The following is a 57,671-nucleotide window of genomic DNA, read 5'->3' on the forward strand; positions in this document are numbered from 1 at the left end:
GGAGCCGCTCATCCGGAAACTCCAAATCAAAGGCACCGACCTGCCCCTCGCCGACCACCAGCCGCCGCCGCGCGCCGACACCCCCACCATCTATGTAGATGCCGGCCTCGGCATGAGCCTGGGCAAGGCCGCCGCCCAAGTCGGCCACGGCTCCATGCTGTTGGCCGCCCACCAACCTTTCGATTGGGTGCAATCGTGGGCGCGCCGGGGATTCGAACTGTGTGTTGTCGAAACCGACCCCGATGTTTTCGCCCAGCTTGTTGACGCCCCCGGCGCCGTCACCATTCGGGATATCGGCTACACCGAGGTGGCGCCCAACACCGCGACCGTTGTTGCCAGCCCCCGCCCTTAGCTCACTAATCGTTTGAGCGCCCCCGTCACCACTTTGGGGTCGGTGGTGCGCCAAAACGGTGGCAGCGAATTCAGCAGAAACCCACCATAGCGTTTCTCAATGAGCCGCTTGTCCATGATTGCCACCACACCTCGGTCGGTGGTGTGCCGCAAGAGCCGGCCCGCGCCCTGCGCCATCAGTAGTGCCGCATGCGTGGCAGCCACCTCCATGAACCCGTTGCGGCCTGCCGCGTCCGCGGCCTCTTTCCGGGCCTGCAGCAGCGGGTCATCAGGGCGGGGAAACGGGATCTTATCCATAATCACGAGCGAACAGCTCTTTCCCGGTACATCCACCCCCTGCCACAGGGTTAATGTGCCGAACAGGCACGTGTTTTCCTGCTTGGCGAATCTATCCACCAGCGCCCCCATGCTGTCGTCGCCCTGGCACAGCACGTCGAACGGTAGGCGGCGCCGCAACGATTCGGTTGCCTGTTCCGCCGCCCGTCGTGACGAAAACAGCCCCAGGGTGCGGCCGCCAGCGGCCATGATGAGCTCATACATTTCCGACAGGGTTTTTTCGTGCAGCCCGTCCCGCCCCGGAAACGGCACATGGCGGGGAACATAGAGAATGCCCGACTTGGCCGGGTCGAAGGGGGTGCCGGCATCGAGGTGATCCCAACTGCCGGCCGGTAACCCCCAGCTGGCCGCCATGGCGTTGAAATTGCCGCCAATGGTGAGTGTTGCGCTGGTCAGCACCACCGTGTTGTGGTCGAACAGTCTGCTGCGCAATAAGTCCGACACCGACAGTGGCGCCACCTTGAGCATGGTGCCGCGCCGTTCGTCCACTACCGCCCACACCACATCCTCCGGCGCGTCAGCGCTCCCAGGAGGGGTGGCTGGTTCCGGCGAAGTGGCGTCGTCAGGCGACAGGGATGGGTGGGCGGGAAACGCCGACAAAATGCGTGCCACCGCATCATGCTGCTCCGTTAAATGGTTCGCCAAACTCAGCCGCTCCGCGTGCCGTTCGGGCTCATTAGCGGCCTCACCCTCGGGGGCCCGCCCAATGGTTTGCTGCAACTGCCACAAACCATCCTGCAACGCCACCAAGGTTGGGCGCAATACTTCCGGGAGGGTGGTGAGCCGGCCCGGATCAATGCTCATCATGACCTGCTCCCATTCGCGGGCCACATCAATGAGTTTTTCATCGCGGCCCTCCGCGCCCAGCTTGCCGGCGCGCCGGGCGGACATGTTGAGCGCGGTCACCCCGATTTCCGTGGTGGCCATTGAGGTAATGCGGTCATCCAATTCGTGGGCCTCGTCAATGATGACCACATCATGGTCGGGCAGCACATTGATGTCCAGCATGGCGTCGACCGCCAGCAGTGCGTGGTTGGTGACCACCACGTCCACGTCGCGGGCTTTGCGCCGCGCCAATTCCGCAAAGCAGGAATCCCCGAAGGGGCAGCGGTTGGCACCAATGCATTCCTTGGCTCCCACCGATACTTGCCGCCAGGCCAGGTCGGGCACCCCGGGTTCCAGGCTGTCCCGGTCACCGGTTTCGGTTTCGTTCGCCCATTCGTAGATGCGGGCCATGTGCCGGCCCAGCCAGCTGAGCTCCGATTCATCCACCAACGCGGTCTGCGCGCCGCCTGCGTTGCCGTCGGCATCACCACTGTTGGGATCGTCGGCCTCCAGCGCCGTGGCCTGCGCCACCTTATTCTGGCACAGGTAGTTTTGCCGGCCCTTCATAATGGCGAAGCTGGGTTTATGGTCCAACAACGGTTCCAGCGATTCGGCCAGGCGGGGCAGATCCCGATCCACCAGCTGTCGCTGCAACGCAATGGTGGCGGTGGAAACAATCACCGTGCTTTCGGTTTCCTGGGCGTGGGCGACGGCGGGCACCAGATAGGCCAGCGATTTACCGGTGCCCGTGCCGGCCTGCACGGCAAGATGCCGCTCGGACTCCAGCGCCGTGGCAACTGCCTCGGTCATGGCGACCTGACCAGGTCTAGTCGCGCCGCCCAGTGCCGTGACTGCGGCGGCGAGCAATTCGGTTGCGGTCATTCCTTTATGACAATCCTTGGGCGAATAATCTTACACAAAACCCACATAGCGGGTGCTAATGACCGGCTCGTCCTTGCTCAACGCCAGGCCCTCCCACGGCAGGGTGACAAGCTGGTGCGCAAGGTAAGCGCGGGATTCCTCCAGCGTGGGCTGCCCGGCAACGATTTCCCCATCCCGCATGAGCTCGGCGGTGAGCATGGTGGCCGTGAGATTACCGATCTCCGGCTGGGATGCGCGGAACGGGTAGATGATTTCCTCAACGGCCGTGCCCGTTGCCCGATGCGTGCGGATGGCGCGCTTACTGCCGCCCGCCGAGTTTTTGTTGAGCGATCGCTTTGCGACGGGGTACCCATCCACCTCCACAAGCTTGTACACCATGGAAGCTGTTGGTGCGCCCGAACCGGTCACCACGGAGGTGCCCACACCAAACCCGTCCACCGGATCGCCCCGCAGCCCGGCTATGGCGTATTCGTCCAGGTCGGAGGACACAATGATTTGGGTGTTATAGGCCCCCAATTCGTCCAATTGTTGGCGAACTTTCCGGGTCATGACCCCAAGGTCGCCGGAGTCGATACGCACCGCACCCAGTTCCGTGCCCGCCACCTCAATGGCGGTTTTCACCCCCTGGGTGATGTCATACGTGTCCACCAGCAGCGTGGTGTCGGTGCCGTGGGTTTCCACCTGGGAGCGGAATGCCGCCTCCTCGTTGGGGGTGCCGTCATCATTGATGTGCAGCAGGGTCCAGGCGTGGGCGGCGGTGCCGGTGCCGGGAATCCCATACCGGTGGACCGCTTCCAGGTTCGAAGTCGCGGTGAACCCGGCCAGGTAGGCGGCCCGGGCGGCGGTGACCGCGGCCAATTCATTGGTGCGCCGGGAACCCATTTCGATGATGGGGCGGCCGTCAGCGGCGGTAATCATGCGGGCGGCAGCCGATGCTACCGCGGAATCCGCGTTGAGGATGGACAAGATCAGGGTCTCTAACACAACGCATTCGGCGAAGGTGCCGCGAACCAGCATGATGGGGGAGTAGGGGAAATATAACTCCCCCTCCCGATACCCATCAATCTGCCCAGTAAACCGATAATTACGCAGGTAATCCAGGGTTTCTTGGTTGAGGAAGTCCAGCGACTCCAATTGTTTTTCCGTGAACCGGAAATTCGTCACGGCCTCCAAGACGCGGGCGGTGCCAGCCACCACCCCATAGCGGCGCTCGTTTGGCAGTCGCCGGGAGAACACTTCGAATGCGCACATGCGGTGCGCCGTGCCGTCGGCAAGTGCCGACTGCAGCATGGTCAACTCGTACATATCGGTCAGCAGCGCGGTGGAAAGTGAATCGTACATAAACGCTAAGTTTAGCCCAAATGCTGACCTGTATTAAGCTAGCTCAGCTGCACCACAGCGTATGTGCGGCCTTGGGAGCTGGCCACACCCACCCCAACCTTTGTGAGTTTTTTATCCGCCAAGGCTGCCTGGCTAGCCTGGTCTTTGAACCAGGTGTCGAGGAATTTCGAGGCCTTCGCTTCCTGATAACCCAATGCTGCCTGCACCATGACCACGTTTGCTGGGGTGGGTTTGAAACTATTTGTGGTAGCGTTGCGCTCCGCCCATTTTTGCGCCCGTGATCCCAGGTCGAAATCCGGGTTAAGCGGTTCCCGGCCCGAATCGGTGCGTGACTGGTTGAGAATCTGCACAATATCGTTGCGGATGAGGGAATCATCCCAGATACGGGCAGTGTCGATCGGTTGCACGAGATCTCGTAATGTGGGCTTTTCCGCATCGTTCACGGTTGCCTGCTGTGATGAATTTTGCGGAGTCGAATCAAACGTGTGAAAAAATGCCCCAATCAGGGTGATGGCGGCCAACATGTAGGACAGGATGCGTTGCGCCTCGGTGATACGATCACCGCTGGGGGCGGTTGCCCGAAAGTTCTTGAGAGCGTCGAAGAACTGCTGCATGGCCGGTTTCCTCCACCAATGACGGGTAATAAATGTGATTTCTCGTTAAATTTTAGCACTGAATTATCAACAAACCGACATTATATTTATATAGACAAAATAATATGTGCAGGCGGTGGGGCGTTCTAGGTGGTGTTTGCTCAGTACCGTTACTATCCTTGTGAGACATGAAGACTTTGCGGAAAACCACCACACTACCTCAGCGCGGTGATGGCGACCCCAGGGCCCGCATCAACTCCGAATTCGACCCGCCACCTACTGCCATTACCCTATCATCGCCCATGGCAACTCCCGGCGTAGAACAAGAACTCGAAGTCGACATGGCAACCAGTGAAAATCTTCCCTGGGTGTGCATTGTGTGGGATGATCCCGTCAATCTCATGAGCTATGTGACCTACGTGTTTCAAACCGTTCTCGGCTACGACAAAAAACGCGCCATGGAACTCATGATGCAGGTTCATACCGAAGGCAAAGCCGCGGTTTCCTCCGGGGAAAAAGACAAGGTAGAGGCCGACGTGAAAAAGCTCCACACCCATGGGTTGTGGGCAACTATGCAACAGGCTGGCTGAGTATGCAAGCATGGAAACGAAAAAAGAGCCTCTTCGGCCCGGCCAAATACCAGTGCGTCTTCGAACCCATTGAACGGGAAATCCTCGGTAACCTTGCGGCCACTGTCGCCAACGCGCTCATGGAACGCGCCCAATCCGCCCCCCGCGACGAACTCGCCGAACTCACTGGCATGCCCTCCGGGCACAAAGACGCCCCCGACGACCCCTCTCTGGCCCGCCTGCTGCCCGATTTCGAACGTGAGGGCGATGAGGAATACGAGGGGGACAACTCCCTGCTGCGATCCCTGCACGAATCCGACATCACCAAAGGCAAGCTCATCAACCTCGCCATCATCGGCCAAGCTCTGGGCCCCGACGGTTCCGTAAACGTCACCATTACCGAAGACGAAGCCGACGCCTGGCTGAGCGGCATTAACGACCTGCGACTTTACCTCTCCGCCATAGACGCAGACGACCCGGTCCGGCGCGAAGAACGTGACAATCTGGTGGACTGGCTCGCCTATAACCAAGGCACACTCCTAGACGCAATGGGGCATGACATTGACATGCAATAACAAGCTTATCGACGTCCCCGGCATCGCGGTGGGCCACAAATCCCTGGGGGATACTGGCTGCACCGTGATCGTGGCCCCCGACTCCGCAATCGCCGCTGTCGACGTTCGGGGCGGCGGGCCCGGCACCCGGGAAACCGACCTGTTGGCACCCCACAATACGGTGCAACGTGTCCACGCCATCACCCTCACCGGCGGATCCGCCTACGGGCTGGCCGCCGCCGATGGGGTCATGACCCGACTCGAAGAAGATCGAATAGGATTTCGAGTCCTCGACACGGATGAGAGCCCCATCGTGCCCATCGTGCCGGCCGCCGTCATCTTTGATCTCCTCGTCGGCGACCCCACCCACCGGCCCACCCGGGACGACGGCTACGCCGCCGCCCACGCCGCACTCACCGGGGAACCCGACACCCGATCCGGCAACGTCGGCGCCGGGTGCGGCGCCACCGCCGGCCGGCTCCGCGGCGGATTTGGCCAAGCATCCATGCAGGTAGGGGAGTGGATCATGGCCGCAGGCATTGTCGCCAACCCCATGGGGGACGTCATGAACCCCGACACCGGTGAATTCTGGGCGGATCCCCGCCGAAAGGTAGCCGTCGACAAGCTACCTGCGGCAACCCCCAAACTCAACACCACCATCGGCGTGATCGCCACCAACGCCCCCATCACCAAAGCCCAGGCCAAACGCCTCGCAATGGTTGCGCACGATGGGATTGCTCGGGCCATTCACCCCGCGCACTCGCCGCTCGACGGCGACACGCTCTTCTGCCTTTCGACCGGCGACGGCACCGGCGTCGACCTCCAAACCATGCTAAGCCTATCTACCCACGCGGCCGAGATTACCGCCGCTGCCATTGTCGATGCTGTTGTCGCCGCCGAACCCGGATTTGGTCTGAACACTTATTTCGAACTAACCCGCTAGAATATTGGTCATTATGGCCTTCTCGAAAAAAACTCACCACCAGGACCCCTACCAGGGGGCCTACCCACCCACGGCGGGGGTGCCCGCTGCGCGACCGCAACAACAAGTAGCCCTCGCCAAACGACGACAACAACTCAAAGCCGGAATCAGCCACGCCGTCGGATTCGTGGTCGTCATTTGGGCCATCTTCATTATTAACGCCTTCGTGTTTGCCAACAACCTCAACTATTTTGGCATCCACCCGTGGGACACCTCCACCCTTTGGCACATCATCACCGCGCCCCTCCTCCACGGTAGTTGGGAACACCTTATCGGCAACACCAGCATCGGCGTGGTCTGTGCCTTCCTCATCGGCTGGTCCGGCAAACGCGTGTTCTGGGAAGTCACCATCATTAGTACCATCGTTGCCGGTGCCTTCCAATGGCTCTTCGGCGGCATCGGCAGCACCCACATTGGCGCCTCCGGCGTTATCTTTGGCTGGCTCACCTACCTGGTCATTCGCGGCATCTTCAACCGCAGCCTCTCCCAAATCCTCGTCGGCCTCGCACTTGTGTTCTACTACGGTGGGGTGTTCTACGGGGTGTTGCCCAGCGAACCCGGCATTAGTTGGCAAGGCCACCTCGGCGGCGCCATCGGCGGATTCATCGCCGGTGCCTGCATCACCTCCGACGATCCACCCGAGCTGAAACTCCGCCGCGCCCAGAGAAAACAGCAACAGCTGCGGCGATAGGGAGACTGCCGCGCCGGGCATCATCGAACAAAAATAACGCGAGATTCCACCTCATTGGGGAACCTCGCGTTATCGCATTTCTGTGCTATTCGACGGTCACAGACTTGGCCAGGTTACGGGGCTGATCCACATCGTAACCCTTGGACTCGGCGACGGTGGCCGCAAACAGCTGCAACGGCACGGTGGCCAAGAGCGGCTGCATCAAGCTGGGGGATTCGGGGATGCGAATAACATGGTTGGCGAACTGCTCAACCGCCTTATCGCCCTCCTCGGCGATCACAATCGTGATAGCACCCCGGGCCCGCACCTCCTGAATGTTCGAAACGACCTTCGAATGCAGGGATTCACGGCCGCCCGGGGACGGCACAATGATAAACACCGGCTGGCCCTCCTCTACCAGGGCGATCGGGCCGTGCTTCAGCTCGCCAGCGGCAAACCCCTCGGCGTGCAGGTATGCGATCTCCTTCAGCTTCAGAGCACCCTCCAGGGCGACCGGGAACCCGACGTGGCGGCCCAAGAACAGCACGGACGTGGCGTCCTTCATGCTGCGGCCCAGCTCCTTGACCTGGTCCTCATTGTCGATGACCTTCTGGATTTTCTCGGGAATCTCCCGCAGCTCGTCGAGGATCTTGTGCACTTCGTCGGCAAACATATTGCCGCGCAGCTCCGCCAGGTACAGGCCCAAAAGATACACGGCCGCAATCTGGGCGAGGAATGCCTTCGTGGAGGCCACGGCGATTTCCGGGCCGGCATGCGTGTACAGGCAGGCGTCGGACTCCCGCGGAATGGACGAACCGTTAGTGTTGCAGATCGCAATCACCTTTGCGCCCTGCTCCCGGGCGTGGCGGACCGCCATGAGCGTGTCCATGGTTTCACCCGACTGGGACAGGGCCACCACCAGGGTTTTCTCGTTCACAATGGGATCCCGGTACCGGAACTCGTGGGCCAACTCCACTTCGGTGGGGATACGGCACCAGTGTTCGATCGCATACCGGGCCACCATGCCGGCATAGGCGGCCGTGCCGCAGGCGATGACAATGATCTTGTCGATGCTGCGCAGCACGGTCTCGTCAATGTGCAGCTCATCCAACGTGAGCTTGCCGTTCTCGTCGAACCGGCCCATCAGGGTGTCGCGGACGGCGGTCGGCTGATCATGGATTTCCTTCTCCATGAACGAGCTGAACCCGCCCTTTTCGGCGGCGGCAGCATCCCACTCCACCTTGAATGGCTTGCCCTGGGCCTTATTGCCGGCGAAATCAATGATGTCGTAGCTGGTGGCGGTGATGGTGACGATCTGATCGTTCGCCATTTCCACCGCATTCTTGGTGTAGTCAATGAACCCGGACACGTCGGAGCCGAGGAAGTTTTCACCCTCGCCCAGGCCAATGACCAGCGGGGAATTCCGGCGGGCGGCAACAATCCGATCCGGGAAATCCGTGTGCAGCGCCAACAGCGTGAACGCACCCTCCAGCCGGTTGCAGGTCAGCCGCATGGATTCGGTGAGGTCGCCCTCGCCGGCGCCGTGCATAAAGTCGGACAGCAGGGTGGCGGCCACCTCGGTGTCGGTTTCGGACTTAAAGGTGTAGCCCTTTTCTGCCAGCTCGGTTTTCAGTTCCGCAAAGTTCTCAATGATGCCATTGTGCACAACAGCAAGTTTGCCGCCATCCACCACGTGCGGGTGAGCGTTGGCATCGGTTGGCCCACCATGGGTGGCCCACCGGGTGTGCCCAATGCCCACCACCGCTTGGGGCAGCGGGTCGGCGGCGATCACTTCGTCGAGGGCAGCGACCTTCCCGGCCTTTTTCCGGAAGCTTATTTTTCCCTCGTCGAGCACGGCAATACCGGCCGAGTCGTAGCCGCGATATTCCAAGCGTCGTAAGCCTTCCAATACCACGTCGAGGGCAAAATGTGCCCTACCAGGGATGTTTTTAGTCCCTACGTATCCAACAATTCCACACATAAAACTCGACTCTACCTTGATTTGTTAGTGATTTAAATAGACTGACATGTGAGAGCCGTAACGCACACTATGAGTGGTACGTTACGGCTGGTGGCCAAGACGAAAACGCCTCAACTACTGATGCAAACAGCGGATGCCCCGGCGCTATTCCCTCACGGACGTCGAAAAGCAAAAAAAGCGAGGCCGCAACCTCGCTTATCGACGCCTAAAGTATGACTACAGGTGCTTGGCCAAAATCTCGGCCACCCCATCATTACCCTTATGCGTCAAATGGGTCGTGATGTTATACGGGTCGGAAGAATTATCAATAATGCCCGCAATCCACCGCTGATCCTTCGCTGCACACATGTCGTGGCCTGCGGTATCCTTCTCCAAATCAATCCAGCCCGTGCCCGTGGCCGCAGCCGACTGACGCTGCCAATCATGGGCCGCATTCAGGGAATTCCGCACCGAAATCGTAGAAATCGGCGGGGCAGGCATATTATTTAGTTGCACCGGGCAGGCCGTGTTATTGGCACCCAAAATCGACGGGTAACCCACAAACGCAATCTTCGCATTCGGGGCAGCAGCCTTAATCCGGCCCACCTGCGTCTTCATCTCATTGACGAAATTCTCCGTCTGCACCGAATAAATACCCGGGGCCTTCCACGAATCATTCATGCCAATCTGCAGGAACACATTCGTCGTCCCGGCATTTAGCTGCTTGCCCGCCAGCGCCAAATCTACCTCTTTGCTCAACCGCTTATTCGGCTCAATCGGGGCGTAAGCAACCGCGCCCGTGCAGGCGAAATCCTCCACCTTAGCGCCAGAAATCCGGGCCAATGATGCTCCCACTCGACTCTGCCCCTGCGGGCACCTGCCTGCCGGCGTCGGGGCGTTCTTCGTAGCCTTACCTGGACCCTGCATTAGATCCGCAATAACATACGTGGGGTTGGCCATGATCGAATCACCAAACAACACCACATTCCGTTCCTGGGCAGACGCAGCCGGGGTAGCGACCAATCCCCCAATAAGGGCGGTCACAGCCGCGGTAGCAGCAACCGCGAAACGACGAGTTTTAAACATTTAGGCATCCTCTCATTGGGGAACATTCAGTAATCTTTGTGGAAGCATGAAGCATCATCAAAGCATTGATTATATATTTCTTGCACTTAAAGAAGTTACAGCTACACCATAATGGGTAATACTATTGGGGAAACCCGCAACCAAAAACTTACCCAAAACACAGGTGACACCATGAAAATAACCAATAATTCCCCAATAGGAATCTTCGACTCCGGCGTGGGTGGACTCACCGTCGCCCGCACCATCATGGAGCAACTCCCCGGCGAATCCATCACCTACATTGGAGACACCGCCCACAGCCCCTACGGGCCCCTTCCCATCGCCGAGGTCCGCAAACATGCCCTCCGGATCGCTGACGAACTCGTGGAACGCGGCAGCAAAATGCTCGTCATCGCCTGCAACACGGCATCCGCCGCCTGCCTCCGGGACGCGCGCGAACGCTACGACGTGCCCGTCATCGAAGTCATCCACCCGGCCGTTCGCCGCGCCGTCGCCACCACCCGCAACGGCCGCATTGGAGTCATTGGGACTAGCGGCACCATCAACTCCGGTGCCTACCAAGACTTGTTCTCCGTCAACCCCAATGTGGAAATAACCGCCCAAGCCTGCCCCCGCTTCGTTGACTTCGTGGAACGCGGCATCACCTCCGGGCGACAAATCCTCGGGGTCGCCCAAGCCTACATCGAACCCCTCCAAACCGCCGGCGTAGACACCCTAGTATTGGGATGCACACACTACCCCCTGCTTTCCGGCGTCATCCAACTCGCCATTGGAGACAACGTGACCCTCGTGTCCTCGGCAGAAGAAACCGCCAAAGACGTACTCAAGCAGCTTTCTACCACCGACATGCTTGCCGACGAATCCACCACCCCAACCCACCACTTCGAATCCACCGGTGACCCAGAACTCTTTTCACAGTTGGCTAAACGATTCTTAGGGCCACATGTGACGCACGTCGAAAAGCTAGAACCGATGTAATCCGCGACCGGAAACCCCATAATCTTTTCCCTATTGGAGAAAAACATGGGAAAGTAGCAACATGAAGGTTATCGTTCTAGGAAGCTCAGGCAGCGTTGGCGCCCCAGGAAACCCTGCCTCCGGATACCTCATCCAACCTTCCAATGGGCAAAGCCTCCTCATGGACATTGGGCCTGGTGTTCTCGCTAAAATGCAAGAATACCAAAACCCTAATGACGCGCATATGCTTTTCAGCCACCTTCACCCCGACCACTGCCTCGACTTTCCCTCACTCCTGGTCTGGCGCCGGTACCACCCCACTGCCCCGGCGCAACACCGCAATATTTGCATGGGGCCACACCACACCCCAATACACCTAGGGCGACTCAGCGCCGACATTCCCGACGAGGTCGACGACATGTCCGACACCTTCGACTTCCACCCTTGGCGCATCCGCCACCCTCACCCTATTGGAGACTTTACTGTCACTGCCTATCCCACAATCCACCCCATCGAATCCTATGCCATGCGGGTAACCGCCCCCAATGGCAGAATCATCGCCTACTCCGGCGACAGTGCCTACAGCACCGAACTCATCGACTGCGCCCGCAACGCCGACATCTTCCTCTGCGAAGCCAATTGGGGAAAATCCTGCGACAACAAAGCCCCCAATATGCACATGTGTGGCCAAGACGCCGGAATCATCGCCACCAAAGCCAACGCCAAACACCTCATCCTCGTCCACATCCCACCCTGGGGCGACCCTATTGGGGCAATGGAAGGCGCACGCCAACACTACGACGGCCCCATCTCCCTTAGCTATTCGGGAATGGAAATCCCACTCTAAACACGAAGCAACCACAAACCCTAGTGTCCCCAATGTAGGCTCAACCCCATGACTTCATTCACTCGCGCCGACGGCCGCGCCCCAGACCAACTCCGACCCATCCGCATCACCCGCGGATTCACCACCAACCCCGCAGGATCCGTACTCATCGAATACGGCAATACCCGAGTCATGTGCACCGCCAGCGCCGAGCAAGGCGTCCCCCGCTTCAAAAAAGACTCCGGTGAAGGCTGGCTCACCGCCGAATACGCCATGCTGCCGGCAGCCACCCATGAACGCATGCCCCGCGAATCCATGCGCGGCAAAGTCAAAGGCCGCACCCACGAGATCTCCCGCCTCGTTGGGCGATCCCTCCGCGCTGCCATTGACCTAACCTTATTGGGGGAAAATACGATCAACATTGACTGTGATGTGCTGCAAGCCGACGGCGGCACCCGCACCGCCAGCATCACCGGCGCCTATATCGCACTTGCCGACGCCATTGCCTACCTCACAGCCCAAGGCGTCGTCCCCGGAAACCCGCTCCTTCCCCCAATAGCGGCGGTATCTGTTGGCATCATCGATGGCCATGTGTGCCTCGACCTCCCCTATGAAGAAGACTCCCGCGCCGACGTTGACCTCAATGTCATCATGACCCAGGAAGGAAAATTCGTCGAAATCCAAGGCACAGCCGAACACAACACCTTCAGCCGGGATGAATTGAACGCAATGCTTGACTATGCGGAAAAAGGCTGTAAAGAACTCATCGAAGCCCAACTCGCCTCATTGGGGAAATAGGCATAATGAAAATTCTCCTCGCCTCCAATAACCCCAAAAAAGCCCACGAATTGCGCACCATACTTGCCAATAGCGGCATAGAAATCCTCACGCTTGCCGACGTCCCCCACTACGCCGAACCCATTGAGGACGGCCGCACCTTCGCCGATAACGCCCTCATCAAGGCTCGCGCCGGGGCACAACACACCGGATTGGTGACCATTGCCGACGACTCTGGTTTCACGGTGGAAGAACTCAATGGTTGCCCGGGTGTGCTCTCGGCGCGTTGGTCTGGGCAGCACGGCGACGACCAGGCCAATAATCTTCTCCTATTGAAACAGATGGCGCACGTGCCGGAGGAACGTCGACAAGCGGCATTCGTGAGCGTGTGCGCACTCGTAGTCCCCAATGGGGAGGAGCATGTGGTGACCGGACAATGGGATGGGTGGATGCTTACCGAACCCCGAGGTGACAACGGTTTTGGCTACGATCCGCTCTTTTTACCCAATGAAGAATTCCCCAATGGGCGGAGCAGCGCGCAGCTGAGCCCCGCGGAGAAGAATGCGCTCAGCCACCGCGGTAAAGCATTGGCACAACTCGTGCCTATTGTTACTCAACTGTCGCAATTGTCGGAGGCGAATTCGGACTAGCCACCCCCGAATATTCATCCACCCGGTCGAAAAATGCCCGCGATTGTTCAAACGCCCCATACCGGGTCGGCGGCGCTTTGGTAAACCGCAATGGCTCATCCGGCCACCGTCGCCTTCCAATACGGCTCGTCACCGGATCCTTCTCAATCCGACCATTGCATGGCTTGGTTGGGTCGTCATCATTCTCCTTGTTATGCCGCATACACAACGGCACCATATTGGGGATTTCCGTCGGCCCACCCGCCGCAAACGCCTGAATATGATGAATCTGGCAATATCGCGCCGCAATCCGGCAATCCGGGTGCGCGCACGTCGGATACGCGGCCGTGAGCACCAGCCGCTGTGCATCATCGGCGAACCGCCGCACCTCAATGGGCTCGGAAAACTCGACCCCACCAGCAAAATTACGATACGGCACCGTCACCCACCCAAACGGTTCCAGCATCCGATCCGCATAGCCGCGCAAATCCACCACCGTACCGTCCGTGGTCAGGTATTTCCCATCCCGTTTCTCCAATAGCCACGGGTGGCAGATCACCACAAACGGCCGATATTTAAACCCCAGCGGGTTATCTTCCCCGTTTACACCTTCGCCTTCGCTTTGCGACGCCTCCCGCTCGCCGTACGTAATAACCCGCCGCGTAATAATGGTGGCCTTGGCCTCCGCAATGGAACAAGCATGCCCCTGATGAAACATGGCCTTGGCCTCATCATCAATAAGACTATTCATCCGGGCCAACGCCTCCGCAGGGGCCTTAATATTGAGATAACCCTTACCATCACAATCAACAGTACGGCTAAACCTGGCCCAATCACTGCGGGGCTTATCCGCGCACTGCCGATTCAACGCCCCCACCACTTCTTTCAGATGCTCCTCCAGCTCATTGAGGGAATCCGCACCAGCCCGAGCAATCACATCGGCAAACAACCCCTCCCGATCCGCCTGACTATTGGAGAGTTTTCGCCAATACTTCCCAATGGTAAAAATGGTGTCGAGCGACAACCGGGCAGTTCGCATAGCGGCCAACTGGTCGGCGTCGAAAAGTTCGGCATTGCGCAACAACCGAGTAGCGGTAAGATGCGACGTCCCCAATAGGCGGGCAAGATCTTCGGGCTTGGGACGCGATGCCTGCAACTCCACCAGCAGCCCCGCAGCATCATGCAGAACCCTGGCGAGCAAATCAAGCACCGGCGTCGTTGTCATAACCCATATTTTAGGCCCACTACCAGCGATTTTGTCCTTCCAGGGAATTTTCTCACATTTTTGCTTTTACCCTGTCCAAAATTTACGGCTGATCCAATTGGAACTTTTCCGTCACTTCCTGCCGACGCCACCGCTCCACAAAAAACGACAAGAATGGAATACAACCAGCCAACGCCGTCACCACCCACCGCAGCGGGGGCCACAACGCCTTCGTCCCCAAATTCAACGTCGCCAATAGGTACAAAATATAAAACAGGCCATGAACCTGCCCAATATAATGCGCCCAACTAGGAATCGACATCCCCAATAGGTATTGGGCAATCATGCGGGTCGTCAAAATCAGCAACCACACACCAGTAACCCACGCGGCAATGGAAAACCACCGCAACGCGGTCCGCACCCGCTTTTTCCGATCAGGGTGAATAGTGCTCATTGGGAATCTCCTTTACGACGGCGAGGTTGATTGAGCCGATTAAACTCCTCCACAGACAACTGTTCCCGCTGCGGAAGAAAAGACTCGTCGATAAACTGCGGCGACGCCCCCGTCGCCCCCTGAGCTCCCCGCGATGTCGGCGGCACCTGCGGCGTGGCGGAATCACCAGAACCATTATCTTTCTGCTGCTCCGCCTCAAACGCAAGTTTTTCCGACTCGTACGCCAAAATCTTGCGGTACGCAAACACAAAAAACAACCCAAAAAACGGCCATTGGAAGGCATAACCCAAATTCTGAAATGTCCCCGAACCTGACTGGAATCTAGTCCATTGCCACCACGCCAATGCCCAAGTGCACACAACGAGAACGGCGAGGAACACAATATGCCACGCCTTTACCCGAACTTTCTTCACCGGTCGCAGCTCAGTAGGATCATCATTGGCGGAACTCACAAATATAGAGGATACCCCTTTCCCAGGGGAATAAAACTCTCCAATAGGGGATTTGGGTTTCTGGCGAGAAGAACGGTAGAGTGCTAAGGACAAGCGCCTGTGGCGGAATTGGCAGACGCGCTGGATTTAGGTTCCAGTGCCCGTGAGGGCGTGGGAGTTCAAGTCTCCCCAGGCGCACGAAGGATATCGGAAATGAGAACCAGGTTTTCGGACCTGGTTTTTTCCTATTGGGGAAATTTGGCGGCCACTGCGGCAGCCAGTCGTGTTGTTTACGGTCGGCCCACCTGTTCATGCTGGCGCAGCGCTGTGCCCCACCCACCAGTCTCACCAGCCGCGTTGTTTGCGGTGGGTCCCACCTGTCCACGTTGGCGCTACCGTGCTCCCACCTGCGCTTGAACCCACCTGTCCACGCTGGCGCCGCGCTCGCGCCCTGCCTACCCGCCCTGCGCCGGTCCCGCCAGCCGCCCCGGCGCTCAGCGTCCCAGCCCCTATTCCACCACACCGTTTCTAAACGCCCAGATCACCAGTTGCACGCGATTATGTGTCCCCGTCTTTGCCATTGCGGACGATAGGTGAGTCTTCACCGTGGATGGCTCTAAAAACAGAGTCGTGGCGATCTCGTTATTGCTCATCCCCTGACATAATTGCGCAACACAGTCTAATTCCCGCGGGGTGAGCACCTCGGAGCTGGAGGTGAAAATGCTTTTTCTGCGGGTGAATTCGGCGATGACGCGCCGGGTGAGGCTGGCGTCGACAAGCCCCTCGCCGAGGGCAGCCCGCCGCACGCCCTCAACCAGGTCCGTCATGGAGCTGTCTTTGAGGAGGATGCCGCACGCGCCAGCCTCCAATGCTCCGAACACGTATTCGTCCATGTCAAACGTGGTGATGACAATGACGGCGGGCGCGGGTTCGAGTTGTTGGATGCGCCGGGTGGCTTCCAGGCCGTCGCCACCAGGCATGCGGATGTCCATGCACACCACATCGGGTTGGAGGCGTTGCGCCACGGTGAGGGCCTCTTCGCCGGTGCTGGCTTCCCCAATAACCTCGATGTCGCCGGAGGCTTGGAGAATTGTGGCCAGTCCGGCGCGGATGAGTGCTTCGTCGTCGGCGATGACTACCCGAATTAGGTTTTCCATGTGAGGGCCACTTTCCATCCGTCGGAATCAGGTTCGTTGATGAGTGTGGCGCCACAGTGGTTGGCGCGCTCCTGCATTCCGACGCTACCACGTCCCGGCACGATTCGTCGCGGTTCGCCGGGGGTAAAAATTCCGTGGGTGGTGACCATGAGTCCGGCCTCGTCAAGGTTGATTGTGACCGGTGCCCCCGATGCGTGTTTACGCGCATTGGTGAGGGCTTCTTGGATGGTTCGGTAGGCGCATTGTTGTTCGGGGGCAGTGAGGTTGGTTCGCAGCCCCGGCCCGGTCACGCGAATGCTCATGCCGAGGTTCCGGCATTCCGTAATAAGGTCTGGGATGCGCGCAATCGTGGGTTGGGGTGTGTGGGTGGCCTCCGCCTCCGTGGGGGTGCGGAGGGTGTTGACGGTGGCACGCACGTCGGCAAGCGCTTGGGAAATGCTGGTGGAAATGCCTTCAAGCTGCTTTTCGACGGCCGTGGGGTTGCTATGCAAGATCGCTCGTGCCGCGGTGGTTTGGATGGCAATGCTGCTGAGATGGTGCGCGGTGGTGTCGTGAAGCTCGCGGGCGATGCGGGTGCGTTCCTCCGCCAGGAGGGTTTGCCGTTGCGCCGCCACAAGCCGCTGGTTATTGGAGACAATGTAGCCGATGCCAACGCCGAGAGCGAAGGAGGCGAGCCCGCTGAAAACCCCAATACCTCCGCGGACCAGGAGGCTGCTCGGAGTGGTATTAAAGCAGGTCCACACCAGGGTCAGCATCAGGGTGTAGACGCTGGTTTGCGCTATGAGGTGCGGCACTGGTTTGGGGGCGTAGCGGATCACCGCATAGCTGAGGAACGGTATGGCCAGGTTATTGGTGTTGCTGTTATGGAGCCCCTGCATGATGGCGGTGCCCATCGTCACAGCCTCAGCAATGAGGCATATCCACAGCATGGAAACCGGTCGCGTGCGACGAAAAAATATTGTTGTCGCTTCGATGATATAGGCCGCAACCATGATGGCTACCAGCACGAGTGTGGGTGCTGTCATACTGAGTGGTGCCATATCCGGCGCGGCGTACATCAGTGCAATCTGCACCATCCCCAGGACGAAGATTGTCCCGGCGATAATCCTGTCGATAACCATGTTACAGATTGTAGGTCTTCACCCGGCCGATTCCGATGATGGTGGCCAGTCCCGCCCAGCCGACGCAGAGCAGCATTCCCGCCATCGTTCCGTAGGCTGCGGTATTGCTGACTCCCACCGCCGACACGATGGATTGCAGCGGCAGCCACCCGTATGCGTGCGAGTCCCAGCCCAGCACGGTTCCCAGGGTGGTTACTGTGGCTTCGATAATGTAGACGACCCCCATGACGACGCCGGCGATTGGCCCGCTGTGGGTTGCGATCGTTATTGCTGCCGCGGCAACTGCTAGCAGCGTGAGCGCAATGATTCCCCGTAGCCACACCAGCAGCATGTCGCTTGTCGACGCCGCCCAGTCGACCCCGTTCAGTGCCGTGGCGATGCTCGTCACCACCACCGTGATGAGGCAGCTCACGGCCACGACTGCGGCCGTGACCACCGCGACCGTGCCCAGCATGTTGAGTCCCCACCGGCCGCGGCCCCGCAGTACCTTCCACATGACGGCCCCATGGCGGAAATTACCGGCAACCAAAAGAATTCCCAATACCGTGACCACCACATAGGAGAGGCCAATGCCACTCGATTGGCTGGCGGTGCCGGTCACGTCCAGGCCCTGAAGCTGAAAGTGCGGGCTGCTTGGGTCGCTGTTACCAATCACTTGTTGAATCTTGTCGCCGGTGGCCCCACCAATCTGAGGAGGGTCGATCTTCATGAGCGACCGCAATACCCAGTGCAGCACGGACCCCAACACCGCAGCCAGCAGCATGACCGCCGCCGTGATGCGAATTGCAGACAATTGAAATGCTGTGTAGAGTTCGGTTTTCATTATTGTGCTTCTCCCATGGTGTCGAAGTAGTGATCTTCTAAATCGTCTGTTGTTGGTCCCTGGAAAATTGTTTGGCCGGTCCGAATCATGGTGACCTTATTGGACATTGCGGCGGCCTCCGCCAAATGGTGTGTGGATACCACGACCGCGTGTCCTCGCTGCGCGTAGTTCTTCAGGAATGTGGTGAGCCACCGGATTCCCTCCGGGTCGAGCCCGTTCGCAGGCTCGTCGAGAAGCAAAAGGTCGGGTTCCCCAATGAGCGCCGCGGCCAACGCAATGCGTCGCTTCATACCCAGGGAATAGTGCTTGATTTTCTGGTCCGCTGCGTATTCCATCTGCGTGAGCTGCAGCATTTCGGTGACCTGTTTTGCGCCGAGATTGTGGGAGAGCGCCACGCTGTGCACGTGCTGCCGACCGGTGAGCCCGGGCAACAGCCCACCCTCGTCCAGTAAAATCCCCACGTCACGGGTCAGTCCCACGCTGCCGGAACGCTTCACCAAACCGAGTACCGCCTTGAGTAGCGTCGTTTTGCCCGCCCCATTGGGGCCGAGTAGCGCCACCACGTCGCCCGAGTCTGCCTGAATCTGCGCGTTGCGCAGCACGGTTCGGCCCGCGAACGAGACCGTTACGTCCTGTGCTTTCAATACCGTTGTCATGCTTTCATTCTCCTGCTCTCGCATGGAAAAAACATCGGCTGAACAGGCGAAATCTACATCTCCGCCATTTGGGGGAGGTGTTAGGGTTTGAGGCGGCCTGCTGGTTATTGGCGGTGCATGTCCTGGTGACGGCGCAGCATAACTCAAACCTCCCCAGCCCATAGATTTATGGGCAGACAGATGGGGGAGAGCGGACTAATCTTAAAGCTAAAAATGCTGGTTATTACGCGGTTTTCCGCAAGCAAAACGAGGTTCATGTCATGCGCAATATATGTCGGATAGTTCTGGCCATAACGACAGCGGGAATGCTGGCCGCCACCCCTCCCAGTGCGTTAGCGCAGCCCGCGCCACCGGCCAGCGCTCCGTGCGCCGACCTCGATGTAATTTTCGCCCGCGGCTCTGGCGGGAAACTCAACAGCGTCGAAAGCCTACGGCTCCAAGCCCAGGTTGCGGCGGGCGCCAAGGCAGCGGGCATCACCACGAACTTTTACGAGCTCGGTTCCCGACCCGACCAACAGTACGCCTACCCTGCGGTTTCCGTGAACGATGAGAAAGGCGCGCTGACCGCGCTCGGTGCCAAAGTCAGCGGCGGCCAGGCGTTCGAATACGGCAGGAGCGTGCGCATCGGGGTGGCGGACGCGGTGCACTACATTGCCCAGCGCGTCGAAAAGTGCAAGGATGCGCGATTCTTCATAAGCGGGGTGTCGCAGGGCGCGCAGGTCATTGGGGAGGCCTATGGGGAATTGCCGGTTAACCTGCGGGAACGGGTGATTTTTAATGCGCTCTTCGGCGACCCCAAGCTGTATTTGCCGGAGGGCCAGCCCGAGCTGACGGCGGCGGGCATCACCTATCCGCGGTATGAGCGTGGCGAGCGGTCCGAGTGGCGGCGTGGGGTTCCCGACCCGTCGACGTTTGTCGGCTCGCTCGGTGCCCGCATCCCCTACCTGCCCGAGGGGTGGACCCACACGACCGGATTGTGGTGCAACGATAATGATTTCGTGTGCGGGTCCGACCTGAACCCCCTTGTCGACAGCGGTCACCACCAATACGATGTCGAGAACGGCCCCATTGACCAGGCGGTTCGTGAGGCCCTGGATCGGTTCGCCCACCGCCTTGCCGTGACCCCGCTTGTCGACGCTCGAACCACGGGCAGGGAGCCCACCGCTGCCACCCAATCGCCCGCCCTGTCCGTGTCCGTCAACCCCGCCCCCGGTGGTACCCAGCTGTCTTGGGATGCCGCCACCAATCCCTCCGGCGGATGGATTGTGCAGGTTGACGGCGTTTATCTCGGCAAAACCCAGCCTGGGGCCAGGTCGATCACCATCACCGACTTTGTGCCCACCCGCAGTACCGAGTTCAGCGTGGCCCCCATCAGCGCCGATAACCTCATGGGGGTTGGCCGGGCCGCGTACCTCCATGAGTGATAAGTGGCGAGGGAATGCCGGACAAGGCGGCGTCGTCAAGCGTCGTTCAATAATACATGTCCTTGCCGTGCGATATCCTATTGGGAATTGAAATTCATTGCGGTGAGGAGCAATCTATGTGCGAGGCAGGGGTAGATCATGTTGTACAAATACTACGGGTATGCGGATTTAGTGTTATACAACATTACCCGAGGGCAGATCTTCTAGTTTTTGTTCGTGACCACCAACATTTTGATCTTGGGGGATTTATCAAGGTTCAGGTGAAGAATAGGCCAAGTCTGATGGAGAATCCCTCCACCGATAATGGTCGGGTCGGTTGGTGGGTTCGTGATTTTGCTTATCATGATGATCCTTTCCCACGGTTACTCGTGCTTTTCGACGAGAATTCCGAGGAAGCCTATTGGGTTCATGTTACGAAAGATAAGGTTCTGGGCACAGGGCAAGAGCAAAAAATATTTGTTCCCAGGGAAAATGTTATTAATAACGAGTCTGTTGATTCTCTGGTTGAAGTTGCCTTTGGTAAGCTGCCCCAGCCAGCAGAACTGCCTGGGGTACCTGATGCGGACCGGTTGCGATATGCATTAATCGCTCCCCAGTTGATTGTTCCACACCCTCACTTACCACTGCGCACTCTTTCGTCTGTTGAGGCCATTGCGCTTTTATCATTAGCGCAGATGCGGATGCTTAAGGGGACCATGGAATATAAAATTACTGGTGCTTTGTGCAGCCACCATGATGATCCCTCGTGGAGGTTGTATTCCGCATTATTCAAATGGATTGATAAAAGACGAACCGATGCTATTTTGAGTTTTCCATCGGCAAATGTGGAAGCCAATATTGCGGCAGCGGCAGGGGTAATAAAGGCAACGGTTCTGTTTGAGGAACACTTGCCGCAGCGTGCTTGTGAGGTCCTGAAGGATGCGTTGGCGGCGCGGGACGATTACAGTCCTGTTGATTTGGCATGGTTGCAAGTGCATTTAGCTCGGAACCTGATTGAAATCGGCGAATTTGATGAGGCATGGGACTTAGCATTAGAAGCATCACTGATTGGGCGGCGGGAATATCAAGATCCCACAGCACGATATGTGGCTGGTGTAGCCATGGAGTTCGTGTTTCAACTGAATGATCTGACAGGGAGACAGGAAGCGGAGAACCTGTTTCGGACGATTATGAAATATTCCCCCGACTCATCGTCGTGGTTGAGAACCCAAATCTTGGCTGGTGGGCTTACGGATTTCAGCGAAAAGAACTATCCACAATCGCGTGATGATGCCAAAATAATTCTTGGGAAGGAATGCGAGACTACTATCTCAAAGGCGCATTCTACGAGTCTAATTACGGGGTTTGCCGCGGACGCCAATGCTTGGCGGCGTGCTGCGGCAGCATTTGCATGCTATTTCCTGTTGTCTGCTGACAGCATAGATGAGCTGGTATATGCTCTGAATATTCTGCGGGTAGCTGGGGTTCAAGACGAGTTAGAACTTGCTACCTCCCGGTTCCTTCATTTTGGGCCTGCTGAACCACTCGCACAAATAATGAATGAATTATCGCTAGAAGATGCCACGAAAAGTTCGTTACCATGTGACTTTGCCCTAGTCGGGAACTGCGTGGCACTCCTTGATACGTGCACTGTGGATAACCATGCTCTCTGGCTTCTAAAAGAACTCAAAAATCCCAGTAAAACATATGTTTTTGGAATCTCTCGTTGGTATGAGAACGAGATCATTCAAGTACTCGCAAAAATCTATGGTGCCTGTTCCTCAGAAGTAATGGCCAAGATCCAGGATTATCTCATTACGATACCTGGCATCCAAGATTTGGAGCTTGCCGCATCCTATGCGGAGCTCATCAAGTCCATCATCGAAGATGATCTCAACTGGGGTAAGGAATGGGATAACGAGAAACTACAGAAATTGGTAACACGTGGCAAAATTGATAATGAATTATTAAAAGGAACGATAGAACAGCTTCGGGCAGTTCATGATACCAATTACGACCGGCTTTTTGGAAAAATCCGGATTGGTGATCTCAATGCCTTAGCAAGTTGGCAAGACTTCGATCATTTACCAGACGGTATTGTCCAACGAGCTGTGCTTCATTTAGCAAACCTAGTTGATCACATCATCGCAACCGCAGCTTCTGGAACACTTCCTGGATCATATTCCAGAAGCTATAGCCACCTTTCTATTTTGGTGCACCTCAATATTTCGCACCCTCACTGTGCGAATTGGCGGCCTTGCCTCAGGATGCTCAATAATCGTGTTTCTTCAATAGATTTGGTTCCGGGGATAGAAACAATGATCGATGAGTATCAAAAAATCCCCGCAGATGTTGCACGTGATATGAGGGAACCTCTGATGGGGTTGATGGGGAAAAGTGATACGTTGAAGATCATCTATCCTGATAGGGATGCCGATGTTCGTGGTCCGGCGTCGGCATTATTAGGGTTGCTATTCCCCGAAGATGTTCCAATGACTCAAGTCGCCCAGATGCTTCGGGGAGACGCAAGTTTAGTGAAGGCCGCAGTAAAGATTCTAGCCCAACGCAAAGAAAAATTATCGTTATCTTTGTTCGCTAGGTTGAGTAAGCATGATAGCTTCGAGGTGCGGGAAGCAGTCGTATCCGCGCTGGTCACATGGGTTCTTGAGGACGTTCGCGCGGAAGAATCCTTTTCCCTGCTTACAGAGATCGTTGCAGATGCCAGTGTTTGTTTGATCAGCACCATATTGTCTCTGGTATCCCAACATCCCCGCTCTGATGCGGCCGAAAAACTACTAGGTTTAGTTGCGGAAAAGGACTACGCGGTGGTTCCCCGACAGCTAGAGATTATCAAAACAAAATGGGAGAGGGCGTGATCTCCCCGATTCGCCGTGGCCCCATCAGTGCTGACAACCTCAGCACTCCATATTAATCTCGTGGCTATCCAGTCTGAACAGCACTTGCGCACACCGCGGCCACCCGGACCGTGGTCAACTTCACGAGCAGGCGCGCCAGTCCCCGATGGAGCAGCTGCTGGTCGTCGACAATGAGGGCACGAATCGAATCAGTCACGTCACATATTCTCCGTCCGGGGCAGAGAAACATCCAGGTAAAACCCCGTGTCGGTGGGGCCGGCGGTCATGGTGCCACCCAGCTGCGTGGCGCGTTTCCGCAACGATCGAAGCCCATAACCGTTCTCGGTGCTGCTAGCCTTGACAGGCACCAGTGCATGTTCCTTATCCGAATAATCCTCCACCGTTAGCGTGATGGAATCCTCATTGACCCGCAGATGAAAGTGGATCATCGTGGGTTGACCATGCCGAAGCGCATTCGAGACGCCCTCCCGCACCGCAATCTGGAATAGTTCCCCCTGCGCCGCCGCCAGCGCATAATTATCGTCTGGTTTATCAATCTGAAACTCCAGGCCAGTGCTCGAAAACGTTTGCGATAGCGACTGCATGGCTGCCACAAGCTGATCGCTGGTGTGCGGCGTGGGGGTCTCCGGTGGGTCGAGCGCCCGCACCCACCGTCGCAGATCAACCAGTGCTTGCTTTGCGACGGCCTGGGCGTTGTGTACCTCGGACCATGCGGCCTGCTCGCTTGTCGACTTCAACGCCTGTGCCACGTCGAGGGCCACAATGGTGGTGACTAACTGCTGGCCCAGGCCGTCGTGAAGCATGCGTGCCGACTCTGCCTGCTCCATGCTCACCGCCGCCTCTACCGCATATCGGCGTTCTTTCTCGGCGCTTTTCTCTAGCGCGGTGAGAAGCCAAGCAAATGAGAAGTGAACGATGACTATTGTCTCTAGGAATAAAATATAATGAATATCGTCACGTTGGTATTGGCCTGCTAACGATCGGGGAAGTGCCATGAGGACCATGAGGATTCCTGCGATGCCCATGCATTGTCGCATACCGAATGCCTGCTGAATAACCCAGAACACAATCGCTAATGTCGCAGTCGAGTAAGAACCGCCTATTATGAATAACACAAAACTGGTGGCTGCTACTGCGCTAGCTAGACATTTGTCATCGGGATTTCTTGTCCATCGTTTGATGAGGACCACATCAATAATGGTGGCGATAACTGCCACAACCATGAGGAAAATTGTTTGAGGATTAAGTTCATAGCAAAATATCGTGTCGCAGAACGTGATGAAGATGGATCCCAGGGCGAAGGCAATGAAATAAAAGTGGAGGGGGCGGCCGGCTATAGTCATGATCCCAGGTTAATGAGGAATATCATGGGAAAACATGACAACAGTCATGACTTCATGACGAACAGCACAAATTACCCCCTTATGCGTGTCATAACCATTTCATGACGATTCACACTGGTTATTCCCGACATTTTGTTCGATCATAGTATTTATGGAGTTCTTCGGTAATCCTGTTTCGCAGTGTTGCTGCTCCATGTTGTCAACCTAAGCTATCGCTATAAGGTGCGCCAATGAAAGTTCTCCCTATTATTCTGCGTGTTGTCATTGCGGCGGTGCTCATGTTTGCCGCCTCGTTTTCCGGGATGCTGACGCAGTTCATCCCCGGTTACGAGAGCATTCTTGCCGGTACGGCAGTGGGGCGCAACACCACCGGCTTGCTGTTGGCATGCGGCGCAATGCTCATACAATTCGCCTGCGCCACCGCCGTCGCCTACGTGGGGGTGCGACTTTTGACCCGCTACCTGGATCATCAGCCGCCTACCATGCTGAAACTACGCCCCACAAAAACCGGCATGCTTTGGTTTGTCGCCATGATCGGGGTGGCGATGGTCATATTGCTCATTGCCGGCGGGGTCACCATATTATTAGGCACCACCGGTGAGCCCCTCGCCCAACACGGCGACCAGTGGTGGGTCACCCTGATCGCTGTGTTAGGCATGGCCTTCCTGCTGCAAGGCATCCCCGAAGAACTCGTGTGGCGTGGCTGGCTACTATCCTCACTGGGGGCAAAAACAACCATGCGCTGGTCTGTGGGCCTGAGCGTGATCGTGTTCGGCACCCTTCACCTCACGTCGAACGGCGGGCAAAGCAACGCCATCGAGCACGTCATCTACCTGGTCATGCCGCTTGGGTTCGCCTACGCTGCTGCCATGGCCAGGCTCGCCGCCGACTCCACCTGGGCCGCCATTGGGGTGCACGGTGGATATCACACCGCCATGCTGCTTGCCAACGTACTCCCCATCAATAACTCACCAACCCTATGGGTGCTGATCGGCGCGCTGTGGTTTGCTGTCGGCCTTGCTATTCGAGCCTGGCGACGCCCGTTCGCACCAGCGCAATCTGATCCCCAAGAATCTGCGCCTGCGTGAGATCGCCCGTCTGAAGATACGCATCTACTGACTGCATTGCCGACCCCGTGAGCTCCCGCCAATAGGATGCCGATATCGGTTGGTTATAGGCCGCGGCCTCGGCAAAGACCGATTGCATCGACCCCAACACCTGTCGGTGCAGCGGGGACAGCTTGTCCTGGTCAATATAAAACACCGGCACGTTCGTGTCATCAACCCGTGAGGATGAAAGCCATATCGGAAATAACCCCGAGATCGCGCCAAGAAGGTACCACGCCTTGGTTACTGCAATCAGGACCGCTATCAGTGTGAAAAGCAGCAGCGTAAGAGTCACATGGAGCGTCACGGTGCTTCGCTTCTGCGGAAACCTATTTCGCTCGGTACCTATTTTCTGTAGGAACTCCTTCCTGTCTTTACACACCCACGCCGACTTTCCCGACGCCAGCAGTCCTATCGAATCCGCGGCCAGCGGCACTAGCGTCTTGCTTTGCTCTGGTGGGGTTTCAAAAAGCGCCGACAAGAATTCGCTATGATCTGGCTGGTTAGCCAGCACCCAATCGCTGAAATCCGCCACCGATACAATCGGCTTTCCATAATCGGCGGCCCGCCGCACCTTGGCCGTCGTCAAGCTGTCTGCCACTACCGCGTCACAGCCGGTTTGCGACACCGCGGTCTTATACACCAGCCCCACCTCGCTGCACAGTTCGCGTAACTTCTCCCCCTGCGGCACCAATTCGTTATTCACCGTGATCCGGCCACTAAATGCCACCCGCGCCCCGGGCCGTAACACCTCACCACCAGATTGATAAGAAACCATGATTCCTCTCCTTGATGATTATTAAAGATTATTTTATGCATGGCTGATTATTTTTAAATCTGCCACATAAGGAAGACACGTTAATGGCGCCAGCAACCCTCTTATCGCAATAGCAAAATTCCTACTGTAATGAGGGGGAAGGTGCTTCTACCATTTACGATAATCGCAACGATGGTCAGACGGGGGTAATTTTGGGGTTATATAAGGGGGCGATGTTATCCATTTATCTATCGTTATAAAACTCCATACACTGCACATATAGATATGGCGGGGAAAAGATGAAGGAATTTTCATCGTGTCCACATGTTCTACTAATTAGCGATTACTAAGATTAATCACCGAATCGTTATGGCAAGATTTCGATTTTACCTCCGCAAACCAGTGCGGATGAGTGCAAGCAAAACATTAGTAGATAAAACAGAAAAGGCTGGTTATGGCCCTATATGGCTTATTGACTGTCGCAGCGTTGGCACTTATGGGATATGCGGTGACACCCCGGGGGCGGTCAGTTTTCTTCCGGAGATTCGCCGGGGGGACGCAATTGCAAATGGCATACCTTATGGTGTTTACCATTATCATCATCGCCCTCGTTGCCCTGATAGTCATCCATCATGCCACTCTCGCGGAAGAAGTCGCCGTTTTTGCGGCTTTAGCAGCGTGTTTTGCCCTCATTGTCGCGCTATTGCGGAACCGGATTGCCTCCCCGCCGAAAACTGCCACCCCCTACACCGTTCTCACCGTCGGCGCCCACCCCGACGATCTAGAAATCGCCTGCGGGGGTACTCTTGCTCGCCTCGCCGATGAGGGGCACAAAATCCACGCTATCGTCATGAGTGACGGATGCGCAGGGGGCGATAATAGCGTGCGCCCCACCGAAGCCCGGAACGGCGCCGCTACCATGGGGCTGGAAAAAATCGAGATTCATTCCCTCACCGACACCCGGTTAGAGGACCACAACATGGAAATGGTGGACATTATTGAAGCAAAGATCAACGAACTCAAGCCCGACCTGATCCTGACTCACTCCAGTCACGATCAACACCAAGACCACAAGGCCGTGCACTTCGCCGTGCTGCGGGCCGCCCGTAAACAACCGTCAATTTTGTGTTTTGAATCCCCCTCCGTGACCAGCGAATTCAACCCACAACTCTTCATTGACATTACTAACTACATTGACATTAAAATCCATGCTGTCCAAGACCACCGCGACCAGGCCGGTAAACGCTACCTCCGGTGGGATCGGCTCAAAGGCATGGCCAATTTCCGCGGCGCCCAGGGGAAACTGGAACTCGCCGAAGGATTCGAAATCGTCCGTCTCAAAGACTCCATCGCAGGATTGAAATAACCATATGAACATTCTCATCACCGGTGTCGGCGGTCCCGCCGGCCGTGCTCTCGTCAGCCAACTTGCCACCACCAGCCATAATGTTGTGGGCGTGGACATGCAGGAAGTTGCGCTCGCCGACATTGATTCTTTCGAACTGGTGCCCGCCGCCAACGATCCCGACATGATTAACCAACTTGCCGCACTGGTCGACCATTACGACGTGGATCTACTCATCCCCACCGTTGCCGACGAGCTTCCCATGGTGGCGAAAGCATCCCAACTGGGTCAGCTGAGCAACGCCCAGGTTGTCATTTCCCCCCTAGAGGCGGTGGAAAAATGCTTCGATAAGCTGCTGACCATGCGGGCGCTGCGGGAAGCCGGTGTTTCGGTGCCTCCCTTCGGTCTCCCCAGCGATTTCACCTCCTCATATGATGTGTTCGAACAGCTCGGCGGTGCCATTATCACTAAACCGCGGGTGGCCCGTGGCGGTCGGGGCTTCGCCATTCACACCAGCCCCGAAAAATTCCAGCTCGAATCGTACGACGACTCCTACATCATTCAGGCATTCGCCCCCGGGGAAGAATTCGCCCCCATGGTGTACATCGGCGACCAACCCGGCAACGAAACCGTTTCCATCGTTGCGAAAACTCAGGAAGAATTCTGCGAAACCGCCGCCCCCATCGTCCGCTCCGTCGACACCGCTAACGCCCTTGACGTGGCACTACTCGCCGTCAAGGCCTGCCACGCCCTGAAGTTGAAGGGGCCCATTGATTTGGATGTGCGTCGCATGGCTGACGGTCACCCGGTTGTGTTAGAAGTGAACGCCCGATTTGGTGCCAATAGCTCCCTTGCACCAGAATTATTGGCAGAAGTTCTTAAGTCAGCCGCATAAAAAAATAAGGAAACACCCATGTCTGCGCTAGCAGTCGTTGTTCTCATTGGGCTCAGCACACTCATTTTTTGGGTGGGCATGATTAAGCTCCTTTTCATACCCCTGTCCCTCTATTTTGAGATCCGCCAAACCTGGCGCAACCACCGAAAAGTAAAAACTGCCCTGGACGATGAGCCCCTCGTGAGCATCATCGTCCCCGGCTATAACGAGGAAAAAGTGCTGGGTGCCTGCATCAGCTCTATTCTGGCCAGCAGCTACCAGCACTTCGAACTCATCATGGTCAATGATGGGTCCACCGACAGCACCGCCAAGGTGATGCGGGACCTCGCCGAGGCCAACCCCTATACCGTGATCTTTGTCGACCAACAAAACTCCGGCAAAGGGGCTGCGCTGAACACCGGCACCGCCTATGCCAATGGTGAGTTCATCATGTACGTGGATTCCGATGGAGTTTTCGGCAAAGACACCATTCGGCAGATGCTCAAGGCCTTTGATAGCCCCAAAGTGGGGGCAGTCAGTGGTGATGATCGACCGGTGAATCTCGACCGGGTACAAACCACCCTGCTTGCGCTCATTTCTCATGTGGGCACTGGGTTTATCCGCCGGGCGCTCGCCGTGGTGAATTGCCTGCCCGTGGTCTCCGGGAATAACGGCCTGTTCCGGCTCAAGGCGCTCAAGGCCACCGGGCCGCTACGTACTGACACGCTGGGGGAAGACCTGGAGCTGACCTGGCGAATTCACCGCGCCGGCTATCGGGTGAACTTTGCCCCACAGGCCGTCGTGTATGCCGAATCACCGTCCACATTGAAAGGGCTATGGCGGCAGCGGGTGCGGTGGGCACGGGGGATGCTGCAAGCCACCCGGATTCATAAGAATATGATTTGCAATCCCCATTATGGGGCATTCGGAGCATATTTGCTGTTTAACCTGCTCAGCATGATTATTGTACCGGTCGCGCAGATCTTTGTGCTGCTGGGTATGCCTATCGTTATTATTACCGACCCCGACGCGCTTCCCACAACTGCGTTAGGATGGGTGGGGTTCCTCGGGTTGGCACTAGCGCTTGTTATTTTGATATATTCAATCGCACTAAACCGGGCCTGGGGAGATTTACGCCACATATGGGTCTTTCCCCTTTGGCCCATATACTCCACACTGGTTGGTTTCACGCTTGGTTGGGCCATTATCTTGGAAGTGAAGGGGGCGGAAAAGAATTGGAACAAACTGGAGCGTACCGGCACCATTAGTGTGAGTGGCCTCAGTGTCGATAAGCAAGAAGCGAGTCCAGCATGAAACGCAGAACATTTTTAAAACTTTCATCCTTGTCATCTATCCTGTCGTTCCTACCGTTTGGGTCTTCCTCCTGCGGAAAGGGTTACGAGCTGCGGAAACTCAAAAATTCACCGCTGCCGGAAGAGCGCAGCGTGAACTTTGGTTTCGAGGATGTTTCCAATCCTCATTACGACTGGAAGGCCATGTCGCAGCGGCTTTCCAACGTCAATGCCACCGCCGCCTCCATCTGTGTGGGGCGGATCGAATGGGTGTGTTTCGACTGGGAGGGGCACCCAGATACTCAGGCCTCTATTAATGGGGCCGACTGGGTGCAGGATGCCATTGATGCGCTCAGGCCGCTCACTATTAACCTCACCATTGATACTTTAGTACCCAATACGATCCATAAAAACCCCGAACTAGCTGGGGTTGATCCCGGGGGAGAGCGTTCCGATAAGTTCGCCTCGGTGACCGCTATCCGCGATGGGGCGGTGGGGGATGGGATTGTGGAGCTGGCGAAAACCATTTCGCACCGCTACAACCCCGACAGCATTTCCCTGACCGAGCTCATGTTTGACAATTACACGTTTGGGGAGGATGACCTGGCTTCGTATAAGAAGTTCTCCGGGGCATCCGACTGGCCGCGGAAAGACGGTGAGATCAATACTCGGGATCCTAAGCTGGGGGAATGGCGTTCCGAGGCGTTGCAGCACCTACTCGACCGCATTAAAGGGGTCATCCCCAGCAATGTCGCCCTGGACATGGATGTGCGGGCTCCCTGGAACGATCCGGGGGCGGATCGGGCTATGTCCGGCCACGATTATGACTTGCTGCTTACCGAGGCCAGCCGCATTGCCGTGTGGAACTATAACGGCATGGAGCCCAGCGTGCAGCCAGATTATTCCGAGAAGCTAGCGGAGAGCTTTAACCGACGGTTTGGGGATAACCGTTACGTGCTGTCGACGGGCCTGTGGGCGGAGGATGAGGCCAACACTATCTCCGCCGATGATATGGCCCTTAACCTGCGGTATTCCGCCAAGGGTGGTGCATCGGCGGTGTCGGTCACCCCGGCCTCGCGGATGAGCGACGAGCATTGGAAGATGCTGGAGTCTGCCTGGAAGGGCTGATAATAGCCTGGCGGCAAACTTCGTAGAATGGCCGGTGTGGCAGTACCACCGGCTGTTTTTTATCGCCTATCGACGGATTTCCACCCCATAAGAGGGTAATTTGGCGAAAAATTAACATGATAATTGCCCACAACTATAGTGAAAAGGGGCCAAATTCTTGCCAAGAGATGTCTGAACTAAATCGTCTGATCTTAAGCAAATCCCGAAAAAGTCCGATGTGATTATGGTGAATAATGTCCGATTGGTTGGTTCGGGATTAATTTGTTTTGCCCCGGATAAGTCCATAAGGGGGTGGGTAATTCTGTGAGATACCACAAAAAACCGGTCGTAGTTGTGTGGGTGGGGTGGGTGACTTATTACAATCGGAACCATTCGGGTCCGCAAAGTATTGAAGGAATAACATGCCAGAGTACATTAACCTCAACCCGGTTATCCGTGAGATCAGCGACGTGCAGAATAATATTCTTCTGCTCAACGGCAAAATGGACACCATGGGTGCGCAGGTTGGTGCGGTCACCCAAGATCTCAACACCACCCGTCAAAAGCTGCAAGAACTAGCGGAGGCTTTCGAAAAATTCTCGCGGCAGGCCGAACGTATCGCCGTCGTGCAGCGCGCCGAAACCCAGCTCGGCAATCTCAAAAGCGAACTCGACCGGGTTTATGGGCACTACGCGCTCGTTCGCCGCACCAGCGTGGGCGTACTCCAGGCCTTCGACGTGGGAAACGTCACCAATGATGTGGTGGCGCAGGTGTCTGAAGAGCTCATGATCCAAAGCCCTAGATATTGGCTGGCGCCTGCGCTTGTGGGGTTGGCCGCCTGGTCCCGGGACGACAAGGCGATCTGCGAAAAGTCCGTGCAAGAGGCCTTTACCCGCGATGCGGCAAAAACCTCTCTTTTCTTTGCGCTCATCTTACGACGCGTCAACCGCCACGATGAGGCCTACACCTGGCTCAAGCACTACCTTATGAACTGTGATGCCACCAAGCTCACCCGCGAATTCGCCGTCATCCTTGAGGCCACCGCCCGCGGCGCTTTTGGAACCCAGGCGGAACAACTGCTCACTAACCAGCTGGGGGAGTGGGACGCCGAACTGCGTCAAAACGCCCAGCTGCGGACAGCCCAAGTGACGGCATGGGTGGAAGAAATCGCCAGCAATAGGGAACAGCTTGTCGTCGACGACTACGAGAATCTGCGCAAGCTCAGCCCCGACTTTGATCGCATGCGATCACTGCTGGAATCCGCCACCGCCCTGGGGGTGACCGCGAAAAAATACGAAGAAATCCGCGACCGGCTCGATGCGCCCGTCGGCAAGATCGAAGACCTGCTCGACGACCTGTTGGAGAAACTCGTCACAGAATATGATGCGGAAGAACTGCCGCTGCGTCGCAAAGCTGCCTATGCCGAAGCCGTCATTGAATCCAACGGCGACTTGGCGCAGGCGCAGGTCAAGACCGACAAATACGTGCGGGCGCTAGCGAACACTGTCGACGCCGTAAGCCTGCAAACCCAAGCCGCCATTACCCCCGAACGATTGGGTGTTTCCATCAGCACCCAACGCACCGCCATCGGCAACGGCCTCGACAACGTGCGCGCCGCTATCGACGAATACACCAGCCGCTACCGGCGGGATTTCCTCCCCGCCGCCACCATCATCCTAGATGGCACCCACTCCGGCTACGCCTCCCAATTCGGGTTCGTCGAATTCCGGTGCGCCACCAACGAAGATGAGCAAGCCGTCCGCCAGCGGCTCGGCGAATACTGGGAAACCCTCTTCACGCCGCACATCAACCAGGCAACCTTCCAACAGTCGGACATGATTATGCCGATCATGGTCGGCGTCATCACCTCTGTGGCGTTCCTCCTCGGCATGAAACTTCTCGGCCTGTTCATGGTGGTGCTGGTAGTCATTGCCGTGGCGTTTTATATCCACCGGAAGAAAACCCTGGCGGAACGCAATGTTGCCGAATTGCATGTGGCGAAAGAGCAGGCCATCCAAATATCGAATAACGTTATTACGGAAGCCCGCGCGGAATTCACCGACCTCATGCTGGAATTCGAAGACCGGGACGCCGAGCAGGCGGAACTCACCCGGGTGTTCGCCACCTGGCCATCCCGTACCACCAATGCTCTTCACTCTTCCACGACCCATAATGAGGCGCGTTAACATGACCCAACCACCAGAATCCCACCTGCCCGAACAGTCGAACCAACCCCCGGCGAGAATCAACCCATACGCAGCTCCGCCGGCACCAATGCCGCAGGCCGGGCCGCCGGCAACCCAACAACCCGCCCAAACACCAGGCCAAGTCCTGCCCACAATCCGCCGGGAGCGGCGCCGACCCCGATTCACCACACCCCCACCACCCGAAAACCAACGACCCGGCGAAACCACCGTCCTCGACCGCATGAGCCTGCTCGGCGAACTTCACGACGACAACTCTCAACCAGCCTTTGGTCGCAACCGTAATATCGCCGGCAGTCTCCCCGACTGGTCACCCCAACCGCCAGGGGAAATCCTCATCAATCGGAGGCGGCCCTAACCATGGCGAACGCGTACGAAACCTGGGCCCGGGCCCTCCGCAGCTGGGCCACCGACCCCACCGTCACCCTCGACGGTCTCCCACCCATCACCGCGGGATCCTTCAACCCCACCGTGCACCGCCGCCTGCTCAAACACATCGAACGGGCCCTAAGCATTGCCGACACCCGCTGGTCCGAAACCCTTACCAACCTCCCCGCCACTGCCGACTACCACGAATTCGAACGCTGGTGGCTCACCACTCGAAACAACCTGGCCCGCCGCATGCACCTCTGCAACCACCCCGGTCTCCCCGACGAGATACGGTCAACCCTGCTGAGCGACGCCCAAACCCGCATCGGCAATTGGCAACATCACGTCGAAAGCATCCTCCGCCGCAGCTCCGTCGCTGGGGAACTCCCCACCGCCACCGAACAGCGCATCTACGACCTCGTCCGCAGCACCCCACTCACCGCTGTTCTCGACCCCACCTACGGCACCGCGACCCGCCTCACCCACGCACTCGAACAATCATAATCATGCCCAACTATCTCGAAACCACCGAAATCATCACCCGCTATCTCAAAGCCCGCGTCCCCCTCATCGTCGTGAAATCCACCGAGCCGGTCCGGGTCTTCAGTATCCTCCGCACCATCAGCACCAATATTCCCTCCCTCCCCTTCTTCTACTACTCTGCTGCCGACGGCCTCCGGGAACTCGCCTCCAACCAGCTCGTCCTCGAAGACCAATCCCTCGCCGCCGCCCTCGACCAGGCAAAAACCATGTTCAAAGCCCGGCGGAACGTGAACTTCATCTTCACCGAAATCGACCACCTCGACTCCGACACCCCCACCGCCCGACACTTCTGCCAAATGGTGCGCATCGCCGAAGAATACCAAGGCGCAATCATCCTCCTCGCCGACAAACCCGTCTGGTCCGGCCTCGCCCGGCTCGGCATGTCCGTCACCCTCGACCTCCCCACCACTGAAGAAATATTCGAACTGGTGTCCGGCATGATGAAGGGGCATTCCACCGCCATCCCCGTCGAATGGGCGGAATCCGACATGCGGGCCGCCGCCGAAATCCTCACCGGCATCACCGAAGCCGAAGTCGTCAACGTCCTAGCCACCATGCTTGTCAAAGGCGCAATCCGTGCCGAAGACCTCGCCGAACTCTCCAGATTCAAAGACTCCATCTTTGGCGAACTCACCGGCATCGAACGCATCCGGCTCGACGACAACTACCACGTGGGCGGACTCGACAACCTCAACGCCTGGTTGAAAAAACGCAAAGCCCTCATGAAAACCGACCTCTCCGGCACCAGACTCCACCCACCCAAAGGCATCCTCCTGTGCGGCGTCCCCGGCTGCGGTAAATCCCTCTCCGCAAAAAACATCGCCGTCCAATGGGAACTCCCACTCTACCGGCTCGACATGGGCGCCATCCTGGGCATGTACGTTGGCGAATCCGAACAAAACCTCCGCGAAGCCCTCGAAACCGCCGAACGCATGGCACCCTGCGTGCTCTGGATCGATGAAATCGAAAAAGGCCTCGCTACCGGCTCCGGTGACAGCTCCGTCACGAAACGCCTCATCGGCCAATTCCTCTTCTGGCTCCAAGAATCCCAAGCCAAAGTCTTCATCGTCGCCACCGCCAACGACGTCTCCACCCTCCCACCAGAACTACTTCGCAAAGGCCGCTTCGACGAAATCTTCTTCGTCGACCTCCCCACCGAAACCGAACGCACCGACATCATCGACCTATGCTTCTGGAAATACACCAACCACGCCATCCCCAGCCACCTCGTTGCGGAACTCGCCGAAGTCTCCGAAGGATTCGCCGGCTCCGACATTGACGCCGTAGTCCACGACATTGGTTCGGAAATGCTCTTCAACAACACCACCGAACTGCCCCCATCCGACTATATTCGCAGCCAATTCCGCAACGTTGTTCCCTTCAGCCAAACCAACCCGGAAGAACTCGCCGCCATCCGCGATTGGGGTCGCCACCGGGCGGTACCCGCCGGCCGCACCATCGCCGACTCGCCCGACAACAACTCCGTCTTCGCCGGCCGCACCATCGTCCTCTAACCGGCAATCATTGCGCGCAATTTTCCACCCGTTTACGTTTCCGCCGATGGGTGGAATCCGCAACATACGGCTCAAACTCCACCCGGGGCGGCACAAACCCCAACCGCTCCGCCAACCCATCCAACTCGGCCCGCACCCGATCCAACACCTCACCCACCAGCGGCGCCACAAACACCACCAGCCGATCATCCGAATGCCGCTCCACCCGAAACTCCGAAACCCCAGGCACATACAAAAAACACCGCTCCACCATGTCCGGAAACACCGAAACCCGACCATCACCTCCTACGGCTGGAAACGAAAACACATCATCCTCCCGCCCCGCAATCTTCGCCACAACCGTCGTCGCCTGACCACACCCACACACCTGATTCGCCGCCAACGTCAACACGTCGTTAAGCCGATAACGCACAATCGGCTGCGACCGCCGTCGAAAATCAGTAATAATCGGCACAAACCGGGAATCGTCCACAAACTCCTTCTCAAAATAACAAATATCCTCATTCAAATGCATCGACCCAAACGGGCACGTATACCCCAAAAAACCCTCAGTACACTGGTACGCCTGAAAAATTACCTCCTGCCCAAACACCTCCCGAAACCGCCGCTCATCAAACGACGTCAACACCTCCGCCACCGAAATCACCCGCGCCGGGCATAGCCGCAACTCCCCAGCAACCACAGCATCCGCAAGCACACTCAACACCGACGGGGGAGCCACCACCACAGTCGGCCGATATGACCCCAACGCCGCAATATGCTCCGCCATCGGCCGATACACATCAAAAAACCGAAACTGAATCACCCGCGAATTCACCGTCTCATACAGATTATTATTCGCCCGCAGAAAAAACGCGATCCGCTGCCCCGAAAGCGACGGCAAAAACCGCGCCAACACCGCACCCGCCCACGCACACCGCTCCCGATCGCTCACAATGAACAAACCCCGATGCCCACTCGTCCCCGACGACAACCCCACCGAAACCCCACGATACGTAGGCGAAAAATCCCGGGACCGCTCCGCCGCCACCGCAATCTCCAACGCCCGATCCCGATCCAACCCCACCGTATTGAGCCTATTAAAATTCGCCATCATCGACTCCTTATCCATCACCGGCAACTTCCCTAAATCGGCACGAGAACCCACCCGGGGAAGCGTCGCAAAATACGGCGAATGCCGCCGCAAAAACCGAAACTGCCGCCGAACATACCGCTCCTGCAACCTGTCAATAGCCGCCCGCGACCGCAACCGCCGCCACCGACTCTGCGCAAAATACCCGGCAATCAGCAACGACGTCACAGCAGCTCCCGCCGATCATACTGCCCATGGCTGAAATACACCGGAATTCCCCGATCCACAACCCCCTGCACCAGCGTTGCCGTCTCCTTATACGTCTCATAATCCCGCTGAATCAACCTCGTAGGCAGCCGCAACTGCGACGAATATGGCAACAAATCATTCCCCCACGACGCATCCGTCGCAATAAGCAACCGGCCCGGAATATACGCCCCCACCTGGCCCGCCGCATGACCCGGCAACCGCACCAACAACAAACTCCCATCCCCAAACACATCATGACCAACAAGCCCCGTGTCCGGATCCTGCACCAACGACTGCACCGGCATCACCGACGCATTCTGCGCCAGCCACGACGGCACCAATGCCGGAAACACCAAATCCCGCACCCGCGCATTCCCCAACACCTCATACGCATCCGCCGACATAATAATCTCACTCTCGGGAAAAAACTTCACCCCACCAATATGGTCAGGGTGCAAATGTGACAACACCACCCGCCGAATCTGCCCCACATCAATCCCATCCCGAGCCAACTGCGCCGGAATCTCATCCTCCGCCGTCACCCGCGTCGGAGTCACCTTGTTATACAGAAATCCCCGCACCCCAGAGCGGAAAATATCCTGCGAATACCCCGTATCGAGCAGCATATAGCCCTCCGACTCGTGCTCAATCAGAAACACCCCAGCCGGAAACGCCCGACTAGGATCCATATCACGCGGCAACCCCCGATACATGACCCGCAAATTATTCATGCAATAACCGCACTGATAATACCGAACACTCTTAATCAATTGATTCGACATAACGCCGTATCCCTTCATCTAAACTGACAATCGGTTCGTAACCCAAATCCCGCCGCGCCGCCGAAATATCCAACACCTGCGAATACGCCAACGCGCACACGGTATACCGAGTCACCGGCGGCTCACCTGGCAACCGCAACACCGCATAAACCAACTCCAATAGCGACGCCACCCCATATAAGACGGTGGCGTTACGACGCCGATACCGCGGCACCGCCCCCAACAACGTGAATAACTCATCCACAACATCAGTCACCGGCCGCGGATCATCATTAGTAATGTTATAAACTCGCCCCGCAGCTGCCGGCGACTCCGCCGCCAACCGGGTAGCATATGCCACATTCTCCACGCAGGTTAAATCAATAACCGTCCGCCCCGGCTGGCCGCGCCGGGGGAATCGGGGAAGCCGGGGATGCGGCAACCGCAGGCACCCCAACCGGCCCGGTTTTTTCGGGAAAACTTGCTGGTGGCGGCGCCGAAACACCGGAATCCCAATGGTGTCATTGGCGTGCACGAGCCGCGGCACAATGCTCGTGTCACCCACGCCGATCAGCCCCCGGGGGCGTAAAATCACGGAACCCGAAAACTCCGACGCCACCTGCTCGGCTCTAATCTTGCTCCGAATATAATTATTGAGTCGATTATTGGGGTCGAAATCCGATTCGGTGATATGAAACCGGTCGCCGCGCTGCGAATAAATGCTGGGGGAGGAGATGAATATCAGACGGCGCACCGCATTGCGCCGACAGAAATCCACCACCGCCTGAGTGCCCCCCACATTGGTGTGATAAAAATCCTGCCACGGGCCCCACACCGTGGACAGGGCGGCGGCATGCACCACCACATCGACCGACAGGTCAAGCTCCGCCAATTGCGCCAGGTCACCGACGATCGCGGTGACGGTTCCCGGATATGTGGGGTCGGTGGGCTCCGCGGCGGCCTGGGCGGCGGTGGCGGCATCAACTAGCTGCTGCAACCTTGCGTTATTCCGACCGGTTGCGACAACATCATAACCGCTACGAGCAAATTCCGATACGACATAACCCCCGAGAAAGCCTGTAGCACCAGTAACTAAAACCTTCATTGTCACGACTTCTACCCTAACAAAACGATTCAGATATGCGAGAGAACTATGCCACAAGGCTACCGCAGAATTGCTGCAAAACACCCAGGTGGGGTGGGGGAGAGGCGGCGGTGAGCGCCGGGCAGACCGTCGTTGTGTGCGGTGGGGTGGCGTCGACAAGCTGGGGTGGGCAGGGAGGATGAGCTGCACAGGGGAGTACACCTAAAGATGTGGTTGGGTCCGCAACCAAGGTATGGTATTACCCATGCATATTGCCGTCTTTACCGATTATTATCTTCCTACCCTCGGTGGGGTACAAACCAGCATTAAAGCGCAAAAAGACACGTTGGAAGCGGCCGGACATCGGGTGACCGTTTTTTGCCCCCTGCACGAGCCGAGCGGCGACCTGACGGTGGTGCAATTACCAACCAGCAAGGTGATTAAACCTGACAATTATCCCTATACGTGGCCGCCGAAGCGAGCGAAGCGGTTTGCCCAAAATTATATGGATAGTATCGAGCCTGTGGATGTGGTGCATGTGCACAGCGAAATGGCGGCTGCGGCGGCCGGTGTGCATGTGGCGCGTAGCCGGGGGTTACCGCTGGTGCAGACCATGCACGGACGTGTTGATGTGTATACCCAATGCGTGTTGCCGTTTCCCGCGGCGACCAGTGTGCTGCTTTCCTGGTTGTATAACCGTAATAATCCGGTGCGACCGGTGACGCTTCGGGATGCGCCGTACACGCGCACCGCCCTGGCGCGTCGCATGTGGAGGCTCATGGTCAACCAGGCAAATTATGCGGATCATGTTATAGTCCCCTCCCACCATTTCGCCCACAAGTTGCAGTATCAAGGGGTGAATAAGCCCTTGACAGTGCTGTCTAATGGGCTGGAATCCACCCTGTTGTCTCAATTGCGCGCGATAAAACCGCGGGAATATACCGGTGGTGACACGGAATTCCGCATCATGTGGTGTGGGCGGGTGAGTCAGGAGAAGCGCCCGATTGATTTCTTGCGGGCCATTCGGCAGCTGCCGGAAAACGTGGTGGTGAACATGTATGGTTCCGGGCCAGCCATGAAATCCGTGCGCCGCTACATTACCCGCCACAGGCTTTCTGGTCGGGTGACGCTTCACGGGCCGGTGCCGCAGCAAACCGTGCTGACCGCCATGCAGGAGCATCACCTGTTTGCGTCCACCAGCTATGATTTCGATAATCAACCCATGGTGCTTTTGGAGGCGCATGCTGCCGGCACCCCGGTGCTACTGTGCGACCCTGACCTGACCGAGGTGGTGCCACCCGAGGGCACCGTGTTGACGGCCACCCCGGATTCGCAATCCATTGCGGCCGCGGTGCGGGAGCTCATGGCGCATCCCGCCCGGGTGCGGGAAATGAGCGATTACCTGCTGAAATCCTGCGATAGTACCTTGCAGCAGCCGCTTACCGAGCAGCTGTTAGGCGTGTACGAAAGCGTGTTGCAGCCCTCCGCGTAGCGTTCTGGCTGTCGGATTGAGGGTGTTGGCCGGGTTCCCGTGAGGTGTTCCTGCCGTCGGGTCGGTCGGAGTGGGGTGGGGTTTGGGGCCGGCATTCTTGGGGCTGAGCTTGCTTTACGACGGCCGAAGGTGTTGGATTTTAGTCCCAGTAGGAATTATCCAGTTCTTCGTCAGCATATGGGTCGTAGACCACGGGATCGGATCTGCCGCGAGGCCGGCGCATGTACTCGCTGAAAGCGTCGCTGAGGGCTTCGGCGCCGTCCCAGTCGAGCTCCATACCCCAGTCTGTTTTCCCACAAAGGAAGAAGAAAATATCCTTGAGTAGGGATAGCGCATCCGAGTCCCGGGACTGCGTGACATCGATCTCGGCGATTCCAAAGTCACGTCGCTGTTTTATCGGAGTCACGAAAACCCGGACGCTTGGGAATCGATTTGCCGAGGAAAAATTTGAAGCAATGAGAGTCTTGGCTTGGGCCGCGACATCCTTGGGTTTTTCCGCAGCATCTCGAATGATGATGGATGCAACATGTGACATTTTAGCTCCATGTGTCAAAGGATCAGTTTTTGAAATTATTGATATCCACGCTGATTCCTACGCAAATTAACGGGTATAGACTGGGAACATCCCCGCTAATGCGGGGAAAACTTAGAGGTTTGTGTGGGCAGCTGATAATGCCGTAGGAACATCCCCGCTAATGCGGGGAAACACTTGCGTGTGAATCAAGCAGCTCCTTGTTCCCAGGAGTTATTTTACATTTGATTTTGATTCCCTGCACTAGAAGTGAGGTATTGAGGAAGCAATTCAAAGCTCTCAAGAAACTGTATGGAATCCTCGTAAAGATTCCAGGTCAACTACCGGGTTCCTTGAGGCAAATGCTAATAGGTTCGCGTAATCAATAGCGACGATTGGATCACCAAGATCAGGATAAATAAAGACGTCACCATCGTTGACCCACAACTCCAATAACGGCTCCTTGAGCTCCCGGGCCAGCCAAGCATGCGATTGGGTGAGATCATCAAGCAAAGTTTCCATCACGTAGTCTTGTGATGGTAGCCGTCCTACAGCCACAGGAGGCTGGGCCTCTTTTTCGATTCGCATCATCAGTGCAGAAAAATCCACAATTTGCCTCACAGACTAAAACAAAATATAGGAGTCACGAAAACCCGGACGCTTGGGTAAGGAAAGAAGTGATGAGAGTCTTAGTTTGGGTTACGACATATGGCATTTTAGCTTCTGTTTCAAGGAATATTGGTTTTTCCAAAACTATCAAGAAACCAACTCAATGGATACTGAGCTCCCTGGATATCCATGCTAGTACGTGTTGCTTGTTCTATTCCATTGTGAATCAATGATCCCGTTCAAATTGTGCGCTCCTGATGATGTCTTGTCAGATACAGGACCAAATGACTATTCATCTGTTGATGCGCGGAAGGTGAAATCAGCTTTGTGACAAGGCTATGGAAGCATGCTGAATCATCGGTATACCCATGGTATCTGAAAACCTGTTCGAATAATTTTTTTGCATATGGTAGAAAAATTGGGAGCTAGTTCTTCTTTTTAGACCTTGGGTTCTGTTCACATGCCACCCCATCTCGCTATTCGGCATCTCTGTGGGTGATAGGACTTCTCTGGTAGTTAGGCATGATTTGAGGGGGTGTTGCTGTAGCACCTATCCACTAGATCCCAGAGGGTCCAGCTTTGGTGGGGTATGTTCAGGGGCAGTTGCGCATGGGAAACCGGTGTGGTTAGGGGCTCTAGGGTGCTGTACGCGATTGGTTGCCCTTAACACCGTCGATATTTTTGTTGTGTGTGATTATATGTTCGAAAGGCCTAGCAATTGCGCGGTGTGCAACAATTGCTAGGCCTTATCCCCGCCAAGGCGGGGAATGTGTCCAGCGGTGTTTATTTAACGGAACATTCCCGAATAGAAAGCCAACAAAATCGGGAAAGTTGTGGACGACCCCTAGTGTATAAGGTCCGACCCGTCCTAGTCGAACATGGGACCTGCTAACACCCGCAATATCGGGGGTAGTGGGGGTAGTTAGCATGAGTTTTCGATGCTAAGAATGAGGGAATCTATTATCGGTTATAGCTAGGCAAAAGCAGCTGACTTATCAACCATTTCTTATCTAGAGGTAGCATATTCTATATGCCATAATCTTCAACGCTTATTTAAGTTTAAGATTAGAACAGATGGGGGTAGATTTACCCGATTTTGCCCCACCCCCTGCCTTTACATTGTGCACGAGATAAAAGGGGGATGGTTCAATACCTCCGGGGTTGCGTCGACAAGCAATCATTACCCCCGATACGCATGAATTCCTTGAAAACCAATATCTACCTATATACATTCGATGGTAAACCTATCCCCCGAAAGAAGGACCATCATGTTTTACACCGCCCCTAAGCCCACCCAAGCGCTCCTCGTCACCGGCGGATTCTTCTCCCGTAAAGACGTGCCATTCCGGGTTGTTGTGGGCCGCGGCACCTTCTATCTGCCGTTCATCCACAGGGTGTACCGTTTCTACATTGGTTCCCGCTATGTGCGGGTCAACGTTGAAGCCCAAACTCACCAGAATATTTCCGTCAACATTGAGGCCACGCTTGCCTACCGGGTGAATAAAGATATAGTCAGCATCGTTGAGGCCGGTTCCCGCTTTTTGGGAAGCAACGATAAGGCTATGAGCGACGTGATCTCCAGCATCTTCTCCGGCGAGGTCCGTTCGCTCGTTGGTGCCCGCAGCGTGGAGGAAATCATCACCAACCGTGACGCCCTCAACATGGACGTGCTGACCGCGACCGGGCCCAAGCTCATGGAAATGGGTCTGAAGATCGACAACTTCCAAATCAACGAAATCAGCGACGACGAGGGTCATATCAAGAACCTGTCCCAGCCCGAACTCAACCGGGTTCGGAAGATCGCCGAGGTGGCCGCTGCCGCCGCCGACACCGAGATCGAGCAGGCCCAGCAGGAGGCTGAGCGGAAGAAGTCACAGTATAAGAAGGACACGGATTTGCAGGTGTCGCAAAACACCATGGAAACCGCCGAGAAGCGGGCCCAGGCCGCCCAGTCCGGCCCTATCGCCGAATCTTCTGCCCTGCTGGAACTCACCCGCAAGCAAAAGGAACTCGCCCGGGAGCGCGCCGATCTCAAAGAAATCGAGCTCATCGCCGAGGTCATCAAGCCTGCCGAGGCTGACGCCCAACGGCGGGTTATCGAGGCCAAGGCCCAAACCGAGGCACAGGCCATGTATAACGAAACCCTGGCCGCCAACGAACGCATCGGTTTGGAAAGCAAGATGGTGGACATCATGCCCGAGGTGGCCGGCAGAATCGCCACCGCTCTGGCTGGCAGCAATATCACCATGTTCAACGGTGCCGAAGGACTGACGAATATCGTCACCGAGGTGGCCGGCACTGCATCCCACCTTGTCAATGCGCTCAAGCCAGCCGTCCAGGACCAGGCATCACACAGGCGTTCCCAGTAATACCATCGAGAACCGGGCCGCACCCACAAACGCCGTTGTGGGTGCGGCCCGGCCCCGGTCGGGCGTCGAAAAGCTAAGATGCTATGGTATGAGTCTTTCGCATCAATTTGATGAGTATTTAGCCGCCCGAGGGATCGAACCATCAGCGGAAGTCATTCCCGACCTGCCCTGCCACGAATATGACCACACTGCCACGCCAAACGGGGGTGGCGCGGATCGGCGGGCCATAGCCGCGGCAGAGAACGTGCTCGCGGCAGTCCTGCGCAGCTAGCAACGGCCAATATCCGCCGGTACGCGCAGGCTTAGTAAAATTGACGCGACTTGTTTAAGATCGTAAAACAAGCAAAAGATGACACTTTCCTCATGTTTGTGGCATATTTGTTGGGCAAATTAGTTTGTCCTGGCTTTGTTATGCCATGAAAAATATTACCGACTATTCAGGAGATTTCCTCGTGACCGATCACAGCATCAACGTGGGACTACGTGCGGGTTCCGACCGCCTAGTGGCCCGATTTGCCCAGGAGCCTTTCGCGTTGGTATTTTCCGGCCAAGGTTTCGACTGGTTAACCACATTAAAAACCGCGGTTAACCAAGGTGCCAGCCGCACCGTCGCACCACTAGTAGAACAAGCGAACGAACTCATCGCACCCGTAGTTGACCAGATCGCTGGCACCCGGACCGTTGGCTTCGACCCTATCGGGTGGGCCAGCAGCACCAAAGAAATCTCCTTCGACGCCACCCAGGCCGCAATAAGCGTCCCCGGCATCTTCGTCTCCCAACTGGCGGTGCTCGACGTGCTGGAATCCCAAGGCCTCGACGTCGACGCTGCCGTCACCTCCCTGGGGCATTCCCAGGGCATACTGGGGGTTTTCGCCTGCCAAGACCTCACCCGCGCGGCCGAAGTGCTCGCCATCGCCCAGCTTGTTGGCGCCGCTGTCACCCGCCAGGCCCGCGTGACCGGGCTGGTCGCCCAGGGCGACGCCGGCCCCATGGTCGCCATCGGAAATATCACCCGGGAGCAGCTGCAACAGGCCATCGACACGGCCTGCGGCGACCTCGATGAAAGCATTCGACCCACCATCGGGCTCCGCAACGCCCGCACCACCTATGTGCTGGTCGGTCGTCCCGAAGACAACCGTAAGATCCTCGACCTGCTTCGCCACCAGGCTGCCAAGGATGCCAAAGCCGTAGAAAACAAACTCCGCGGCGGCGCCCCCTTCAACCCAAACATTGCCCCCCTGGACGTGCAGGTAGGATTCCACCACCCCGCCATGATCCCCGCCGTGGACCAAGTAGTGCTGTGGGCCACCGAGGCCGGACTAAACCAGGAACTGGCCCGGGAAGTTGCCACCAAGGTCATGGTCACGCCCGTTGACTGGGTCGAACAAGTGCGCGACGCCGTGGCCGCCGGTGCCCGCTGGCTTCTCGACGTCGGCCCCGATACCGGTGTGACCTTCCTCACCGAAGAAATCCTTGCCGGCTCCGGGGCCGCCACCCTGCCCGTGGCCAACCCCGACGGTCAGGCCCTGCTTTTCGACGCTGACCAGGCCCCGGAACTGCCGCGACCCTACAGTGACTACGCCCCCACCCTTGCCGACAGCCCCCGCGGCCCCCGCCTGGTGACCAAATTCACCGAACTGACCGGCCGTACCCCCATGATGCTGGCCGGCATGACCCCCACCACCGTCGACCCCGAAATCGTGGCCGCGGCGGCAAACGCCGGCCACTGGGCCGAACTCGCCGGCGGCGGGCAGGTCACCCCCGAACTCCTCGAAGCCAATATCGAAAAACTCACCGGGCTGCTCGACGAGGGCGTCAACGCGGAATTCAACTCCATGTTCCTCGACCCCTACCTGTGGAAGATGCAGATCGGTGGGAAACGCCTCGTGCCGAAGGCCCGAGACAACGGTGCCCCCATCGACGGCATCGTCATCAGCGCCGGCATGCCCGACCACGACGACGCCATCACCCTCATCCGGGAACTCCGCGACGGCGGCTTCCCATGGATCGCCTTCAAACCCGGCGCGGTCCGGCAAGTCGCCAAGGTGCTGTCCGTGGCCAAGGACGTGCCCGACATTCCCATCATCATGCAGGTGGAGGGCGGTAAGGCCGGCGGACACCACTCGTGGGCGGACCTCGACGAGCTGCTGATCGCCACCTATGAGTCGATCCGGTCCTGCGCCAATGTGGTGCTGTGCGTGGGCGGCGGCATCGGCACCCCGCAGCAGGCCGCCCACTATCTCACCGGCGACTGGTCGCTGAAGTATGACCTGCCGGCGATGCCGGTCGATGGCATTCTCATCGGTACTGCCGCCATGGCCACCCGGGAGGCCAAGACCTCCCCGTCGGTGAAGCGACTACTGGTAGAGACCAAGGGGATCAGTGGTTGGGTTGGTGCCGGGCATGCCGACGGCGGCATGGCTTCCGGCCGGTCCCAGCTGGGTGCGGACATTCACGAGATCGATAACTCGTTTGCCCGGGCCGGCCGGCTCCTTGATGAGGTGGCCGGTGATGCGGAGGCCGTGGCTGCGCGCCGGGAGGAGATCATTGCGGCCATCGCAAAGACCGCCAAGCCCTACTTCGGCGATGTCGAACAGATGAGCTACCTGGAGTGGCTGGGGCGGTATGTGGAGCTTTCCGGTCCGTATCGGGGGAAGTGGACGGATCCGTCGTGGTTTGAGCGGTTTGTGCAGATGGTGCGCCGGGCCGAGGCGCGGCTGGTGGATCAGGATCATGGTGAGTTTGTGCCGTCGGTGGCGCCCACGGTGTCGATGACGGATGACCCGGCGGCTGTTGTGGCTCGGCTGGGTAAGTTGTATCCGCGGGCAACGGATTTGGTGCATCCGTCGGATGCTGCCTGGTTCTTGGAGTTGGCGAAAACTCCGGGGAAGCCGGTGAATTTTGTGCCGGTGATTGATCAGGATGTGCGTCGTTGGTGGCGGTCGGATTCGTTGTGGCAGTCGCAGGATGAGCGGTATGACGCGGATCAGGTGGCGATTATTCCTGGTATTTCCGCGGTTGCGGGGATTACGCGGGTTAATGAGCCGGTCGAGGAGTTGTTGGCCCGGTTTAATGATGCTGCGATCGATCTTTTGTTCGAGCGTGGGGTGGAGTTGGCGGAGGCCTTCCCGGATCCGGTGCCGATGGTGTTGGCGGCGAGCGGCACGTATTGGGCGGGCCGGCATCAACCGTCGGTGATTGCCCGGCTGGGTGATGTGGATGCGTGGGAGCTGCGGGAGGATCCCGAGGAGTACACGTCGGCGTATCATCCGCCGACCGGGGCGACGTTGGTGGCCAGCAATGGGGAGCAGTCGGTGTTGACCGTGCCCTTGGCTGGTTCCACGGCGTTTGGTACCACGGCGAATCTTGCTATCCGGTTTACTACACCGATTATGGCGCCGCGGAATGTGGTGCCGCAGGTGATTGATCGGGATGCTGAGTCCGCCATGCGGGATTTGACGCGGATCGCGGCGGGCGGCAGCCTGGGGGTTGAGCATGATGGGGTGGTGACGTGGGAGACCACGTTGGATGCGAACGATATTGCAGATTATAAGAATGTGACCGCGGGGTATCTGCCGAAGGCGATTCTGCCGGCCGGTACCGCGCCGGATGTGTTGGTGGGTCGGGCGTGGCCGGCGATTTTCGCGGCGGTGCAGGCGGCTAAGATTCCGGGGTCGCGTGGCGATTCCGTGGTGGAGGGCATGCTGTCGTTGGTGCATTTGGAGCATCACATTACGCTTGTCGACGACCTGCCGGACCCGGCTGCTGGGGAGGTCGTGGATCTGTCGGTGACTGCTCGCCCGGAGGAGGTTGTGGACACGGAGATCGGCCGGATTGTGGTGATTCGGGCGGAGATTTCGGCTGATGGTCGGCCGTTGGCGAAGTTGACGGAGCGCATGGCGATTCGGGGTCGGCGGGGGAATTCGACTGCTCGTACGAATACGTCGGTGTTGCCCACCCATGAGCCGGCGCCCCGGTCGTTCCGGGCGTATGCGAAGGTCACGGCGCCTGAGTCTATGCACCCGTTTGCGGTGGTTTCGGGGGACCGGAACCCCATTCACGTGTCGAACACTGCTGCGAAGCTGGCTGGTTTGCCGGGTGTGATTGTGCATGGCATGTGGACGTCTGCTGTTGCGGAGTTGGTGGCGGCCGGCGGCTATTCGGATGAGACCGTGACTACCGTGCCGAATCGGGTGGCGGAGTACACGGCCACCATGTTGGCCCCGATTCTGCCAGGCTCCGAGGTGGAGTTTGTGGTGGAGCGCACCGGCATTGATACCCGGCCGGGCCGGGGCGAGGTGCGGGAGGTGACCGCAACGGTGGACGGTCAGGTGGTGCTGGTTGCTACTGCAACGTTGGCGGCGCCGGACATGTTCTATGCGTTCCCCGGTCAGGGGATTCAGTCCCAGGGCATGGGTATGGAGGCCCGGTCGAAGTCGCCGGCGGCGAAGGATGTGTGGGCGCGGGCGGATCGGCACACCCGGAATAAGCTGGGCTTTTCCGTGCTGGAGATTGTGCAGAATAACCCCCAGGAGGTGGTGGTTCGGGGCGAGAAGTTCACGCACCCGAAGGGTGTGCTGTTTTTGACCCAGTTCACCCAGGTGGCCATGGCCTGCCTGGGGGTGGCGCAGGTCGCCCAGATGCGGGAGGCCCATGCGTTGAATCAGCGGGCGTATTTCGCCGGCCATTCCGTGGGCGAGTACAACGCGTTGGCCGCCTACGCTGCGGTGCTGTCGCTCGAAAATGTGATCGAGATCGTGTATCAGCGTGGTTTGACGATGCACCGGCTGGTGGAGCGAGACGAGCACGGCGTTTCCAACTATGGGTTGGCCGCTTTGCGACCCCACAAGATGGGGTTGAACGCCGATAACGTGTTCGATTACGTGCAGTCGATTTCGGCGGAATCCGGCGAGTTCTTAGAGATTGTGAACTATAACCTGGCCGGCATGCAGTACGCGGTGGCCGGCACGATGAAGGGTCTGAAGGCGTTACAGGCCGACTGTGAGGCCAAGGCTCCTGGCCTGCGGGCGTTCATTCTGATTCCGGGCATTGATGTGCCGTTCCATTCCTCGCACCTGTTGGGTGGTGTGGATAATTTCCGTGAGCATCTTGACGATCTGCTGCCGGCGGAGGTGGATTTGGACATTCTGGTGGGTCGCTACATCCCGAACCTGGTGGCCCGACCGTTCGAACTCACCCGCGATTTCGTGCAGGCCATGTTGGATGTGGTCGATGCGCCCATTCTGCGCAAGGTGCTCAAGAACTTCGATGAGGAGCTGCGCCGGCCGGCCCGGTTGGCCCGCACCTTGTTGGTGGAGTTGTTGGCTTGGCAGTTTGCCTCCCCGGTGCGGTGGATTGAAACCCAGGATTTGCTGTTGCGACCCAAGGCCGACGGCGGCCTGGGTGTGCACTGGTTCGTGGAGGTGGGCGTGGGGTCCGCCCCAACCCTGGCCAATATGATGGCGCAAACCGCGGCCCTGCCGCAGTATCGGGGCACCGACCTGGAGATTCTCAACGTGGAGCGGGAAGCCGGCATTGTGTTCGCCACCGACGAGTTCCACCGCGAGGTGCCCGCTGTAGCCGGTTCGGATGCGGATCGGGATGTCGAGGCTGATGCTCCCGCCACTGAGGTGCCCGCGCCGGTGTTGGCGAAGGTGACGGAGCCGGAGCTGGCCCCGGCCGCCCCGGCCGTTGGGGTGCCGGCCGATATCGAGTTCAGCCCCTCGGACGCGACCGCTATGCTCATCGCCTTGTGGACCAAGGTACGGCCCGACCAAATGGCCGCTACCGATTCGATCGAAACTTTGGTCGAAGGTGTGTCGTCGCGTCGGAACCAGCTGCTGCTGGACCTGGGTGTGGAGTTCGGCTTGGGCGCCATTGATGGTGCCGCCGATGCGGAACTCGCCGACCTGTATAAGACCGTCACCCGCATGGCCAAGGGCTACACCGCCTTCGGTCCGGTCCTGTCCGATGCTGTGGGGGATGCGCTGCGCCGCCTGACCGGCCCAACCGGGAAACGCCCCAACTATGTGGCCGAACGCGTCACCGGAACCTGGGGTCTGGGCCAGGGCTGGGCGGACCATGTGGTGGCCGCCGTGGTCATGGGCGCCCGGGAGGGCGCGTCCCTGCGTGGCGGGGACCTGGCCACCCTGGCCCCGGCCAACCCCGGCACTGTCGCTGATTTGGACCAGCTCATTGATGCCGCCGTGCAGGCGGTTGCCGCGGACCGTGGGGTGGCCGTCGCCAAGCCGGGTGCCGGCGGTTCCGGTGGGGGAGTGGTAGACTCCGCCGCCCTTGGGGAATTCGCCGAACAGGTCACCGGCAAGGCCGGTGTGCTGGCCCAAACCGCCCGCACTATCCTTTCGAACCTGGGGTTGGCGGAGCCGGCCACCGTGGTTGACCTGGACGATGCCGACGCGGATGCCGCCCTGTACGAGCTGGTGGCCCGGGAACTGGGGTCCGACTGGCCCCGGCAGGTGGCGCCCAGCTTCGACGCGCGTAAAACCGTGCTGCTGGACGACCGGTGGGCCTCCGCCCGCGAAGACGTGTCCCGGGTGGCCCTCGGGGAACTGGATGCCGCCGACCTGGACCTCACCGGTGCCGGCGAGGCGGTGGCCCGGCAGGCCGAATACTTCGGCCTGGACGATCTGGCCGCCCAGGCGCGGGACCTGCGGCCACTGGAGTTTGCCGACGATATCGCGGTCGTGACCGGCGCCTCCCCGAACTCGATCGCGGCGAGCGTCGTCAAGCAGCTGCTGCGGGGCGGGGCAACGGTGGTGGTCACCACATCGTCGCTGAGCCACGCGCGGTTGGGCTTCTACAAGCAACTCTATGCGGAATCCGCGCGCGGCCAGGCGGCCCTGTGGGTCGTGCCCGCCAACCTGTCCAGCTACGCCGATCTCGATAATGTGATCGAATGGATCGGTTCGGAGCAGACCGCCACGGTGAACGGGGCGACGAAACTCATCAAGCCCGCCCTGAAACCCACCCTGCTGTTCCCCTTCGCCGCCCCCAGCGTCTCCGGGACCCTCGTCGACGCTGGTGCACCCGCGGAAATGCAAATGCGGCTGCTCCTGTGGTCCGTGGAACGGCTCATCGCCGGCCTGTCCGCCATCGGCACCAGCACCCACGTGGGCGCCCGCCTGCACGTGGTCCTGCCCGGCTCCCCCAACCGGGGCCGGTTCGGCGGGGACGGCGCCTACGGGGAATCCAAGGCGTCCCTGGATGCGCTCGTCAACCGGTGGAACGCCGAAACCACGTGGAAACCGAACACCTCTTTGGTGCACATGCTCATCGGCTGGGTGCGGGGCACCGGCCTCATGGGCGGCAACGATCCCCTGGTTGAAGCCGTGGAGAAGGCCGGGGTCACCACCTACTCCACCGATGAAATCGCCGAACTGTTGATCGAACAAATCAGCGAGGATGTGCGTCGTAAAGCTGCGGAACACCCCGTCGTGGTGGACGCCACCGGCGGCCTGGGCAAGAGCGACATCAACCTGTCCGAACTCGCCCGGCAAGCCAAGGCGCAGCAGCCCACCACCGGGGGCGACGCCGACCAGCCGGACACTATCCCCGCCCTCCCCACCCCCTACCGGCCCATTGCGGAAACCACCCCCGACTTCACCGGGCAAGTCACCCAAGATCTCGACGACATGGTCGTCATTGTCGGCGTGGGCGAGGTTGGGCCGCTGGGCTCCGACCGCACCCGCTTCGACGTGGAACTCACCGGCGACCTCACCGCCGCCGGCGTGATCGAACTCGCCTGGACCATGGGGCTCATCCACTGGGACACCGACAGCTGGTACACCCGCGACGACGAACCCATCGATGAGGCCGACATTTACGACCGCTATCACGACGATGTGCTCGCCCGCGTGGGGGTGCGCCGCTACCACGACGACTTCGGCATGGTGGGCAACCTGGCGCCGGAGCTCACCACCATCTACCTGGACCAAGACCTGTCCTTCAACGTTGCCGACAAGGCCACGGCCAAAACCTACGTGGACTCCGAACCGGACACCACCACCGCCAGCTTCGACGAAGAAGCAGGGGAGTGGATCGTCACTCGCAAGGCCGGCTCCGCGGTGCGCGTCCCCCGGCGCATGGCCATGTCCCGCTTCGTCGGCGGCCAAATCCCCGAAGGCTTCGACCCCGCCGTGTACGGCATCCCCGCCGACATGATCGACAACCTCGACCGGGTCGCCATCTGGAACCTCGTGGCCACCGTCGAAGCCTTCCTCAACTCCGGCTTCAGCCCCGCGGAACTGCTCCGTGCCGTGCACCCCGCACGGGTGTCCTCCACCCAAGGTACCGGCCTGGGCGGCATGGAATCCATGCGCTCCCTCTACATTGATGGCCTGCTGGCGGAGCCGCGGCAAAACGACATTCTGCAAGAAGCCCTGCCCAACGTCATGGCGGCCCACGTCATGCAATCCTACGTGGGCGGCTACGGCCAAATGATCCACCCGGTCGCCGCCTGCGCCACCGCCGCGGTGTCCGTGGAAGAAGGCGTGGACAAGATCAAACTGGGCAAGTCCGACTTCGTGGTGGCCGGCGGCTACGACGACCTGTCCATCGAAGGCATCACCGGCTTCGGCGACATGGCGGCCACCGCCGATTCGAACGAAATGGCGGCCAAGGGCATCGACGAACGCTACTTCAGCCGGGCCAACGACCGGCGCCGGGGTGGCTTCGTGGAGTCCGCCGGCGGTGGCACGGTGCTGCTGGCCCGGGGGTCCGTGGCCGCCGACCTGGGCCTGCCGGTGCTGGGCGTGATCGGGTTCGCCGAATCCTTCGCTGATGGCGTGCACACCTCCATCCCCGCACCAGGGTTGGGTGCGCTGGGTGCGGGCCGGGGCGGCACGGAATCTCGGCTGCGGAAACAACTCGCCCAGGTGGGTGTTGGTGTGGATGACATCGCGGTGATTTCGAAGCACGACACGTCCACCACGGCGAACGACCCGAACGAGTCCGACCTGCACGAGCGGCTGGCCGCCGCCATCGGCCGGACCCCGGGCAACCCGCTGTATGTGGTGTCGCAAAAAACCCTGACCGGCCACGCGAAGGGCGGTGCCGCCGCCTTCCAAATGATCGGTTTGACGCAGGTGCTGCGGTCCGGCCAGGTGCCGGCGAACCGGGCATTGGACTGCGTGGACCCGGTGCTGGCCGACTACGAATACCTGGTGTGGCTGCGCAAGCCCCTGGATTTGACGTCCCGGCCGCCGAAGGCAGGCATCGTAACCTCCCTCGGGTTCGGCCATGTGTCCGCCCTGGTGGCGATCGTGCACCCGGCGGCATTCGTGGCGGCGGTGCGGGCCCAGCGCGGTGCGGCCGCCGCAGCCAAGTGGGCGGACCAGGCCCACACCCGGCAGCAGGCCGGCACCCGCCGACTCCTGGACGCCATGTATGGTGGCCTGCCGCTCTACGAACGCCCGCAGGACCGGAACCTGGGCGGCACCACCGGCGCCCCGGCGAAGGAACGCGAGGCTGCCGTGCTGTTGAGCGATAAGGCCCGGCTCGTGGATGGGGTGCTGACCATCATCGACGACTAGGCTAGGGCCATTCGTGCGCGGCCGCACCCCTGGAAGCAGCAGAGGGTGCGGCCGCGCATCGCGTTACGACGCCCCAACGGGCGCGAAGAATGACACAATGAACCCATGAGTATCGGCATCGACATCGTGCACATCCCCAAATTCGCGGAACAGCTCGACATCCCCGGCAGCAGATTCGAACAAGTCTTCACCCCCCTGGAGCTGCGGGTTGCCGCCACCAAACCAACCAGGTCCCGCCGGATGGAGCATCTTGCCGGCCGGTGGGCGGCCAAAGAAGCCTTCATCAAAGCGTGGGGCCAGGAATCCTACGGCAAACCACCCCTCATAGGCGAAGACCAGGTTGACTGGTCGGAAATCCAAGTCACCCCGGATAGGTGGGGGCGCACCATCATCACCCTAAGCGGGGCCATCGCGCAACAATGCGGCCACACCAACATCCAGGTGAGCATCAGCCACGACGGTGACTACGCCACCGCCATCTGCACCCTCCCCACGGGAAACCAACCCGGCTAGCTGGTTGCCACCGCAAACAGGTAGGCGATGAGCATCCGCTTAATCTCATCCACCGTGGCATGAAACATATGATCCGTCATGTGCTCATCATGCACGGAATAATTCAACAACGACACCATGGTGTGCACCAGCAGCCCCGCAATGGTCAACCGCTCATTCCGGCTCGCATTCGGCGCCAATGGCCGCAACACCTCCGCTAACAACGCCAACACCGGCTGCTCCGTGGCCGCTGCCGTCGCCCGGGTCGCCGGGGTAGACTGCACCGCATGCCACACCGCCCGCCGGGACGGATCCGCCCGCCACATGTCGGCCAAATGGTCGATCAACTCATCAAGAATATCCGGCCATTGCAGGGCCGGAACCTGGTCGGCAAACCTCTGTAACTCCGCCACCGTGTCGGCGGTGTCCTCCCGATCCAACTCGCAAATCAGCACATACTTATTGGCAAAAAACTGGTACAACGTGCCAATAGGCACCTCGGCCCGCTTCGCCACCTCGTCGAACGTAAACGACTCAAACCCCATATCAACAAGCACGCTTCGGGCGGCTGCGAGTATGCGGGAATACTTCGCCCGGGATCGTTGCTGCGCCGGCCGCCGGCGAGGTTGAAGAATCTTCTCCGCCGCATTCAGATCCAAGTCATCACCGCCCATCACCAGACTAGTTAAAACCAAGCTCCCTTAATACCCGCGCCACATGGCCAGTGGCACGCACGTTATATAGCGCCTTTTCAATCATGCCATCAGCCCCCACCACAAAAGTGGACCGGATAACACCCTGCACTACTTTACCGTAATTCTTTTTCTCCCCAAATGCGCCATACGACCGCATCACCGCCTTGTCGACGTCGGAAAGCAATGGGAACGTCAACCCATGATCCTTCCGAAATTTCGCAAGCCGTTCCGGCGAGTCCGGCGAAATCCCCACCACCGCAACCCCCGCACCATTCAACTGTGCCAACGAATCCCGAAAATCACACGCCTCCTTTGTGCAGCCGGGAGTGTTCGCCTTGGGATAAAAATAAACGATCACCCGCTCACCTGCATAATCAGCCAATGACGTGGTCTCACCCGCATCATTCGGGAGGCTAAACGCCGGGGCAACAGCGCCAGGTTTCAGACGCATATTTTCACTCATGCGCCTAACTCTACCTGTTTGTCCACATTTCCTGAGTTTTTGGCTAAGGTGTAGGAGAAAGAAATACACAAATGACCAACAGGGAGTTTTTCCGTGGCACGCAATATTAATGATATTCAGCGCGATATCGACCGCAATCGCCGCAATCTGGCCCAAACGCTAGACGAAATTATCGATCGCGCCAAGCCCACCAACGTCGCCGGAGACGTCAAAACAGTGATGGTCGCCAAGCTACAAGACCCAGAAATCCAAAAAATTGTAGCGGGCGTGGGCGCCGTCGTGGTTGGCCTCGTGGTATTGACCATGGCGCGCTCGGCGAAGCGTCGTAAAGAGCTCAAAGAACTCCGCCAACTACTTGTCGCCCGCGATAGTTAACCCTTCCGTTACGCCAACTGGGCCCCAGCGCCCACCATTTCTTGCAGCGCGGCCTCACCGGTCTCGTCGGCCACAGCCGCCACCAAATCGGTGAGCACCCGCACCTCAAAACCCTCACGCAGCGCATCCAAAACCGTGGCCCGCACACAATAATCCGTGGCAATCCCCACCACATCAATGATGTCCACATCATGCGCCCGCAACCAGTCGGCTAACCCAACACCATCATTGGTTGCCCCCTCGAAACCCGAATATGCGGCCGAATGCTGCCCCTTGAAAAACGCTGCGGTCACCGGCACATCCGCCAACGCCGAATGCAACTCGGCGCCGGGCGACCCCGCAACACAATGCACCGGCCACGAATCCCGAAAATCCGGATCGGCATTAAAATGCGCACCCGGATCAATATGCCAATCCTGGGTCGTCACCACCACCGGATAATCCTTCGCCTTCACCCATTCGGCAATGCCCTCAGCCACCGCCGTTCCGCCGGCAACCCCCAAGGCGCCGCCGGGACAAAAATCATTCTGAACATCAACAATTACTAATGCACGCATGAGCTCCAGCATAGTGGAGGATAACAATCACCGATTAGGGGCATGAGGAGTTCCTGGCATCCCATAAGGTGCACGTCGTCGGCCCACGCGCCGGGTGAGAACGGTGCGTGACCTTTGCGGTTAGGGTGACGACGATGCCGCGTTTTTGTTCGGCACTTGTCCGATAGGGAAGGGGGAAGTAGCAGTCGGTTATCCCACCCCCATTATGTCTGAGCAGTGCTGTGGGATAAACCCCTGTATATTGCCAGAAACGGGGGTGAAAATATATAATGGCAAAAAGAAACCCCGCTGGCCACATGACCTAACGGGGGTAAAAATCAATTTGTGCGCCATCAGGGACTCGAACCCCGAACTCACTGATTAAGAGTCAGTTGCTCTACCAATTGAGCTAATGGCGCTTGCTGCACTACCTGGAAGTTTTAACCTCCGGGGCAACGAAGAAAACAATAACAGCACTTTCGAATTTTTGCAAAACCGGCCGAATATTGCCTGCTCATAATCCATTTCCCAATGGGGTTGGACGGGGGTCTCATGGTAAGTTCGGAATAGGTTTGTGGCGAGTTTATGGCCGAAAGAGAAAGAGAACGGGGCTAGCGGGGTTAGCCTGCGTCCGCCAAGGTGACGCATCATAGGGTTTTGTGTCCGAGGGCGATGCTAAGGTGGAGCCTGTGGTCAGAATATATGGGGGTGGATTCCTCTCTCAGACAGACCCCCGTGGGGGAGTCTGAAAAAATCCCCGTTTACCTGTGCCGTTGTTGTGGACGTGTCCGCTTCCGGTTACGATCTGGCAACAGTTCCTTAATAAATCGCGTTATGGCTAGAATTTGGGTTTAGAATATGACGCACAAACCGAACTGATTTTTAGTCGGTTCGGCTTTAGTCACTAGAAGGCAGGAAATCTGAAGAAAATGAAGGTCTCGCGCAGGTCTGCGAAGAAGACGATTGTGGCGTTTCTGTGCAGCTCAGCTTTATTGCTGGGTGCATGCACAGTTGAGCAGGGGTCGGCCACCGATGTGGGCGACAAGTCTAGCGCGGCAAAAGCCTCGGAAGCTCCGAAGGTCAATGCCCCTAAGGCTAGTGTGAAAGACGGCGCGACTGGCGTTTCTCCACGGGATACCGTTGAGGTAAAATCGCAGGACAAAGGTTTAAAAAAGGTCTCTATGACCAATGAGGATGGCAATGAGGTCAAAGGCAAGCTTTCCGACGACAAAATGTCCTGGTCTACCGCGGAGGAATTAGGTTTTAACCGTAATTACACCATTACTGCTGAAGATAAGAATGGCAAAAAGAGCACGACAAAGTTCTCCACCATTGAGGCGAATAATTTAGCGGAAAACTCTCTCTCCCCCCTAGATGGGTCCACTGTTGGGGTGGCCCAAACCATCGGGGTGCGGTTTGATTCCATCGTCCGTGACCGCAAGGCTGTGGAGAAGGCCATTAAGATCGAAACCGAGCCCAAGGTTGAGGGTGCGTT

The 57,671-nt window shown here is 58.2% G+C and carries 50 protein-coding genes and 2 tRNA genes (2 of these 52 cut by a window edge); 28 read left to right on the plus strand and 24 right to left on the minus strand.

Annotation, left to right across the window (positions count from 1 at the left end):
* Nucleotides 1-352, plus strand: the final stretch of a protein-coding gene (locus HBA49_RS02310; protein WP_005525697.1) for an aminoacyl-tRNA hydrolase. 434 nt of this gene lie to the left of the window's left edge; 352 of the gene's 786 nt are visible here — the last part of the coding sequence; its start codon lies beyond the left edge, outside the window; the stop codon is at nt 350-352.
* Here HBA49_RS02310 and HBA49_RS02315 read toward each other — a convergent pair.
* Genes HBA49_RS02315 through HBA49_RS02325 form a run of 3 tightly spaced genes read right to left on the minus strand, consistent with a single transcriptional unit; the run spans nt 349 to nt 4,349 of the window.
* Entirely contained in the window at nt 349-2,394 is a 2,046-nt protein-coding gene (locus HBA49_RS02315; protein WP_005525790.1) for an ATP-dependent DNA helicase, read from the minus strand. The genes HBA49_RS02310 and HBA49_RS02315 overlap by 4 nt on opposite strands.
* A gap of 30 nt (nt 2,395-2,424) precedes the next feature.
* A complete protein-coding gene (locus HBA49_RS02320; protein WP_005521331.1) occupies nt 2,425-3,735 on the minus strand; it encodes a nicotinate phosphoribosyltransferase in 1,311 nt (436 codons plus the stop codon).
* Between the two features lie 38 nt (nt 3,736-3,773).
* Entirely contained in the window at nt 3,774-4,349 is a 576-nt protein-coding gene (locus tag HBA49_RS02325; protein WP_005521332.1) for a CAP domain-containing protein, read from the minus strand.
* A 281-nt stretch (nt 4,350-4,630) separates the two neighbouring features.
* Here HBA49_RS02325 and clpS point away from each other — a divergent pair, with 281 nt between their 5' ends.
* From clpS to HBA49_RS02345, 4 genes are read left to right on the plus strand one after another with little or no spacing between them, the layout of a single operon-like run.
* The gene (gene clpS, locus HBA49_RS02330; RefSeq protein WP_050762731.1) at nt 4,631-4,918 is read left to right on the plus strand and encodes an ATP-dependent Clp protease adapter ClpS; all 288 of its coding nucleotides are present in this window, start codon (nt 4,631-4,633) and stop codon (nt 4,916-4,918) included.
* 2 nt (nt 4,919-4,920) lie between these two features.
* Complete coding sequence (locus tag HBA49_RS02335) at nt 4,921-5,472, plus strand: DUF2017 domain-containing protein (protein WP_005526134.1); 552 nt, start codon at nt 4,921-4,923, stop codon at nt 5,470-5,472.
* Nucleotides 5,453-6,394, plus strand: coding sequence for a P1 family peptidase (locus HBA49_RS02340; RefSeq protein ID WP_040431984.1), 942 nt, complete (start codon nt 5,453-5,455; stop codon nt 6,392-6,394). Before HBA49_RS02335 ends, HBA49_RS02340 begins: the two co-directional genes overlap by 20 nt.
* A gap of 13 nt (nt 6,395-6,407) precedes the next feature.
* Entirely contained in the window at nt 6,408-7,124 is a 717-nt protein-coding gene (locus tag HBA49_RS02345; protein ID WP_005521336.1) for a rhomboid family intramembrane serine protease, read from the plus strand.
* An 85-nt stretch (nt 7,125-7,209) separates the two neighbouring features.
* Here the strand turns inward: HBA49_RS02345 and glmS are convergent, their stop codons facing one another.
* Nucleotides 7,210-9,084 (minus strand): glutamine--fructose-6-phosphate transaminase (isomerizing), encoded by a 1,875-nt coding sequence (gene glmS, locus HBA49_RS02350; protein WP_005525958.1) that lies wholly within the window; start codon nt 9,082-9,084, stop codon nt 7,210-7,212.
* A gap of 216 nt (nt 9,085-9,300) precedes the next feature.
* The gene (locus tag HBA49_RS02355) at nt 9,301-10,149 is read right to left on the minus strand and encodes a GDSL-type esterase/lipase family protein (RefSeq protein WP_005521339.1); all 849 of its coding nucleotides are present in this window, start codon (nt 10,147-10,149) and stop codon (nt 9,301-9,303) included.
* A gap of 171 nt (nt 10,150-10,320) precedes the next feature.
* Here HBA49_RS02355 and murI point away from each other — a divergent pair, with 171 nt between their 5' ends.
* From murI to rdgB, 4 genes are all read left to right on the plus strand, one after another.
* A complete protein-coding gene (gene murI / locus HBA49_RS02360; protein WP_172458891.1) occupies nt 10,321-11,127 on the plus strand; it encodes a glutamate racemase in 807 nt (268 codons plus the stop codon).
* 61 nt (nt 11,128-11,188) lie between these two features.
* Nucleotides 11,189-11,953 carry an MBL fold metallo-hydrolase gene (locus HBA49_RS02365; protein WP_005521341.1) on the plus strand — a complete coding sequence of 255 codons (765 nt, stop codon included), beginning with the start codon at nt 11,189-11,191 and terminating at the stop codon, nt 11,951-11,953.
* Nucleotides 11,954-12,001: 48 nt separating this feature from the next.
* The gene (rph, locus tag HBA49_RS02370) at nt 12,002-12,730 is read left to right on the plus strand and encodes a ribonuclease PH (protein WP_005526120.1); all 729 of its coding nucleotides are present in this window, start codon (nt 12,002-12,004) and stop codon (nt 12,728-12,730) included.
* 5 nt (nt 12,731-12,735) lie between these two features.
* The gene (gene rdgB, locus HBA49_RS02375) at nt 12,736-13,359 is read left to right on the plus strand and encodes an RdgB/HAM1 family non-canonical purine NTP pyrophosphatase (RefSeq protein WP_005525628.1); all 624 of its coding nucleotides are present in this window, start codon (nt 12,736-12,738) and stop codon (nt 13,357-13,359) included.
* Here rdgB and HBA49_RS02380 read toward each other — a convergent pair.
* The 3 genes from HBA49_RS02380 to HBA49_RS02390 all read right to left on the minus strand — a co-directional run bounded on the left by HBA49_RS02380 (nt 13,319) and on the right by HBA49_RS02390 (nt 15,448).
* Nucleotides 13,319-14,563: an HNH endonuclease signature motif containing protein gene (locus HBA49_RS02380; protein ID WP_005521344.1), complete on the minus strand. Its 1,245-nt coding sequence runs from the start codon at nt 14,561-14,563 to the stop codon at nt 13,319-13,321. The two genes, rdgB and HBA49_RS02380, sit on opposite strands and share 41 nt — an antisense overlap.
* 82 nt (nt 14,564-14,645) lie before the next feature.
* Nucleotides 14,646-14,996 carry a DUF3817 domain-containing protein gene (locus tag HBA49_RS02385; RefSeq protein ID WP_005521345.1) on the minus strand — a complete coding sequence of 117 codons (351 nt, stop codon included), beginning with the start codon at nt 14,994-14,996 and terminating at the stop codon, nt 14,646-14,648.
* On the minus strand, nt 14,993-15,448 hold the full coding sequence (locus tag HBA49_RS02390; RefSeq protein ID WP_005526398.1) for a hypothetical protein: 456 nt from the start codon (nt 15,446-15,448) through the stop codon (nt 14,993-14,995). The genes HBA49_RS02385 and HBA49_RS02390 overlap by 4 nt, the downstream gene beginning before the upstream one ends.
* Before the next feature lie 93 nt (nt 15,449-15,541).
* Here HBA49_RS02390 and HBA49_RS02395 point away from each other — a divergent pair.
* Nucleotides 15,542-15,625 (plus strand) — tRNA-Leu (locus HBA49_RS02395).
* A 311-nt stretch (nt 15,626-15,936) separates the two neighbouring features.
* On the opposite strand, the gene HBA49_RS02400 is transcribed toward HBA49_RS02395, so the two are convergent.
* From HBA49_RS02400 to HBA49_RS02415, 4 genes are read right to left on the minus strand one after another with little or no spacing between them, the layout of a single operon-like run.
* Nucleotides 15,937-16,584 (minus strand): response regulator transcription factor, encoded by a 648-nt coding sequence (locus tag HBA49_RS02400; protein WP_005521348.1) that lies wholly within the window; start codon nt 16,582-16,584, stop codon nt 15,937-15,939.
* Entirely contained in the window at nt 16,572-17,705 is a 1,134-nt protein-coding gene (locus HBA49_RS02405) for a sensor histidine kinase (protein ID WP_005526095.1), read from the minus strand. The genes HBA49_RS02400 and HBA49_RS02405 overlap by 13 nt, the downstream gene beginning before the upstream one ends.
* Before the next feature lies 1 nt (nt 17,706).
* Nucleotides 17,707-18,528 (minus strand): hypothetical protein, encoded by an 822-nt coding sequence (locus HBA49_RS02410; protein ID WP_005525597.1) that lies wholly within the window; start codon nt 18,526-18,528, stop codon nt 17,707-17,709.
* A complete protein-coding gene (locus HBA49_RS02415; RefSeq protein ID WP_005526047.1) occupies nt 18,528-19,184 on the minus strand; it encodes an ABC transporter ATP-binding protein in 657 nt (218 codons plus the stop codon). The genes HBA49_RS02410 and HBA49_RS02415 overlap by 1 nt, the downstream gene beginning before the upstream one ends.
* A gap of 260 nt (nt 19,185-19,444) precedes the next feature.
* On the opposite strand from HBA49_RS02415, the gene HBA49_RS02420 reads away from it, so the two are divergent.
* Complete coding sequence (locus HBA49_RS02420) at nt 19,445-20,608, plus strand: cutinase family protein (RefSeq protein ID WP_005526455.1); 1,164 nt, start codon at nt 19,445-19,447, stop codon at nt 20,606-20,608.
* Nucleotides 20,609-20,724: 116 nt separating this feature from the next.
* A complete protein-coding gene (locus HBA49_RS02425; protein ID WP_005525789.1) occupies nt 20,725-23,463 on the plus strand; it encodes a DUF4365 domain-containing protein in 2,739 nt (912 codons plus the stop codon).
* 64 nt (nt 23,464-23,527) lie between these two features.
* On the opposite strand, the gene HBA49_RS13105 is transcribed toward HBA49_RS02425, so the two are convergent.
* Both HBA49_RS13105 and HBA49_RS02430 read right to left on the minus strand, forming a co-directional pair.
* Nucleotides 23,528-23,659, minus strand: coding sequence for a hypothetical protein (locus HBA49_RS13105; protein WP_005526294.1), 132 nt, complete (start codon nt 23,657-23,659; stop codon nt 23,528-23,530).
* 1 nt (nt 23,660) lies between these two features.
* The gene (locus HBA49_RS02430) at nt 23,661-24,806 is read right to left on the minus strand and encodes a sensor histidine kinase (RefSeq protein ID WP_005525934.1); all 1,146 of its coding nucleotides are present in this window, start codon (nt 24,804-24,806) and stop codon (nt 23,661-23,663) included.
* 230 nt (nt 24,807-25,036) lie between these two features.
* Here HBA49_RS02430 and HBA49_RS02435 point away from each other — a divergent pair, with 230 nt between their 5' ends.
* On the plus strand, nt 25,037-25,894 hold the full coding sequence (locus HBA49_RS02435) for a CPBP family intramembrane glutamic endopeptidase (RefSeq protein ID WP_005525732.1): 858 nt from the start codon (nt 25,037-25,039) through the stop codon (nt 25,892-25,894).
* On the opposite strand, the gene HBA49_RS02440 is transcribed toward HBA49_RS02435, so the two are convergent.
* The gene (locus HBA49_RS02440; protein WP_040431977.1) at nt 25,827-26,690 is read right to left on the minus strand and encodes a hypothetical protein; all 864 of its coding nucleotides are present in this window, start codon (nt 26,688-26,690) and stop codon (nt 25,827-25,829) included. The genes HBA49_RS02435 and HBA49_RS02440 overlap by 68 nt on opposite strands.
* A gap of 559 nt (nt 26,691-27,249) precedes the next feature.
* Between HBA49_RS02440 and HBA49_RS02445 the strand changes: the two genes are divergently transcribed.
* From HBA49_RS02445 to HBA49_RS02480, 8 genes are all read left to right on the plus strand, one after another.
* Nucleotides 27,250-28,035, plus strand: a complete 786-nt coding sequence (locus HBA49_RS02445) for a PIG-L deacetylase family protein (RefSeq protein ID WP_005525624.1) — start codon at nt 27,250-27,252, stop codon at nt 28,033-28,035.
* Nucleotides 28,036-28,039: 4 nt separating this feature from the next.
* Nucleotides 28,040-28,909, plus strand: a complete 870-nt coding sequence (locus HBA49_RS02450; protein ID WP_005521363.1) for an ATP-grasp domain-containing protein — start codon at nt 28,040-28,042, stop codon at nt 28,907-28,909.
* Between the two features lie 18 nt (nt 28,910-28,927).
* Nucleotides 28,928-30,202 (plus strand): glycosyltransferase family 2 protein, encoded by a 1,275-nt coding sequence (locus HBA49_RS02455; RefSeq protein ID WP_005525805.1) that lies wholly within the window; start codon nt 28,928-28,930, stop codon nt 30,200-30,202.
* 29 nt (nt 30,203-30,231) lie between these two features.
* The gene (locus tag HBA49_RS02460; protein WP_225866083.1) at nt 30,232-31,308 is read left to right on the plus strand and encodes a hypothetical protein; all 1,077 of its coding nucleotides are present in this window, start codon (nt 30,232-30,234) and stop codon (nt 31,306-31,308) included.
* Between the two features lie 401 nt (nt 31,309-31,709).
* On the plus strand, nt 31,710-33,473 hold the full coding sequence (locus HBA49_RS02465) for a hypothetical protein (protein WP_005521373.1): 1,764 nt from the start codon (nt 31,710-31,712) through the stop codon (nt 33,471-33,473).
* Between the two features lies 1 nt (nt 33,474).
* On the plus strand, nt 33,475-33,849 hold the full coding sequence (locus HBA49_RS02470) for a hypothetical protein (protein ID WP_005521374.1): 375 nt from the start codon (nt 33,475-33,477) through the stop codon (nt 33,847-33,849).
* Between the two features lie 2 nt (nt 33,850-33,851).
* A complete protein-coding gene (locus HBA49_RS02475) occupies nt 33,852-34,364 on the plus strand; it encodes a hypothetical protein (protein ID WP_005526130.1) in 513 nt (170 codons plus the stop codon).
* Between the two features lie 2 nt (nt 34,365-34,366).
* The gene (locus tag HBA49_RS02480) at nt 34,367-35,917 is read left to right on the plus strand and encodes an AAA family ATPase (protein WP_005521376.1); all 1,551 of its coding nucleotides are present in this window, start codon (nt 34,367-34,369) and stop codon (nt 35,915-35,917) included.
* 7 nt (nt 35,918-35,924) lie between these two features.
* Here HBA49_RS02480 and HBA49_RS02485 read toward each other — a convergent pair whose 3' ends face one another.
* Genes HBA49_RS02485 through HBA49_RS02495 form a run of 3 tightly spaced genes read right to left on the minus strand, consistent with a single transcriptional unit; the run spans nt 35,925 to nt 39,104 of the window.
* Nucleotides 35,925-37,217, minus strand: coding sequence for a F390 synthetase-related protein (locus HBA49_RS02485; protein WP_005526358.1), 1,293 nt, complete (start codon nt 37,215-37,217; stop codon nt 35,925-35,927).
* Nucleotides 37,214-38,020 carry an MBL fold metallo-hydrolase gene (locus HBA49_RS02490; protein WP_225866082.1) on the minus strand — a complete coding sequence of 269 codons (807 nt, stop codon included), beginning with the start codon at nt 38,018-38,020 and terminating at the stop codon, nt 37,214-37,216. Before HBA49_RS02490 ends, HBA49_RS02485 begins: the two co-directional genes overlap by 4 nt.
* Complete coding sequence (locus HBA49_RS02495; protein WP_005526126.1) at nt 38,001-39,104, minus strand: NAD-dependent epimerase/dehydratase family protein; 1,104 nt, start codon at nt 39,102-39,104, stop codon at nt 38,001-38,003. The genes HBA49_RS02490 and HBA49_RS02495 overlap by 20 nt, the downstream gene beginning before the upstream one ends.
* Nucleotides 39,105-39,348: 244 nt before the next feature.
* Between HBA49_RS02495 and HBA49_RS02500 the strand changes: the two genes are divergently transcribed.
* Complete coding sequence (locus HBA49_RS02500; protein WP_005525943.1) at nt 39,349-40,575, plus strand: glycosyltransferase; 1,227 nt, start codon at nt 39,349-39,351, stop codon at nt 40,573-40,575.
* Nucleotides 40,576-40,714: 139 nt separating this feature from the next.
* On the opposite strand, the gene HBA49_RS02505 is transcribed toward HBA49_RS02500, so the two are convergent.
* Both HBA49_RS02505 and HBA49_RS02510 read right to left on the minus strand, forming a co-directional pair.
* Entirely contained in the window at nt 40,715-41,110 is a 396-nt protein-coding gene (locus HBA49_RS02505) for a hypothetical protein (protein WP_112767260.1), read from the minus strand.
* 276 nt (nt 41,111-41,386) lie between these two features.
* Nucleotides 41,387-41,695 carry a hypothetical protein gene (locus HBA49_RS02510; RefSeq protein ID WP_225866080.1) on the minus strand — a complete coding sequence of 103 codons (309 nt, stop codon included), beginning with the start codon at nt 41,693-41,695 and terminating at the stop codon, nt 41,387-41,389.
* A 1,268-nt stretch (nt 41,696-42,963) separates the two neighbouring features.
* On the opposite strand from HBA49_RS02510, the gene HBA49_RS02515 reads away from it, so the two are divergent.
* The 4 genes from HBA49_RS02515 to acpS all read left to right on the plus strand — a co-directional run bounded on the left by HBA49_RS02515 (nt 42,964) and on the right by acpS (nt 54,128).
* Nucleotides 42,964-44,064, plus strand: coding sequence for an SPFH domain-containing protein (locus tag HBA49_RS02515; RefSeq protein ID WP_005526388.1), 1,101 nt, complete (start codon nt 42,964-42,966; stop codon nt 44,062-44,064).
* An 88-nt stretch (nt 44,065-44,152) separates the two neighbouring features.
* Nucleotides 44,153-44,335, plus strand: a complete 183-nt coding sequence (locus tag HBA49_RS02520) for a hypothetical protein (RefSeq protein ID WP_005526147.1) — start codon at nt 44,153-44,155, stop codon at nt 44,333-44,335.
* A 181-nt stretch (nt 44,336-44,516) separates the two neighbouring features.
* Nucleotides 44,517-53,615 (plus strand): type I polyketide synthase, encoded by a 9,099-nt coding sequence (locus HBA49_RS02525; protein WP_040432089.1) that lies wholly within the window; start codon nt 44,517-44,519, stop codon nt 53,613-53,615.
* Nucleotides 53,616-53,720: 105 nt separating this feature from the next.
* Nucleotides 53,721-54,128 (plus strand): holo-ACP synthase AcpS, encoded by a 408-nt coding sequence (acpS, locus tag HBA49_RS02530; RefSeq protein ID WP_005525746.1) that lies wholly within the window; start codon nt 53,721-53,723, stop codon nt 54,126-54,128.
* Here acpS and HBA49_RS02535 read toward each other — a convergent pair.
* Complete coding sequence (locus tag HBA49_RS02535; protein ID WP_005521393.1) at nt 54,125-54,781, minus strand: TetR/AcrR family transcriptional regulator; 657 nt, start codon at nt 54,779-54,781, stop codon at nt 54,125-54,127. The two genes, acpS and HBA49_RS02535, sit on opposite strands and share 4 nt — an antisense overlap.
* A gap of 7 nt (nt 54,782-54,788) precedes the next feature.
* Nucleotides 54,789-55,265 carry a thioredoxin-dependent thiol peroxidase gene (gene bcp / locus HBA49_RS02540; RefSeq protein ID WP_005525913.1) on the minus strand — a complete coding sequence of 159 codons (477 nt, stop codon included), beginning with the start codon at nt 55,263-55,265 and terminating at the stop codon, nt 54,789-54,791.
* 93 nt (nt 55,266-55,358) lie between these two features.
* Here bcp and HBA49_RS02545 point away from each other — a divergent pair, with 93 nt between their 5' ends.
* Complete coding sequence (locus HBA49_RS02545; RefSeq protein ID WP_005526023.1) at nt 55,359-55,640, plus strand: DUF3618 domain-containing protein; 282 nt, start codon at nt 55,359-55,361, stop codon at nt 55,638-55,640.
* Between the two features lie 8 nt (nt 55,641-55,648).
* On the opposite strand, the gene HBA49_RS02550 is transcribed toward HBA49_RS02545, so the two are convergent.
* The gene (locus HBA49_RS02550; RefSeq protein ID WP_005526099.1) at nt 55,649-56,209 is read right to left on the minus strand and encodes a nicotinamidase; all 561 of its coding nucleotides are present in this window, start codon (nt 56,207-56,209) and stop codon (nt 55,649-55,651) included.
* 313 nt (nt 56,210-56,522) lie between these two features.
* Nucleotides 56,523-56,595: transfer RNA gene (locus HBA49_RS02555), tRNA-Lys, on the minus strand.
* Nucleotides 56,596-57,105: 510 nt separating this feature from the next.
* On the opposite strand from HBA49_RS02555, the gene HBA49_RS02560 reads away from it, so the two are divergent.
* Nucleotides 57,106-57,671, plus strand: the 5' end (the start) of a protein-coding gene (locus HBA49_RS02560; protein WP_005521398.1) for a L,D-transpeptidase. 631 nt of this gene lie beyond the right edge of the window; 566 of the gene's 1,197 nt are visible here — the first part of the coding sequence; it begins with the start codon at nt 57,106-57,108; its stop codon lies beyond the right edge, outside the window.

This window comes from Corynebacterium matruchotii, assembly GCF_011612265.2.
GTDB lineage: Bacteria > Actinomycetota > Actinomycetes > Mycobacteriales > Mycobacteriaceae > Corynebacterium > Corynebacterium matruchotii.

Coding starts and splice junctions, on each gene's coding strand:
- HBA49_RS02315 (WP_005525790.1), bottom strand. CDS start 2,394: ATGACCGCAACCGAATTGCTCGCCGCCGCAGTCACGGCACTGGGCGGC.
- HBA49_RS02320 (WP_005521331.1), bottom strand. CDS start 3,735: ATGTACGATTCACTTTCCACCGCGCTGCTGACCGATATGTACGAGTTG.
- HBA49_RS02325 (WP_005521332.1), bottom strand. CDS start 4,349: ATGCAGCAGTTCTTCGACGCTCTCAAGAACTTTCGGGCAACCGCCCCC.
- clpS (WP_050762731.1), top strand. CDS start 4,631: ATGGCAACTCCCGGCGTAGAACAAGAACTCGAAGTCGACATGGCAACC.
- HBA49_RS02335 (WP_005526134.1), top strand. CDS start 4,921: ATGCAAGCATGGAAACGAAAAAAGAGCCTCTTCGGCCCGGCCAAATAC.
- HBA49_RS02340 (WP_040431984.1), top strand. CDS start 5,453: ATGACATTGACATGCAATAACAAGCTTATCGACGTCCCCGGCATCGCG.
- HBA49_RS02345 (WP_005521336.1), top strand. CDS start 6,408: ATGGCCTTCTCGAAAAAAACTCACCACCAGGACCCCTACCAGGGGGCC.
- glmS (WP_005525958.1), bottom strand. CDS start 9,084: ATGTGTGGAATTGTTGGATACGTAGGGACTAAAAACATCCCTGGTAGG.
- HBA49_RS02355 (WP_005521339.1), bottom strand. CDS start 10,149: ATGTTTAAAACTCGTCGTTTCGCGGTTGCTGCTACCGCGGCTGTGACC.
- murI (WP_172458891.1), top strand. CDS start 10,321: ATGAAAATAACCAATAATTCCCCAATAGGAATCTTCGACTCCGGCGTG.
- HBA49_RS02365 (WP_005521341.1), top strand. CDS start 11,189: ATGAAGGTTATCGTTCTAGGAAGCTCAGGCAGCGTTGGCGCCCCAGGA.
- rph (WP_005526120.1), top strand. CDS start 12,002: ATGACTTCATTCACTCGCGCCGACGGCCGCGCCCCAGACCAACTCCGA.
- rdgB (WP_005525628.1), top strand. CDS start 12,736: ATGAAAATTCTCCTCGCCTCCAATAACCCCAAAAAAGCCCACGAATTG.
- HBA49_RS02380 (WP_005521344.1), bottom strand. CDS start 14,563: ATGACAACGACGCCGGTGCTTGATTTGCTCGCCAGGGTTCTGCATGAT.
- HBA49_RS02385 (WP_005521345.1), bottom strand. CDS start 14,996: ATGAGCACTATTCACCCTGATCGGAAAAAGCGGGTGCGGACCGCGTTG.
- HBA49_RS02400 (WP_005521348.1), bottom strand. CDS start 16,584: ATGGAAAACCTAATTCGGGTAGTCATCGCCGACGACGAAGCACTCATC.
- HBA49_RS02405 (WP_005526095.1), bottom strand. CDS start 17,705: ATGGTTATCGACAGGATTATCGCCGGGACAATCTTCGTCCTGGGGATG.
- HBA49_RS02410 (WP_005525597.1), bottom strand. CDS start 18,528: ATGAAAACCGAACTCTACACAGCATTTCAATTGTCTGCAATTCGCATC.
- HBA49_RS02415 (WP_005526047.1), bottom strand. CDS start 19,184: ATGACAACGGTATTGAAAGCACAGGACGTAACGGTCTCGTTCGCGGGC.
- HBA49_RS02420 (WP_005526455.1), top strand. CDS start 19,445: ATGCGCAATATATGTCGGATAGTTCTGGCCATAACGACAGCGGGAATG.
- HBA49_RS02425 (WP_005525789.1), top strand. CDS start 20,725: ATGTGCGAGGCAGGGGTAGATCATGTTGTACAAATACTACGGGTATGC.
- HBA49_RS02430 (WP_005525934.1), bottom strand. CDS start 24,806: ATGACTATAGCCGGCCGCCCCCTCCACTTTTATTTCATTGCCTTCGCC.
- HBA49_RS02435 (WP_005525732.1), top strand. CDS start 25,037: ATGAAAGTTCTCCCTATTATTCTGCGTGTTGTCATTGCGGCGGTGCTC.
- HBA49_RS02440 (WP_040431977.1), bottom strand. CDS start 26,690: ATGGTTTCTTATCAATCTGGTGGTGAGGTGTTACGGCCCGGGGCGCGG.
- HBA49_RS02445 (WP_005525624.1), top strand. CDS start 27,250: ATGGTGTTTACCATTATCATCATCGCCCTCGTTGCCCTGATAGTCATC.
- HBA49_RS02450 (WP_005521363.1), top strand. CDS start 28,040: ATGAACATTCTCATCACCGGTGTCGGCGGTCCCGCCGGCCGTGCTCTC.
- HBA49_RS02455 (WP_005525805.1), top strand. CDS start 28,928: ATGTCTGCGCTAGCAGTCGTTGTTCTCATTGGGCTCAGCACACTCATT.
- HBA49_RS02465 (WP_005521373.1), top strand. CDS start 31,710: ATGCCAGAGTACATTAACCTCAACCCGGTTATCCGTGAGATCAGCGAC.
- HBA49_RS02470 (WP_005521374.1), top strand. CDS start 33,475: ATGACCCAACCACCAGAATCCCACCTGCCCGAACAGTCGAACCAACCC.
- HBA49_RS02475 (WP_005526130.1), top strand. CDS start 33,852: ATGGCGAACGCGTACGAAACCTGGGCCCGGGCCCTCCGCAGCTGGGCC.
- HBA49_RS02480 (WP_005521376.1), top strand. CDS start 34,367: ATGCCCAACTATCTCGAAACCACCGAAATCATCACCCGCTATCTCAAA.
- HBA49_RS02490 (WP_225866082.1), bottom strand. CDS start 38,020: ATGTCGAATCAATTGATTAAGAGTGTTCGGTATTATCAGTGCGGTTAT.
- HBA49_RS02495 (WP_005526126.1), bottom strand. CDS start 39,104: ATGAAGGTTTTAGTTACTGGTGCTACAGGCTTTCTCGGGGGTTATGTC.
- HBA49_RS02500 (WP_005525943.1), top strand. CDS start 39,349: ATGCATATTGCCGTCTTTACCGATTATTATCTTCCTACCCTCGGTGGG.
- HBA49_RS02505 (WP_112767260.1), bottom strand. CDS start 41,110: ATGTCACATGTTGCATCCATCATCATTCGAGATGCTGCGGAAAAACCC.
- HBA49_RS02515 (WP_005526388.1), top strand. CDS start 42,964: ATGTTTTACACCGCCCCTAAGCCCACCCAAGCGCTCCTCGTCACCGGC.
- HBA49_RS02520 (WP_005526147.1), top strand. CDS start 44,153: ATGAGTCTTTCGCATCAATTTGATGAGTATTTAGCCGCCCGAGGGATC.
- acpS (WP_005525746.1), top strand. CDS start 53,721: ATGAGTATCGGCATCGACATCGTGCACATCCCCAAATTCGCGGAACAG.
- HBA49_RS02535 (WP_005521393.1), bottom strand. CDS start 54,781: ATGGGCGGTGATGACTTGGATCTGAATGCGGCGGAGAAGATTCTTCAA.
- bcp (WP_005525913.1), bottom strand. CDS start 55,265: ATGAGTGAAAATATGCGTCTGAAACCTGGCGCTGTTGCCCCGGCGTTT.
- HBA49_RS02550 (WP_005526099.1), bottom strand. CDS start 56,209: ATGCTGGAGCTCATGCGTGCATTAGTAATTGTTGATGTTCAGAATGAT.